Genomic DNA, 56,165 nt, shown 5'->3' on the forward strand with positions numbered 1-56,165 from the left:
CGATCTTCACCCGCCCGCCGGTGAGCAGTGCCCGGCGCCCGCGCAGGTCGGTGGAGAGGTCGCGGCGGGCGGTGTTGTCGGCCGCGCAGTCCGGGCAGAGCATGTGGTAGAAGCCGTCGACCTGGCGGTACGGCTGCTTGCAGACGTAGCACTTGCGCGGGACGAGCAACTCGCCGACCGGCCCTCCCGCAGGCGGGAGCGGCGTGTCCTCACGGCGTTGCCGGGCGCCGGTCGCGGTGCCGGCGAGCAGCGCGGCGTCGGCCTGGCGGACGGCCTCCTTGGCCTCCTGGCGGCGGCGTTTGCGGCTCTCCGTCACGAAGGAGCTGAGCTGGCGCTCGGCGTGCAGCCGGGTGCGGTCCTGGAAGGGGAGGTCGCGCAGGCGGCCCAGGGTGGTGCTGAACGCGCTGAGTTCCTCGGGGGTGAGGCCCGCCGCGCAGGCGGCTTCGCTGGTCGTGGTGTCGATGATCAGCTGATGGTGGTCGTCCCGGACCGTCATGTCCGCCCCCTCGTTCCGTACAGGTGGGAGGGACTGTAGTGGACGGTCCGGGAGGATGAGATGCCAATTTCTCCGGCTGTCCGGCCTGCTCAGCCGCAGTCGGAGGTGCCGGGGCGCCGACGGCCCCCTGGCCCGCCGGCGCCCCGGAAGCGCTGCGGCTCAGCCCGTGTACTGGCCGAAGACCTTCGCGAACTCGTACGGCTGCTGCGGGATGTTGGTGCACTTGGCCAGCGAGCCGGTGCAGGCGTTGGCGTCCCGGGTGGCGTCCCAGAAGGCGAGCAGGCCGAGGTGGTTCTGCTTGGCGAAGGTCACCAACTGCTGGGCCGCGGCCTGGTTGTAGATCTGGTGGTCGTCGTTCTCGCCGATCATCGGGGTGACCCCGACCATGGCCCACAGCCGGGCGTCGGTCTTCGCCGGGTAGAGCGCCTTGAGCTGGCCGAAGGTCGCCTGCGCGGCCTGGACGGCGGCGTTTCCGTAGTCGCTGCCCGAGCGGTAGTAGTCCATCGCCATGACGTTCACCAGGTCGAGGTCGACCCCGGCGTCCCGGGCGGACTTGACGACGGCGACGCCGTCGCTGGTCAGGCCCTCGGGCAGGACGGGCAGGGTGAGCGAGACCTTGAGGCCCGGGTGGGCCTGCTGGAGCTTGGCGAGGGCGGCGGAGCGGCGGTCGTTGGAGGCGGTGTCGGCGATCGCCGCGCCCTCGATGTCGTAGTCGACGTAGCGCAGGTTGTAGGCGTTGACGACCGCGTCGTACTCGTTGAACAGCGAGTCCACCGAGGTGCAGGCGGCGGCGAGTTCGGTGCCGCTGGCGCCGCCGAAGGAGAGCTTGACGTCTCCGCCGGCCGCGCGCAGCGCGTCGACCTGGTCCTTGGCCCAGCCGGTGCGCGGGTCGTAGGCGTTGAACCAGCTGGCCTTGCAGCCGACGCCGGTGACGAAGCCCATGGTGTAGCCCTTGACGCCGCCGGCCTTGGCCATGGCGGGCATGGACGGGGTGGGCCAGGCGCCCATGTCGATGTACGGGGCGACCGGGAGCGCGACGTTCGGCGGCGGGGTGGTCGGGCCGCCGGTGGGGGTTCCGCTCGGCGGGGTGGTCGGCGGGGTGGTCGGGCCGCCGCCGGGGCCGGTGAGGGTGACGTCGTCGGCGAGGTAGGCGCCCTGCCCGTACCAGCCGTGCAGGTAGACGGTGACGCTGGTGGTGCTCGGGCCGGTGGTGAAACCGGCCGACAGCTGCTGCCAGTTGGCGCCGCCCGGGGTCCACACGGCGGGGTCGGTGACGCCGCTGCCGGTGGCGCCGAGGTAGACGTACTGGCCCTGCACCCAGGCGCTGAGGGTGTAGCTGGTGTTGGGCTGGACGCTCACGGTCTGGCCGCACTGCGCGGTGTCGCTCGCGCCGACCGCCCCCTTGAGCGCGTACGTCCCGCTGTGCGCACCGGAGTTGACGATGCTCCCGGTAGTGGCGGAACAGCTCCACGGGTCGAGTGCGCCGCTCTCGAAGCCGCCGTTGGCGAGCAGGTCGGCGTCGGCGGCACCGGCGTTCCCGGCGAGGGTGGCGAGGCCGCCGGCGGCGAGCACGGCGGCGGCGGCGAGGCTCAGCAGTTTGGTCCGGCCGGTGGGGCGGCGGTGGGTGGGGGCGTGCTGGGGCGCGCTGGGCATGGGGGTGCCTCTCGGGACGTGGGGCCGCCCGCGCCGTGAAGGGGGGAGACACGGGGCGGGCGGCAGCATGGGGGCTGGTCCGGTGCGGGGAGGAGCGCGGTGCTGAGGATCAAACTGGACTAGACCAGCTGGGCACGTCAAGCACTTCCGGGCTTCCGGGAGCCCCCCGAGAGCAGGTTTTAGGGCGGGTTTAAGGAGGTCCTTCGGTCAAAGTGCCTGACTCGCAGTCGAAGTGACCGGTCGTCAGTCAAGATCGAGCGTGGGCACCGCCCCACCGCCCCACCGCAGGACCAGCCGGAAACCAGACAGGAGCACCGTCATGCGCAACGCCCCGTTCGGCAGCAACGGCCCGGAGGTCGGCGTCATCGGCCTCGGCTGCATGGGGATGACCTTCGCCTACGACGTGGGCAGCCGGGACGACGAGAAGTCCGTCGGCGTGATCCGCCAGGCGCTGGACCTCGGCGTCACCCTGATCGACACCGCCGACATGTACGGCCCGTACACCAACGAGGAGGTGGTCGGCGCCGCGCTGGCCGGCCCCCACCGCGAGCGCGCCTTCCTGGCCACCAAGGTCGGCATCGTCCCCGGCGGCAGCGGCCAGGACGCGGCCCGCGACGGCAGCCCCGAGCACGTGCGGCGCTCGATCGACGACAGCCTGCGCCGCCTCGGCACCGACCACCTCGACCTCTACCAGCTGCACCGGGTCGACCCGGCCGTCCCGATCGAGGAGACCTGGGGCGCGCTGGCCGAGACCGTCCGGGCCGGCAAGGTCCGCCGGATCGGGCTCTCCGAGGTGGGCGTCGAGGAGATCCGGCGGGCGCAGGCCGTGCACCCGGTGGCCTCGGTGCAGTCCGAGCTGTCGCTGTGGACCCGGGACGCGCTGGCCGAGGTGCTGCCGTACACCGAGGAGCAGGGCATCGCCTTCCTGCCGTACTCGCCGCTCGGCCGGGGCTTCCTGACCGGCAGCATCACCTCCCTCGACGAACTGCCCGAGGACGACTTCCGCCGCCGACTGCCCCGCTTCCAGCAGGAGGCGCTGCAGGCCAACCTGGAGCTGGTCGGGCGGGTCCGGGCGGTCGCCGAGCGGATCGGTGCCTCGCCCGCGCAGGTCGCGCTGGCCTGGGTGCTGGCGCAGGGCCGGTACGTCTTCCCGATCCCGGGCACCAAGACGCCGCGCTACCTGCTGGACAACGCGGGCGCGGCCGCGATCGAGCTCTCGGCGGCCGACCTGGCGGAGCTGGACGCGCTGCCGGCCGCGGCGGGCGGGCGCTACTACTGAGCCACCGGGCGGGCCCTGGGGCCCGCCCGGCGCTCCATGACCCACACCTGCTGCCGCCCGGTCTCGCCCGGCGCCCGGACGGCGGCCTCGGTGACCCGGTCCAGCCGGTAGCCGAGCTTGCGCGGGACGGCCGCGCTGGCGCCGTTCGCCTGGTCGCAGCGGATCTCCACCCGGGCGATCCCGGGCAGCGCCAGCGCGGCCTCGGTCAGCGCCCCGGCCGCGGCGGTCGCGATGCCGCGGCCGACGTGCCGGGCGGCCACCCAGTAGCCGATCTCCAGCGCGCCCGGCCCGATCCGCCCGTGCAGCCCGAGGGCCGCGACCACCCGGCCGGGCGCCGCGTCCAGGTCGGCGAGGTACATGAAGTCCGTTCCGGCCTCCCAGGCGGCGGTGCCGGCCCGGGTCTGCTCGGCGGTCCGGGCCCGACTGGGGGCCTCGGCCGCCCAGTCCAGCCAGGGCCGCAGGTGCTCCAGGTTGGCGTGCACGGCCCGGTGCAGGGCCGGCGCGTGGGTGCTGCGGCGGCGGTGCAGGGAGAGGCCGCCGGGCAGCCGCAGCAGTTCCGGCGGCCGTCCCGCGGTCACCTCCGGCGCCGCCCGGGCGGGCTCGCGGGACGGCGGCCGCGCCCGCCCGCAGGACTGCGACTGTGCTGGGCTCATGGCGGCGATTATGTCCTTGGCCCGGACCTGCCACATCCGGACGGAGGCGCATCCGGGGCCCCTCCGTCCGGCGGGTGCGGCCGCTGCCCCCGGCGCGTCGGTCCCGGGCCGCGGGCACGCCGTGCCCGGTGCGCCCGGCGCGTCGGTCCCGGGCCGCGGGCACGCCGTGCCCGGTGCGCCCGGCGCGTCAGAGCCTGATCATCACCTCGTCGAGCTCCTTGCGCCGCAAGTCCGGCACGCGCGCCCCCTCGGCCGGGTAGCCGACCGGGATCACATAGGCGGCGCGCTCCTCCGCCGGGCGGTCGCACACCTCGTTGAGGAAGCGCATCGGGCTCGGCGTGTGGGTCAGCGTCGCCAGCCCGGACTGGTGCAGCGAGGCCAGCAGCAGCCCGACCGCGATCCCCACCGACTCCTTGGTGTAGTACGGGCGCGGCGAGTTGGGGCCCTTGTGCACCTCGAAGACCACGATCACGGCCGGCGCGTCCTCCAGGAACGGCTTCCGCCAGTCGGTGCCGATCGGCGCCAGCGCCGCCAGCCACTCCTCGGACGCCCGGTGCCCGTAGAACTCGCGCTCCTCCGCCTCGGCCGCCTCGCGCAGGAGCCGCTTGCGCTCCGGGTCGGTGATCACCACGAACCGCCAGGGCTGGACGTGGGCGCCGCTGGGCGCGGTGCTCGCGGTGCGTACGGCCCACTCGATCACCCCGTCCGGGATCGGCTCGGTGGAGTAGTCGCGGACGGTCCGGCGCTGCGCCATCACGTCGTGGAAGGCCTTGCCGCGGGCCTCGGCCTGGTGGGCCGGCACCGTCATCGGGGTGAGCGGGACGGTCGGGTGGGGCGTCCCCGCCACTGCGCTGTCAACCATGTCAACCATGGCCGACAGCACAGCACATGACGGCCGCTCCGGGAAGAGGTAGAGACCAATTCCGAAGCGGCCGAGCCGACCATCGCGAGCGGCGGGCTACAGCGCGGGGCGTCGGCGTGGGGGCTACAGCTCGTGCACCCGGCCGTCCCGGACCTCGATCCGCCGGTTCACCGTCACCGTGTCCAGCATCCGCCGGTCGTGGGTGACCAGCAGCAGGGTGCCGGTGTACGAGCCGAGCGCCGACTCCAGCTGCTCGATCGCGGGCAGGTCCAGGTGGTTGGTGGGCTCGTCCAGCACCAGCAGGTTGACCCCGCGCGCCTGGAGCAGCGCCAGCGCGGCCCGGGTGCGCTCGCCGGGGGAGAGGGTGCCCGCCGGGCGCCGCACGTGCACCGCCTTGAGGCCGAACTTGGCCAGCAGGGTGCGCACCTCCTCCTCGGTGAGCTCCGGTACGGCGGCCGCGAAGGCGTCCGACAGCGGCTCCCCGCCGAGGAAGAGCCCACGCGCCTGGTCCACCTCGCCGACCACCACGCCCGAGCCCAACGCGGCGTTGCCGGAGTCGAGTTCGAGCCGGCCGAGCAGCGCGGCCAGCAGGGTGGACTTGCCCGCGCCGTTGGCGCCGGTGATGGCGACCCGGTCGGCCCAGTCGATCTGCAGGTCCACCGGGCCGAAGGCGAAGTCCCCGCGCTTGGCGACGGCCGCGCGCAGGGTGGCGACCACCGAGCCGGAGCGCGGCGCGGTGGCGATCTCCATCCGCAGCTCCCACTCCTTGCGCGGCTCCTCGACCACGTCCAGCCGCTCGATCATCCGCTGGGTCTGCCGGGCCTTGGAGGCCTGCTTCTCGGTGGACTCGGTGCGCTTCGCCTTGGCGTTCTTGTCGTTGTCGCCGCTCTTGCGGCGGGCGTTGCGGACGCCGTGCTCCATCCAGTTGCGCTGCATCTGCGCCCGGGCCTCCAGCGAGGACTTGGTGTCCGCGTACTCCTCGTACTCCTCGCGGGCGTGCCGGCGGGCCACCGCCCGCTCCTCCAGGTACGCCTCGTAGCCGCCGCCGTACAGGTTGACCTGCTGCTGGTGCAGGTCCAGCTCCAGCACCTTGGTGACGGTGCGGGCCAGGAACTCGCGGTCGTGGCTGATCAGCACGGTGCCGGCGCGCAGGCCCTTGACGAAGGATTCCAGCCGGTCCAGGCCGTCCAGGTCGAGGTCGTTGGTGGGCTCGTCCAGCAGGAACACGTCGTAGCGGGAGAGCAGCAGCGAGGCCAGGCCGGCCCGGGCGGCCTGGCCGCCGGAGAGCGCCGTCATCGGCAGGTCGAGGGAGACCTTCAGGCCGAGCGAGTCGGCCACCTCCTCGGCCCGCTCCTCCAGGTCGGCGCCGCCGAGGTCCAGCCAGCGGTCCAAGCTCGCCGCGTACGCGTCGTCGGCGCCCGGCCGGCCCTCGACCAGGCCCTCGGTGGCCTCGTCCAGCTCGGCCTGGGCGGCCGCCACGCCGGTGCGCCGGGCCAGGAAGTCGCGCACCGACTCACCCTCGCGCCGCTCCGGCTCCTGCGGCAGGTGGCCGACGTTGGCGCTGGCCGGGCTGAGCCGCAGCGAGCCGCCCTCGGGGGTGTCCAGGCCGGCCAGCAGCCGCAGCAGGGTCGACTTGCCGGCGCCGTTCACGCCGACCAGGCCGACCACGTCGCCGGGGGCGACGACCAGGTCCAGGCCGGAGAAGAGGGTGCGTTCGCCGTGGCCGGCGCTGAGGTCCTTGACTACGAGTGTGGCGCTCATGATGGGGCCGATTGTAGGAGGACGGGGGCCCGAGCCGGAAAAGCCGGGGGCTGTGAGCCGGAAGAGTCGGGGCCCGAGTCGGAAGAGTCGGGGGCCGTGAGCCGGAAGAGCCAGGGGCCGCGACCGCGCCCACTCGGCGGTCGCGGCCCCTGGACGGGTGCTACCCGTCGATCACTTGGCCTTCTTGGAGAAGTAGTCGAACATGTGCGCCGCGACGTCCTCCAGGTAGGGGCCGGCCTCGTAGGTGTTGGCGCCGTTGCCGACGGAGGTGTCGCTGACCAGGGCCGGCTTGCCGTCCTTGGTGGTGTACCAGCCGCCGCCGCTGCTGCCGCCGGTCATGTTGCAGCCGATCATCAGCATCGCCGGGCGGCTCGGGTCACCGGGCTTGGCGGCCGGCTTGCCGCCGTCGCAGTGCTCCAGCTCGACGCCGTCGAAGGGCTTGCCCTCCGGGAAGCCGTAGTTGGCGACGGAGGCGAGCTGGTCGCGCGGGGCGTTGAACCACAGCGGCACCGAGCCGCCGACGGTCTCCTCCAGCGACTTGCCGTTCGGGTCCGGGTTGGCGACCTTGATGATGCCGAAGTCGTACTGGCTCCACGGGCCGCCGTGCTCCGGGTCGGCCTCCTGGGTCCACTGCGGGGAGACCATGCCGGCAGTCGCGCCCCACTCGCCGTACGGCTCGGCGTCGTCCAGCTTGGACTTCTGCTTGTTGCCGTTGCTCAGCACGCCGTTGCTGTTGAAGGCCGGGGCGAAGGTGATGTCGGTGTAGTACTTGTTGCCCTTGCCGCCGTGCAGGCAGTGGCTCGCGGTCCACACCAGGTTGCTCTTGCCGGGGTTGGCCGGGTCGGAGACCACGGTGCCGGAGCACACGTAGTCGTCGTTGCCGTCCTTGAAGAAGATCTTGCCGTTGACGTGCATGTTCTTCGGGAACGGGTGCGCCACCGGCTTCGCCGCGACCACCGAGGGCAGCTGGTCCGGGCCGGTCGGCGGCTGCGCGCCGGTGGGCTGGGCCGGGGCCGCGCCGGTCGGCTGGGCGGTCGGCTGGGCCGGCGCCTGCGAGGGGCTCTGGGTCGGCGCCTGCGGCAGCGGCTTCGGCTTGGCGTTCAGCAGCTTCTGCAGGGTCCAGTAGCCCTTGACCGCCGGGGTGATCACATTGGCCTGGGCCCACTTGTCCCAGTCCTCGAGCTTCCAGGTCTTCAGCTCTTCGACCGTCGGCAGCTTGATCGGAGCCGCGCCCGGCTTCCCGGAGGCGCTGGCCGCGACCGACGGCGCGGCGGTCTGGGCACCGGCCGGGTCACTGTTGTCCGGCCCGCAACCGGTGGCGACCACCATGGTCAGCGCGGCGACGGAAGCGCCCAGGACGGCACGGCTCGGCCGGGATATCGGTGACATGAGTTCAAATCCCCCTGTTGACTACCGCCATACGGCCCGTTCTCCTCGGGTGCGGCCCCGGGGCCGCAGGTATGGCAGGTGAGGAGTCTGCCATGCGGATAAGGAACTCCTTACACCCGGCCCCGGCCGGTACGAGGCCGTCACCGGATCGGCACGGGATCGGCACCGGGCCTCCGTCCGGGCTCCGTCCGGGCTCCTCCTCCGGTCTCCGTGCGGCCTCCTCTCCGGGCTCCGTGCGGCCCTCGAAAATCGGTTGCGAGCCTCCGCCGGGGCTCCTAGCGTGGTTCGCGTCATCCGCCAGACAAGGAGAAGGCCGTTGCTCTACTGAGGTCCCGGGACACCGCCCCCGCCACGCAGGCCCTGCTGCCGCGTGGTGTGCGAGTGTGCGACCTCAGTCACGGCCCCGTGGCGCCTCGTTGCGCCGCCCTCCTGTCGTTCGGCCGTACCGGTTCCGCACCCGCGGTGTCTCCCCGTGTTGCTCGTCACCCCTTCAGCAACCACCCGGGAGGCCTTGCATGGCACAACCCACCACCGCCGTCCTCTGCACCGACCTCGCGTTCGAGTGGCCCGACGGCAAGCCCGTCCTGGACGGCTTCCACCTCGCCGTCGGCCCCGGCCGCACCGGACTGATCGGCCTGAACGGCGCCGGCAAGTCCACCCTGCTGCGGCTGATCGCCGGCGAACTCACCCCCACCGGCGGCACCGTCCGGGTCGCGGGCGAACTCGGCTACCTCCCGCAGGGGCTCACGCTCGACACCGGCCTGCGGGTCGACGAGGCGCTCGGCATCCGGGCCGCCCGCGAGGCCCTGCACGCCATCGAGTCCGGCGACACCGACCAGCGGCACTTCGACGCCGTCGGCGACGACTGGGACGTCGAGGAGCGCGCCCGCGCCACCCTCGACCGGCTCGGCCTGCGCAACCTCGACCTCGACCGCACCACCGGCGAACTCTCCGGCGGCGAGGCGGTGTTGTTGCGGCTGGCCGCCCTGCTGCTGCGCCGCCCCGACGTGCTGCTGCTGGACGAGCCCACCAACAACCTCGACCGGGCCGCCCGCGAGCGGCTCTACGAGACGGTGGCCGGCTGGCAGGGCGTCATGGTGATCGTCAGCCACGACCGCGAGCTGCTCCAGCACGTCGACCAGATCGCCGACCTGCGGGACGGCGGAGTCACCTGGTACGGCGGCAACTTCGCCGAGTACGAGCGCACCCTCGCGGCCCAGCAGGAGACGGCCGAGCGGCTGCTGCGCAACGCCGAGGCCGACGTCCAGCGCCAGAAACGGGACTTGGTCGACGCCCGCACCAGGCTGGACCGCAGCGCCAGTTACGGCAAGAAGCGCTCGGTCACCCGCAACGACCCGCACATCTTCGCCGGGATGCTCAAACGCAAGGGCCAGGAGACGGCGGGCCGGCTCACCGGCATGCACACCGAACGCCTGGAGGAGGCCAAGGCGCGGCTCACCGCCGCCGAGGAGGCGGTGCGCGACGACGCCGAGATCCGGATCGACCTGCCGCGCACCGCCGTGCCGGCCGGGCGCACCGTGCTCACCCTGCAGAAGGTCGGGCTGCCCACCGGCGGCACCGTCGACCTCGACCTGCGCGGCCCCGAGCGGATCGCCCTGGTCGGGCGCAACGGCTCCGGCAAGACCACGCTGCTGCGCACCATGGCGGGCGAACTCGCCCCGCTGGAGGGCATGGTCACCACCCAGGTGCCGCTGCGCCACCTGCCGCAGCGGCTGGACCTGCTGGACGACGGGCTGACGGTCGCGGAGAACGTCAAGCTGTTCGCCCCCGGCGCCGGGGACAACGCCGTCCGCGCCCGGCTGGCCCGCTTCCTGTTCCGCGGCGGCCGGGCCGACCAGCCGGCCGGCACCCTCTCCGGCGGCGAGCGGTTCCGGGCGACGCTGGCCGCCCTGCTGCTGGCCGACCCGCCGCCGCAGCTGCTGCTGCTCGACGAGCCGACCAACAACCTGGACCTCGCCAGCGTCCGTCAGCTCACCCAGGCGCTGGCCGCCTACCAGGGCGCGCTGGTCGTGGTCAGCCACGACCTGCCGTTCCTGCGCGGCCTGGGCCTGACCAGGTGGCTGGAGCTGGACGGCGAACTGAGGGCGGTGGATCCGATGTAGCGGTTAGGGCGTGTCTGACAATTCGCGTCGCGCGCCCGGCGGGAATTGTCAGACACGCCCTACTGCCGTCGGTCGCCTCCCGCGTCCTCGGCGAGCACCCGGCGGGCCGTGCTCAGGGCGGAGTCCTTGAGCGCGGCCAGCTCCTCGGGGCTGTACACCGGGGTCCGGAGGTCCGGCGCGATGCCCGGGCCGTCGAAGGTGCTGCCGTCCCGGGTGAGGTACTCCTCGTTCGGCAGCACCACCGCGAAGTCCGGCGAGAGCGGCTTGATCAGGACGTCCGAGAAGACGCCTTGGGTGTTCTCGCCGATCCGGGTCACCCGCGGGGACCGTCCCATCAGCGCCTGGGCGAAGGTCTCCGCGGCGCTGGCCGAGATCGAGGAGGTGAGCAGGGCCACCGGCCCGGTGAAGTGCTCGCCGTCCGAGGGCAGCACGGGGACGGGCACGGGCCGGGTGAACTTCGTCGGGTCGGCCGGGTCGTCGCGCGCGACCTTCCGGTAGGCGAGGTACGGGCGGTCGGTGAGCCGGGCGGCGATGTGCAGCCCGAGCGCGTCCGAGCCGCCGCCGTTCAGCCGGACGTCGAGCACCAGGCCGCTGAGCCGGTCCGGGGCGGCGAGCAGGGCGTCGAGGGCCTTGTCCAGCTCGGCGACCTGGCTGCCGTAGTCGCCGTCGGTGTAGCCGTCGAAGCTGCCCACCCGCAGGTAGCCGACGCCGTCGGGGAGCCGGCCCACACCGAGCTTGCCACCGGCGAAGAGCTGCTCCGGGCCGGTGAGCTGGGCCGCGACGGCCTGTCCGGCCCGGGTGGTCAGCTCTTTGGTGCGCACCGTCGAGCCGGGCCGCCGCCCGCCGAACACCGGTGTCGGCTGACCGTCGACGATCCGCGCCAGTCCGGTGTGGGCGTCGCCGAGAGGCCGGAGCATGTCGACGAAGACCTCCTGCAACTGCTCGGTGGTCGTCGCCGGGGTGATCCGCCGCCGCTGCTCGTCCCGGACGGCGTGCCAGTCGATCCCCTTGGCCGCGAAGAAGGGGTAGTTCTCCTCGAAGTCCTCCCAGAACCGGTCGAAGACCGCGAGCGGGTCGTTCGGCGTCGGGGTGGTGCACAGCGGCGGCAGCGCCGGGACCCGGTTCAACTCCTTGGTGCCGACCCCGCCCTCCTCGCGCTCGACGGCCCGGTTCCGGCCCTTCGGGGTGAGGGACACCGCGTCGTTGCCCATGACGTAGCGGACGGTGCCGTCCGACCCGGCGGGGCCGGCCTGCGTCGCGGTGATCCAGCCGGGCACGCAGCTGTGCGCGGTCACGTCGTAGGTGGTCAGCCGGCCCCCGACGACGGAGACCACCGTGCCGTAGCCGTCCATCCGCCAGACCCCCTGCAGCGGATCGCGCTTCTGCCCTTGGCCTTGGCTCTGTTCCGGCGCCCCGGCCGCTCCGTCCGCCGAGGCCGCTCCCGGCGTCACCCCGTCCGCCGAGGCCGCTCCCGGCGTCACCACGGCGACCGTCGTCGCCAGCGCCGCCGTCACGACCGCGGCGGCCGCCGCCCTTCCGATACCCCTGTGCGTCATCTCCGGCCTCCGCCGAATCCCGGCCTCCCCCTGCGGAACCCCTCCGCCGCCGTGGCGCCGACGTTAGAACCCCGGGCCCCGCCCGGGCGTCATCCGACGCGCCGCCGCCGTACCCTCCTGTGGGTCCACTCGTCCGCCCGCCCGAACAGCCTCTGGAGGGATGGACGGCAAACCGTTTGACGGCGGGTGGAAATCCGTCGCACCGGGTCCAACTGCCGTGCGCTGCAGTACCATCGGCGACATGCCTGCGCTCAACATCGAGTACACGGAGCACGAACTCGCCGCGATCCGCGAGGCCGCCGCGGCGGACGGCAAGAGCGTCAAGGCGTACGTCCACGACCTCAGCGTGCGGGAGCAGCAGCGGCGGGTCTTCGTGGACCACGCCGTGGCGCTCTGGAAGGACCACCGGGCGGAGTTCGACGCCGCGTTCCCGGAGGACTCGCCCGCCGCGTGAGGCGCGGGGGGAGCGGCCCGGTGAGCGGCCTTGGCCCGGCACCGGGTCACCACCGCCCAGCTCGGCCGCGACGCCGACCCGTCCTGGTGCGCGGCCGGCCGAGTGGATCCGGCCGGGAGTCGAGCCGTCAGGCGCGGGCGAGCTTCCCGGCGACTCGGGTGCCCAGCCGGTCCAGGCCGACGACGGCGAGGCCGAGCACGATGAACTCGACCGTCAGCTGGGCGATCTGGCCCCAGACGTAGCCGTAGCCCTTGGTGGTCGGGTCGAAGAAGAAGTACGGGTAGGGCGTCGGGAAGTCGCCGAACAGCGCGTTGCGGGCGAGCACGATCGCCGCGTAGCCGAGCGGGAAGGCCAGCCAGAGCGGTATGTCCTTCCAGGCCGCCGCGTTGCGCGGCTTCAGCACCAGCCAGTCGATCAGCACCATCACCGGCGTGACGTAGTGCAGGAAGAAGGAGGACCAGTGCGCCAGCCGGTCCGGCCCGCTGACCAGTCCGGGCAGTGGGCTGGCGCCGTGCTGGAGCAGGACGTGCGAGACCAGGCCGGTGATCAGGATGTACAGCGTCGCCGCCCCGCGCAGCCGGGGTGCGGGGGCGTCCACGGTGTCGCGCTTGACCATCCAGTACACGGCGCCGATGAAGTAGCCGAGCACGATGACGTTGCTCTGCACGGTGAAGTACACCAGCGAGGCGGTCCCGAGGGACAGGCCGAGGCCCGCCGAGAGCACGATGCCCATGCGCCACCACAGCGCGGGGCGGGTCCGGACGGTCATACGGCCACCAGTTCGTTCCAGGCGATACGGGAGGTATCGGACGTCGGGAGGGGAAGATCGCACTCTACTTCCTGGCCCCGGCCGGATGGAACTCGTGTACGAACTTCGCGCAGAAATCCTCCGGGTCACCCCGGCAGCACGAACCCCGACTCGTACGCCGCGATCACCGCCTGGGTGCGGTCCCGGGCCCCCAACTTGGCCAGCACGCTGCCGACATGGGTCTTCACCGTCTCCTGGCTGACCACCAACTGCCGGGCGATCTCCCCGTTGTTGAGCCCGGTGGCCATCAATCGCAGCACCTGCCCCTCCCGTTCGGTCAGCCGACCGATCGGCCCCCGGTCGGCGGCGGCCCCCCGCCGGCCGTCCGCGCCGTGCCGCAGCGCGAGGTCGCGCACCGCCGCCGGGAACAGCAGCGAGTCCCCGCGCGCGACCAGCCGCACCGCCTGGACCATCTCCTCCGCCCGCGCCCGCTTCAGCAGGAACCCGGCGGCGCCCGCGCGCAGCGCGTCGTACACGTGGTCGTCGTGCTCGAAGGTGGTGACCACCAGGATCCTCGGCGGCTCGGCCATCCCGCCGACCAACTGCTCGGTGGCCCGGATCCCGTCGATGCCGGGCATCCGGACGTCCATCAGCACCACGTCCGGGCGCAGTTCGCGCACCAGCGGGACGACCTCGGCGCCGTCGGCGGCCTCGCCGACCACGAAGAGGTCCGGCTCGGCGTCGATCACCACCCGCAGGCCCATCCGGACCAGCCGCTCGTCGTCCGCGATCACCACCCGGATGCCGGCCACCCCGGTCCCGCCGGCCACCCCGTTCCCGCCGGCCGTTCCGTCCTCGTCGCTCATCCCGTTCCCGCCGGCCGTTCCGTCCTCGTCGCTCATCCCGTTCCCGCCGGCCGTTCCGTCCTCGCCGCTCATCCCGCTCTCGGCGCCCGTGCCGTTCCCGCCGCTCATCCCGCAGTCCCTCCCGCCGGCAGCCAGACGGCCAGCCGCCACGTCGTCCCGTCCTCGCTCGGCCCCACCGCGCTCCCGCCGCGCAGGGCCGCCGCCCGTTCCCCGATCCCGCGCAGCCCGCGCCCGCCGCCGGGGCGGCTCGGGCGGGACGGGCCCAGCGGATTGGTCAGTTCGATCTCCAGTCGGTCCGCGTCCAGGCCGACCCGCAGTCCGGCCGGGGCCGGCCCGGCGTGCCGCAGCACATTGGTCAGGCCCTCCTGCACGATCCGGTACGCCTCCCGGGAGACCTCGGCGGGCAGCGCGCCCAGGCCGGGCGCCAGCTCGGCGTCCACCGTCACGCCGGTGCGGGCGAGTTGGCGCAGCAGGTCGTCCAGCCCGGCCAGCGTGGGCCCGGCCGGAGCGGCACCGCCGTCCTCCTCCTCGCGCAACAGCCCGAGCACGGTGTCCAGTTCGGCGACCGCCCCGCGCGCGGTCTCCTCGATCGCCCGCAGCGCCTCGGCGGCGAAGTCCGGGTCGGTGCGCAGCACCCGGGCGGCCGCCGAGGCCTGGATGCCGACCGCGCTGAGCGCGTGCCCGACCGAGTCGTGCAACTCGCGGGCCAGCCGGTTGCGCTGGGCCAGTACGGTGGCCCGGCGTTCGGCGGCGGTCAGCCGCTCCTCCGGGGTCGGGCCGAGCAGCTTGGGCGCCCAGCGGGCCAGCAGCGCACCACAGGCGGCACTGCTCCCGATGACCAGCAGCAGGACGGCCAGGCCCAGCGCGGGGCCGGTGAACATCCAGGCGGGGAAACGATCCGTCCAGTAGCCGGCCAGGTCCCCGGGCCCGATGAGACCGAACAGCAGCACCACCGCGAACGGCACCCCGGCCAGCGTCATCCCGGCGACCACCCCGCCGGAGAACAGGTGCAGCACGAAGAACAGCGAGGTGCGCCGGCGGGCCGCCCAGGACCGGGACGGCCCGGTGGCCAGCTCCTCCGGCCGGGCCACCGCGCACAGTGCCCGGGCGGCGGCGCCCTCCAGCCCCCGCACCGTCGGCACCAGCGCGGTGATCGCGGCCATCGGCAGCGAGGTGAACAACGCGAGGAGTTGCAGCAGTGCTTGGCGCACGTGCCCCTGGTTCGGGTTGAGCGCCCCGAGCCCCACCACCGACAACAGGTAGTACGGCATCAGCAGGGCGCCGCCCAGCACCAGGTGCACCCAGCGCAGCCGGGCCCGCCGCCCGACCAACGCCTCGCCTACCCGCCGGATCCGGCCGCCCCCCGTGCTCATCCGGGCGACTCTACGTCAGCGGTGGCCTCCCGGGCGCCGCGTTCCGTCAGCGCCACCGCGCCCGCGGCCAGGATCAGTACTCCGGTCACCACTTGGGCGGCCTCTACCAGGGGCATCAGCCCGGGCACCGCCATCCGCAGGTCGGTCACCCCGGTCGTGGACACCTCGGTCGTGGTCGCGCCGAAGGCGACCAACTGCCAGCTGCCCCAGCCGAACAGCGAACCGGTCGCCGTCCACGCCACCAGCAGTGGCCCGCGAAGCCGCCGCTGCGGCCGCATCCGGAACACCAGGATCAGCAACGCCGCCGGTGCGGCCACCGCCATGGCCGCGGTCACCGTGTTCATCACCGCCACACCCCGGGATTGCTCCTCCGCCATCGCGATCGGCACTCCGGCCGCCCCGCCCGCCGCCCAGTACGCCCGGGCCGCCGCGACGCCGACGCCGAGCAGCGCCGCGACGCAGCCGAGACTCCGCTGGACGGCCAGGGTGGGGGAGTGCGGCAGGTCGCCGATCCGCGCCCGCAGCAGTGTGGCCCAGCGCCGCCGGGCGTACAGCACGAAGGCGGTGATCAGCGCCAGGCCCTGTACGGCGAACCCGCCGTACACCACGGCGAAGACCCAGCTGCTGAGCCCGTTGTCGTCCCCCTGGCCCGTGCTCCGCTCCGGCCCCAGCACGACGGCGCTCAGCAGGTACAGCGGCAGCGCGACCAGGATGGTGCCGAGCAGCCCGGTCGCCACCCACATCGGGAACGTCACCAGCCCGGCCGGCAGCCGCCGCCCCCACGGCCGGACGAAGGCCAGCGTCAGGGCCACGGCGATGGCGTCCATCCCGACGGTCAGCAGGTTCAGCAGCCACAGCCGGTCCATCTCGCCGGGATCGCCCGACCCGACCGGATGCCCGGTCAGCCACAGCGCTTTGAGTGCCAGGTATGGCACCGTCGCCGACACCGCGATCCAGGCGGCCCCGGTCCGTACCGCTCCCTCGTTGATCCTCATGCCCCTACGCTGCCGCCGCACCCCGGCCCGCGGCCTCCGCCCCGGGGGCGATCCTGCTCCCCCCGGCGGGGGATCCTCCCGTACCTCAGGCCATCCGGTGGATCAGCCGGTCCTCGTGGTCCACCCGCCCGTCCGGGTCCGGCACCAGCCCGAGCCGCCCGGCCAGCCGGCGCGACGGCAGGTTGTCCGCCCTGATCAGCGCCGTCACCGGAATCCCGGGGAACCGCGGCAGCGCCTCCGCCATCGCCGCCCGGCACGCCTCCGCCGCGTACCCCTTGCCCCACGCCGACGGCCGGAACCGGTAGTACAGGTTGAACACCGGCTCCCCGTCCAGCGAGTGCAGGAACAGCCCGGCCACCCCGATGACCACCCCCGGCTCCTCCCGGGTCGCCACCATGCAGTACCCCACCCCGTCCCGCGGCCAGTCCGCCACGAACCCGGCCAACTGCTCCCGCGCCGCCGCGATGTCCCGCTGCGGCCCGTCCGGGTTGTACCGGTTGGTCTCCGGATCCCCGTGGATCGCGAACATCGCCTCCGCGTCCCCCTCCTGCGGCCGGCTCAGCACCAGCCGCTCGGAGACGGCGACGATCGTCCGGCCGGAGGCGGAAAGGTCGGCGGAGACGTCGGTGGGCAGCTCGGAGGCGGAAAGGTCGGCGGGCAGGTCGGTGGCGGTCATGGCGGCTCCCCCGTGTCGTGCGTAATGGTCCGATGGCACGATAGACCATTACGCCGACACCCGCCCGGTTATTTCCTACAGGATCGGCTCACACCCGATCGCCTTGCCCCCGGCGGTGAGGAACTGCCGCACCAGGTCGTTCTGGTCGGAGAACAGATAGTCTCCGAGGCCGCCGCGGAGAGCTCCCTCGAAACCGCCGTCGATGGTGAAGTAGACGTCCCGGCCCTGGCAGGTGGCAACGAGTGTCCCGCGGGCGACCCATCGGGCCCGCCCGAGCGGCTCGTTGTCGGGTTGCGGGGGCACAGCGATGGGCCGCGGGTCGGTGGTGATCGCGAGGATCTGAGGCAGACTGCTCGTGCCCGGCCTGCTGATTGCGCAGGTCCAGACCGGGTCGGACGCGGTGGTGACCTGCTGCCGGTACGTCCACTGGACGTTAGGGTCCCTCGCTGGTGCGAACCCCGGAAGGCCGCAGAGGTTGTTCCAGTCCGGATCCGTCTCGGGGCCCCTTACGGAGAGGCTCGTTGGCGCAGGAAGTGTGCGGTCCGCGCAGGAGTGGTTTTTGGCAGCTCCGTTCGCGAACGCGACGGCCAGCCTCGCCCTGGCCTCGTCGTGCCCCGCGACGTCGGTGCGCACCTCGGCGAGCAGGCCCTTCGGGCACCCCTCGGGGAGCAGGGCCCACGCCACGCGGGAGGTCACCGATCCGGCCGAACCTCCGGAGAACAGTCGGGCGTCCCCCGCGGCGAACTCGGTCGGGCCGTCACGGTTGGGCCTGAGGGTGAAGCGCACCTCCCGCTCCTTCGTCTTGAAGAGGCCGGAACTGACGGTGGCGAAGCAGTCGTTGCCGGTGGAGACCCCGGTCCGGTCGTAGGATCCGTTTCTGTACTCGCTGATTCGTCCGGGCCCTACCGCGTCGTGCACCTGGTCCGCCGTGGCCGCCCCGTCGCAAACGGTGTCAGGTCCGCCGAGATTCGTCTGCCGGTGCACCGCGAACCCGGCCGCCCCGGCCAGGAGCAGGGAGAGCGCCAGTGTCACGAGCACCGACCGCCTCCGCCAGGTGTGCTTGGAGCCATCGCGCTCGGCGGACGCGGCGGGAGTGCCAGAGCATTCGTCAGGTTCAATGTCCATCGCTCTCACCCCTTGCCGAATGCGGCGTGGTACGCGTTGTCGATCCCGGTGTTGTAGAAGGGCCCCGCCTCAAGGAGCAGATGGTTCGTCACGGTGCCGGCGTGACCGGCGTCCGCCGGAGCGATGCCGTACTGGCTAGCCTTGCCAACGATCATCGCATCCAGCTCGGCGCGCCCCGCCGAGTAGCGGTCGCTCACGCTGGCCGCGGTGGCGCTGCTGATCGGCGCCTTGGCCTGCTCGGCCCACGAGGCGGTCCCGATGTCGACGAGGCGCTGCGCCGCGTCTCCCAGTGGCAGCACCTTCGAGACCCCGGGCATCAGAAAGTCCGGGGCCAGGTTCACGGGCGTGCCGATCGCGTGGTAGAGCATCCGCTGCTGCCAGTCGATGGCCGAATTCTTGGCATCCGCGTGGTCGGTGGCCGCGTTGACGAACGCGGCGTCGAGTCCGCCGAGGACCTTGGCAGACTGCTGCGAGAAGGCGGACAGGGTGTGGTTCGGGCGGCCCGTGGCATCGGGCTTGAAGTCCTCGGGCCCGTAGGTGTCGAGGCGGCGGGCGATCTCCTCGGTCTGCGACTTGTGGATGATCTGGAACGTGTCCGGATCCTCCAGGGCACCGCGGACCACGCGGAGGAGTTGCTCCGGCTTCGCAGTCAGTCCGTTCGGCTGCGATGGGCCTTGCAGATCGTTGCCCAGAATTCCGAACACATCCGGCGAGTAGTCGGCGAGCATCCTGGCCACCGGTCGGCGCAGGACTGTCGCCACCGAGGTTCGGTCGTCGGGCGTGGTGCCCCCGAGGGTCTTGAGCGTTTCGTCCATGATCCGTTGGCTGACCGGGTCGTGTGGTGCCGGGTGCTGGTTCCGGTCGGGGCCGTGGCTGGTGGTGGCGTCCTCCAGCATGTCCGCGAACAGCTTGTGGGACGTGTCACACAGGACGTCTGCGGGAAGCTTGCGCTCCTGGCCCTCGTCGAGCCAGCCGCGGTCCTTGAGGAGGTGGACCAGGTTCTTGTTCTGGCTGGGGTCAAGGAACGTCTGGGTCGTCTCCCGATCGCCCTTCATCATCCGCAGGAGCGGGGCCAGCGGGTCGCCCTTCCTGGGGTCCTCGTAGAAGGCAGGGCCCCACAGGTCCATGCCCTTGAGCTTGTTGTTGGCCTCGTAGTCGAGCAGGTCGGTGCCGACCCTGCGCACGAAGGCCTTGTCGAAGGTCCCCTTCGTCTCCATCAGCGTGGTGAGCGCCAGGTACGTGCCGTTCGGTCCGCCCGGACCGCGGGCGGCCCGGAAGAGCCCGTCCTCCCATTCCTTGCCCATCCCGTTGTCGCGGGTGCCGGTGGCGAGCACTACGGCCATGTTGCCGTAGACGTCTTGGTAGCCCTTGGCGTTGTGGTGGCCTTGCGCGAGGTCGCCGAGGATCTTGCTGTAGTCGAGGAAGGCTTCTGGGCCGGTTTGCCCATTGCACTGGAGGCCGGTGAGCAGTGTGGTCGCGAACTCCTTGTTCTCCGCGTTGGCGGCCAGCAGTGCCTGCAACTGCTGGAGTTCGTCATCGGAGAGGTCGTAGGCCTTGGAGATCAGGTCCTGCGCCCGCTTGGCGTCGGTGACCGGGCCGGTGCCGCCGGGGGTGGGGTTGAAGACGGCGTTGCTGGTGCCGATGTCGCTCTGGAGGTGGAGGGTGGCCCGCTGGTCGGCGGCGGTGGCCTTTTCGACGGCCTTGCCCAGACGGTCCGAGATTGCCTGGGACTTGGCGGCCATGTCCCGTGCCAGGACCTCGCTGTCCGTGTCGTTCCTCGCGTCCTTCGGGAGGGTCCAGCTCACGGTGCCGTCAGCCGAGACGCTCAGTCCCTGCGCCTGCGCGTCGTGGAGGGCCGTGTCCAGGTCGCGGCGGGCGGCGGTGAAGTCCTCGGCGGCGGTTTTCATGATCGCGGCGAGGGCGGTGGCGACGGCCGAGCCCTTCTTGAAGTCGTCGTCGATGCCCTGCAGCGCCTTGGTGGCGCTGTCGGCGGCGTCGCCCTTCCAGCCGGCCCGTTGCGCGGTGCTGGTGAGGTCCTTGCTGACCCGGCCGTCCAGGGCGGTGAGGGCCTTGGCGACCCCGGCCCATGCCTCGGCGGCGTCGGAGACCCCGGAGAAGTCGGCTTCGTGCAGTTCCTTGAAGGACACCATGTGTCCGTTCCCCCTTCTGACTTCTACCGGGTCGCGCGCAGATCGGCGGTGGTCGTGAGCTCGTTGGAGTGGTAGTTCTGCCGAGTCTGGTCGAGGCCGGTGGCGGCGTTGTCGACCTTGTCGTGCAGGGTCTTGCACTGCTGGAGCCACCGTTCGGTGCTGCTGGTGAGGGCGCCACCGAAGGAGAAGCCGCGGATCTTGGTGGCGGCGGTGCTCGCGTACTCGGTGAGGCTGTGCGCGCCGGGACCGGCCTTGGCGTTGGCGTTGTCGAGGTCGGTGGCGATCTGCCGGGCGAGTCCGGCGGAGGCGGTGAGCTCGTACGGGGTGTCCAGCCGGCTGGTGACCTTGCCGGGCGGAATGAAGGGGAGTGGCGGCACGGTGGTGCCGTTGTCGGCCGGCGCGGGAACGGCGTACGGCGATTTCTTGGCCGCCGTGCTCGGCATCGGGTCCGTCGCCGGGGCGACCGGTCCGGTGGTGAAGTACGGGCTGCCCATGTGTGTGTCCTCCCCTGGACGTTGGGGGGTTCGTGTACCCCCGCGACATGACGACCGTACAGGTCGGCTCCGTCAGTGCACCGACGCACCCTCCGTGCCGTCGGCCGCACTGGGTGTGATCGATTCCATCAGGGCTTCGGCGGGGGTGAATTGGCGACACGGGCCCGGGGTCGAGGGCTTGTTACCGGCCGGTCGCTTGCCTATCATCGCGAGTGTTACAGCTTTACTGTCAAACCCCGGAGGGTTCTGCAGCCAGTGCGTGACACAAGCAGTCCGGTGGCCGGTGCGGGCGGGCCGGGGCCGTTGGCGGGTGTGCGGGTGGTCGAGCTCGCCGGGATCGGGCCGGGGCCGTTCGCGGCGATGCTGTTGGGTGATCTCGGGGCGGACGTGGTGCGGGTGGACCGCCCGGAGCCGTCGCCGCTCGGCACCGATCCGGCGTACGACCTCACCAACCGGAACAAGCGCTCGGTGCTGGTCGACCTCAAGTCGCCCGAGGGGCCCGGCCTGGTGCTGGACCTGGTCGAGCGGGCCGACCTGCTGATCGAGGGCTACCGGCCCGGGGTGGCGGAGCGGCTCGGCGTGGGCCCGGAGGCGTGTCTGGCGCGCAATCCGGCGCTGGTGTACGGGCGGATGACCGGCTGGGGCCAGCAGGGGCCGCGGGCCGCCACCGCCGGGCACGACCTCGGGTACGCGGCGGTGGCCGGGGTGCTCGGGCTGGTCGCCTCGCCGGGCGGGGCCGACGCGCCGCCCGGGATCCCGGCGAACCTGCTGGGCGACTACGCGGGCGGCTCGCTCTACCTGGTCGTCGGCCTGCTGGCCGGGCTGCACCACGCCCGTACCACCGGGGCCGGGCAGGTGGTCGACGCCGCGATCGTGGACGGTGCGGCCCACCTCGGCAGCATGCTGTGGGGGCTGTTGGCGGCCGGCCACTGGCAGGACCGCCGGGGCGTCAACCTGCTGGACGGCGGTGCACCCTTCTACGCGATCTACCGGGCCGCCGGCGGCGGGCACCTCGCGGTGGGCGCACTGGAGCCGCGGTTCTACGCCGAGTTCGCCCGCCTGCTGGAGCTGGGCCCGGACGCGCCCGGTCAGTACGACCTCGCCCGCTGGCCCGAACTGCGCGCCCTGATCGCGGCCCGCTTCGCCACCCGGACCAGGGGCGAGTGGGAGGCCGTCTTCGCCGGCTCGGACGCCTGCGTGGAACCGGTGCTGACGATGCGTCAGGCAGCCGGCGAGGCGCACCTGTCGGCCCGCGGCACCTATGTCGAGGCGGACGGCGTGACCCAGCCCGCCCCCGCCCCGCGCTTCTCCGCCACCCCCGGCGCGCTGCGCCGCCCACCGGCCCGGCCGGGGGCGGACACCGCCGAGGTGGCCCGGGAGTGGGGTGTTCCGGCGCTCCGGCCCGCGAGCAGCGCCACCGAATCCGTCAACTCAGCGGCAGAACAAGGGGAGTAGCGTTGCAGCGCGAGATCTTCACCCAGCAGCACGAGGACTTCCGGGCCACCGTGAAGGCCTTCCTCGCCAAGGAGGTGCTGCCGCACTACGACCGCTGGGAGAAGGCGGGCATCGTCGACCGCTCCGTCTGGCTGGCGGCCGGGCGGCAGGGGCTGCTCGGGATGGCCGTGCCCGAGGAGTTCGGCGGTGGCGGCGCCCCGGACTTCCGCTATGCCGCCGTGCTGGCTGAGGAGTTCGCCCGGGCCGGGGCCTCCGGGCTGGCGATCGGGCTGCACAACGACATCATCGGCCCGTACCTCACCTCGCTCGCCACCGAGGAGCAGAAGCGCCGCTGGCTGCCGGGCTTCTGCAGCGGCGAGCTGATCACCGCGATCGCGATGACCGAGCCGGGCACCGGCTCCGACCTCCAGGGCATCCGCACCCAGGCGGTCGACCAGGGTGACCACTTCCTGCTCAACGGCGCCAAGACCTTCATCTCCAACGGCATCCTGGCCGACCTGGTCATCGTGGTCGCCCGGACCACGCCCGAGGGCGGCGCGCACGGGCTGAGCCTGCTGGCCGTCGAGCGCGGCACGCCCGGGTTCGAGCGCGGCCGGAACCTGGACAAGATCGGCCAGAAGGCCCAGGACACCGCCGAGTTGTTCTTCGAGGACGTCCGGGTGCCGAAGGAGAACCTGCTCGGCGAGCTCAACGGCGGCTTCGTCCACCTGATGCAGAACCTCGCCCAGGAGCGGCTGACCATCGCCGCCGCGGCGATCGCCGGCGCCGAGTACCTGGTGGAGATCACCACCGACTACGTCAAGCAGCGCGAGGCCTTCGGCCGTCCGCTGGCCAAGCTCCAGCACGTCCGCTTCGAGATCGCCGAACTGGCCACCGAGTGCGCGATCACCCGGACCTTCGTCGACCGCTGCATCATCGAGCACAACCGCTACGCGCTCACCCCGGCCGACGCCTCGATGGCCAAGTGGTGGGCCACCGAACTGCAGAAGCGCACGGCCGACCGCTGCCTCCAACTCCACGGCGGCTACGGGTACATGAGCGAGTTCCCGGTCGCCCGGGCGTTCACCGACGGTCGGATCCAGACGATCTACGGCGGCACCACCGAGATCATGAAGGAGATCGTCGGCCGCTCCATCCTCGGCTGAGCCCCGCCATCCTCGGCTGAGCCCCGCCCGGCGCCGCCGCCCCTACCCCAGGTCCCGTCCGGCGCCGCCCGCTCCCCAGGCCCCGGAAGGCCTCCGGACCCGCAGGAACCCTCGCCCCGAAAGGCATCCCCATCGTGACCACCGAAGCGTACGTCTACGACGCGATCCGCACCCCGCGCGGCCGCGGCAAGGCCACCGGCTCGCTGCACGGCACCAAGCCGATCGACCTGGTCGTCGGTCTGATCCACGAACTGCGCCGCCGTTACCCCGAGTTGGACCCGGCCGCGATCGACGACATCGTGCTCGGCGTGGTCAGCCCGATCGGCGACCAGGGCTCCGACATCGCCCGGATCGCCGCCATCGCGGCCGGTCTGCCCGACACGGTGGCCGGCGTCCAGGAGAACCGCTTCTGCGCCTCCGGCCTGGAAGCCGTCAACCTGGCCGCCGCCAAGGTCCGTTCGGGCTGGGAGGACCTGATCCTGGCCGGCGGCGTGGAGTCGATGTCCCGGGTCAAGATGGCCTCCGACGGCGGCGCCTGGTTCGCCGACCCGATGACCTCGTACGAGACCAACTTCGCCCCGCAGGGCATCGGCGCCGACCTCATCGCCACCATCGGCGGCTTCTCCCGCACCGACGTGGACGCCTTCGCCGCCGAGTCCCAGGCCCGCGCCGCCAAGGCCCAGGCGGACGGCCTGTTCGACCGCTCGGTGGTCCCGGTCCGCGACCGCAACGGCCTGGTCGTGCTGGAGCGCGACGAGTTCATCCGCCCCGGCACCACCGTCGAGACCCTGGCCGCCCTCAAGCCGTCCTTCGCCGCGATCGGCGAGGCCGGCGGCTTCGACGCCGTCGCCCTGCAGAAGTACCACTGGGTGGAGGCCATCGACCACGTCCACCACGCGGGCAACTCCTCCGGCATCGTGGACGGCGCCGCGCTCGTCGCGATCGGCAACCGCGAGGTCGGCGAACGGTACGGGCTGCGCCCGCGCGCCCGGATCGTCTCCGCCGCCGTCTCCGGCTCCGAGCCGACCATCATGCTCACCGGCCCCGCCCCGGCCACCCGCAAGGCGCTCGCCAAGGCCGGGCTCACCGCCGCCGACATCGACCTGGTCGAGATCAACGAGGCCTTCGCGGCGGTCGCCCTGCGCTTCATCGGCGAACTCGGCTTCCGGCCCGACCAGGTGAACGTCAACGGCGGCGCGATCGCCCTCGGCCACCCGCTCGGCGCCACCGGCGCGATGCTGCTCGGCACCGTCGTCGACGAGCTGGAGCGGCGCGACCTGCGCTACGGCCTGATCACCCTGTGCGTGGGCGGTGGCATGGGCGTCGCCACCATCGTCGAGCGCGTCTGACCACCCCGCCCCCGCAGACCGGTAGAGCAGACCGGTAGACCTGGAGACCGTGAACTCATGAGCGACACCACCACCATCCGCTGGGAGCAGGACCAGGACGGCGTGGTCACCCTCGTCCTCGACGACCCCACCCAGTCCGTCAACACCATGAACGAGGCCTTCACGGCCGACTTCGAGACCGTGGTCCAGCGGCTGGCGAGCCTGGGGGACGCGCTGCGCGGCGTGATCGTCACCTCCGGCAAGAGGACCTTCTTCGCCGGCGGCGACCTGCGGATGCTCTCCGCGGCGCGCCCCGAGGAGGCCGAGGCCGTCTTCGAGAAGTCCATGCGGATCAAGCGCTCGCTGCGCACGCTGGAGACCCTCGGCAAGCCGGTCGTCGCCGCCGTCAACGGCAGCGCGCTCGGCGGCGGACTGGAGATCGCCCTCGCCTGCCACCACCGGATCGCCCTGGACACCCCCGCCAGCCGGATCGGCCTGCCCGAGGTCACCCTCGGCCTGCTGCCGGGCGGCGGCGGTGTGGTCCGTACGGTGCGGCTGTTCGGCATCACCGACGCCCTGCTGAAGTTCCTGCTGCAGGGCCGCCAGTACCGCCCGGCGCAGGCGCTGGAGCACGGCCTGGTGCACGAACTGGTCGACACCCCGGAGGAGTTGACCGCGCGGGCGAAGGCCTGGATCGAGGCCAACCCGACCGCCGTCCAACCCTGGGACGTCAAGGGCTACAAGATCCCCGGCGGCACCCCGGCCACCCCCGCCTTCGCCGCCAACCTGCCCGCCTTCCCGGCCAATCTGCGCAAGCAGCTCAACGGCGCCCCCTACCCGGCCCCGCGCAACGTGCTGGCGGCGGCCGTGGAGAGCAGCCAGGTCGACGTCGACACTGCGATGGCGATCGAGGCCCGTTACTTCACCGAGCTGGCCTGCGGGCAGACCAGCAAGAACATGATCCAGGCGCTGTTCTTCGACATGCAGGCGGTCAACTCCGGTGCCGGGCGCCCCAAGGACGTCGAGAAGCGGCCGGTCCGCAAGGTCGCGGTGCTCGGCGCCGGGATGATGGGCGCCGGCATCGCCTACGCCTGCGCCAAGGCCGGCATCGAGGTCGTGCTCAAGGACGTCAGCGCGGAGGCCGCCGAACGCGGGAAGGCCTACTCCGAGGGCCTGTTGAACAAGGCCATCGCCCGCGGCCGCTCCACCGAGGCCAAGCGCGACGCCCTGCTCGCCCGGATCACCCCCACCTCCGAGGCCGCCGACCTGGCCGACTGCGACGCGGTGATCGAGGCGGTCTTCGAGAACACCGAGCTCAAGCACAAGGTGTTCCAGGAGATCGAGGGCGTGGTCGCCCCCGACGCGCTGCTCTGCTCCAACACCTCCACCCTGCCGATCGGCGTACTCGCCGAAGGCGTCCAGCGCACCGGCGACTTCATCGGCCTGCACTTCTTCTCGCCGGTCGACAAGATGCGCCTGGTCGAGATCATCCGCGGCCCGCAGACCGGCGACGAGGCGCTCGCCCGCGCCTTCGACCTGGTCCGGCAGATCGACAGGACGCCGATCGTGGTCAACGACTCGCGGGGCTTCTTCACCTCCCGGGTGATCGGCCAGTTCCTCAACGAGGGCGTCGCCATGGTCGGCGAGGGCATCCACCCGTCCTCGATCGAGCAGGCCGCCGCCCAGGCCGGCTACCCCGCCAAGGTGCTCTCCCTGATGGACGAGCTCACCCTCACCCTGCCGCGCAAGATCCGCGACGAGTACCGGCTCGCGGTCGAGTCCGCCGGCGGGACCTGGACCCCGCACCCGGCGGACGCCGTGGTGGACCGGATGGTCGACGAGTTCGGCCGCCCCGGGCGCAGCGGCGGCGCGGGCTTCTACGAGTACGGCGAGGACGGCAAGCGCGGCCGGCTCTGGCCGGGGCTGCTGGAGCACTTCTCCGTCGCGGGCTCCACCGATCCCTCCGAGGTCCCGTTCGAGGACCTCAAGGAGCGGATGCTGTTCAGCGAGGCGATCGACTCGGTGCGCTGCCTGGCGGAGGGCGTGCTCACCTCGGTCGCCGACGCCAACGTGGGCTCGATCCTGGGCATCGGCTTCCCGGCCTGGACGGGCGGCGTCTTCCAGTACATCAACGGGTACGAGGGCGGCCCGGCCGGCTTCGCGGCCCGCGCCCGCGAACTCGCGGCCGCGTACGGCGAGCGGTTCGCGCCGCCGGCGCTGCTGGAGCGGATCGCGGCGGAGGGGCGGACCTTCACCGACTGACCGGGTGGGCCCCTGCGGGCCCGGGCCACGTAGGCCTGGGCCCCGTAGGCCCGGGACTGGAGGTCCGGGACTGGGACTCGGGGGGTCAGGGTGAGGCCGTGCCGCGTGCGGGTGCGGCCTCACCCGGTTCCCCGCTCAGTTCCTCGCCCAACTCCTCACCCAACTCCTCGCGCAAGGACCGCTGGAACGCGGTGACCAGCGCCTGCGCCACCATCGGCTGGATGTGGTCGGTCAGCTCCTTCATCCGGGCCAGCTCCGCCGGATCCGGCTCGCTCTCCCGGTACGGCTTCCACACCGTCTCCCGGAACAGCCGCTGCAACTCCCGCGCCGTCGCCCGGCTGTGCTCCACCACCACCGCGCGGGCGGCCAGCAGCGTCTCCAGCGGGATCGGCACGTCCAGGATCCGTACGCCCAACGGCAGCAGGCCCGGGTCCGCCCGGAACACCTCGGGGTCGGCCGTGCGCTCCAGCGCCCCCATCGCGACCAGGCGTTCCACCTGCTCCTCCGACAGCCCCCGACCGGCGCGCCGCTCCAACTGCGCCCGGCCCACCTCCTCGGCCGCCTCCGGCGTCCAGGACGCCACCAGCGCCCGGTGGATCGCCAGGCCCAGCGGGGTGCTGTCCTCGGGCAGCCGGGCCAGGTACCGCTCGATCGCGGCCAGCGTCAGCCCCTGCCGCTGCAACTCCTCGATCAGCCCCAGCCGGTCCAGGTGCGCGGCCCCGTACAGGCCCACCCGCCGCGGCCCCAGCTCGGGAGGCGGCAGCAACCCCTTCGTGCCGTAGAACCGCACGGTCCGCACCGTCACCCCGGCCCGCGCCGCCAACTCGTCGACCGTCAGCCGCACCTCGCCCACCCCGGCGCCGTGCTCCCCCATCTGCTGCCTCCCGCGCTGGCACATTCCTGCTGTGACAGCAGCAGTGTGACAGTGCGGTTCGATCAGGTCCATCGGACGGGGTGACGGGGGCAGCCGCAGCGACGGACCGGCACGCGCCCCGGTGTACGGGGGAGCGCCGGTCCGGTCGGGCGAGGCCGGTGGGTGGGTGGGTGGGTGGGTGGGACGAGGCTGGTGGGTCAGGTGAGGCAAGCGGGTCGGGCCAGGCTGGGTCAGGCGAGGGCGGCGTGGTGGCGGCGGGTGACCTCGGGGTGGGCTCGGGTGTAGCCCTTCCACTCGTTGAATCCGAAGTCGGCGAAGAGGGGGTTGGCCGGGTCCTCGGTGGCGCCGGGGGCGTGGTGGGCGAGGGGGAAGTCGAGCGGCGCGATGTGGGCGTCGAGCCGGGGGTTGTAGAAGAACGGGACGGAGTAGCGCTCGCGGGCTCCGGCCGGGCTGACCACCCGGTGGCTGGTGGCCTTGAGGTAACCGTCGGTGGCCACCTCCAGGAGCTCGCCGAGGTTGACCACGAAGGCGCCGTCGAGCGGCGGGACGTCCAGGAAGGTGCCGTCCGGGCGCTCGACCTGGAGTCCGCCGACGGTGTCCTGGAGCAGCAGGGTGATGAACCCGTAGTCCTTGTGGGCGCCGACGCCCTGACCGGCGCCGTCCGGGGCGGTGCCGGGGTAGCGGACCAGCTTGAGGCGCAGGTGGGGGTGGCCGGCGAAGGCGTCGTCGTAGAAGTCGGGGCGGGCGCCGATCGCGGTGAGGAGTTCGTGCAGCAGGCGCTGGGCGATCGTGCCGAGGTGGTCGATCCAGCCCAGGGCGGCGGTGCGCAGTTCGGGGAGCGCGGCCGGCCACTGGTTGGGGCCCTCCAGCCACCAGTACGGGGGCTCGCCGGTGCCGGGGGTGTGCGGGGGCAGCTCGGCGCCGATGTCCAGCTGGTCGCGCCAGTCCTGGCTGCCGCCGGTGCGCTCGTCGCCGGTACGGGTGTAGCCGCGGTAGTGGGGGGAGTTGAGGTTGCTCACGGAGAGCCGGTCGGCCTCGGGGAGGGCGAAGAAGGCGCGCATGGCTCCGGTGAGCGCGGCCGTTTCCTCCGGGGTGATGCCGTGGCCGACGAGCTGGAAGAAGCCGACGCCGGTGGCCGCGGCGCGGAGTTCGTCGTGCAGTCGGCGGCGGTCCTCCGGGCTGCCGTCGGCGAGCGAGAGGTCGATCACCGGGAGGGCCTCGGGGCGGGTCCCTGGACCTGCTTCGGCACCAGCCGCGGGGCGGGCCGCAGGGTGGGTGGCGGGGCGGGGCTCGGGGCGGGGCTCCGGGGTGGCGCTGGTTCCGGATATGGGCGTGTGCTGCTGCGTCATGTGTGACATCCGCTGGTCTCGTCCCGGCTGGTCCCGGTGGTCGACCAGGGGAGGCCGGAGCCGCGCCTGGTGCGGCGGGTGCTCCGGAAGCCGGGAGGTGGTGGCGGCCGCTCGGGGCCGCCATGAGGGTGGGTGGCGCGAGGTTCAGCCGGAGCGTCGACAGGACATGCTCGTCACGCGGAGCAGGTCCACGTGGCGGCGGCGAACAAGGATGAGCACCTCACCAGCGTAGATGACCCGTTCGGTGGCGGGCGAACCCCCCTGCGGCGGAAGGTCGCCCGTCACTTGTCAGGGATCGGTCACATTGGGTGTCTCCTGGGCGGGGTGGCGTCGAGTGTGGCTTGGGATCGAGGGCTGCCAGGCGTTTGTCATCGAGGGCTGTCAGGCGTTGTTGAGGTAGGCCAGGACGGCCAGGACGCGACGGTTGTCGTCATCGGAGGGCTGGAGGTCGAGCCGGACGAAGATCGACGCGGTGTGCTTGGCGACCGCTCGCTCGGTGATGACCAGCTGCTGGGCGATCGCCGCGTTCGAGCGGCCCTCGGCCATCAGCCCCAGCACCTGCCGCTCCCGTGGGGAGAGGGTGGAGACCGGGCCGGCCGAGGAGTTGTGGGTCAGCAGCCGGGTGATCACCTCCGGATCCATCGCGGTACCGCCCTGGGCGACCCGCCGGATGGCGTCCAGGAACTGCGCGCCGTCCAGCACGCGGTCCTTGAGCAGGTAGCCGATACCGCCCGAGCTGCCCGCCAGCAGCTCGCGGGCGTAGAGCTGCTCCACGAACTGCGACAGCACCAGCACGGGCAGGCCCGGGTGGGCCTGCCGGGCCGCCAGCGCCGCGCGCAGCCCCTCGTCCGTGAAGCTCGGCGGCAGTCGTACGTCGACCACGGCGATGTCGGGCCGGTCGGCGGCCACCGCGGTGAGCAGCTGCTCGCCGTTCTCGACCGCCGCGGTGACCTTCATGCCGTTGGCCTCCAGTAGCCGGGTCAGCCCGTCCCGGAGGAGGAAGAGGTCTTCCGCGATGACAACGCGCACGGGATCTCCAGGTTCACAATGGTCGGTCCACCGGACGGGCTGCTGATCGCGAGCACCCCGTCGAAGGCGGCCAGTCGCCGTTCGGTTCCGCTGAGGCCGGTGCCCTGGGACGGGTCCGCGCCTCCGCGCCCGTCGTCGGTGACCGATATCCGCAGCAGCCCGTCACTGTGCCCTATCTCGATCCATACGTGCGAGGCCCCGGAGTGTTTCACCGCGTTGGCCAGCAGTTCGCTCACCGCGAAGTAGGCGGCCGACTCCACCGGAGCCGGGGCCCGGCCGGGCAGGCTGCCGGCGAAGGTGACCGGCAGCGGCAGGTCCAGCGCGGTCGCCTCCACCGCGTCGGCCAGGCCTCGGTCGGCCAGCACCGGTGGGTGGATGCCCCGGACCAGGTCTCGCAGTTCGCTCAGCGCCTTCACCGAGGAGGTCCGGGCCTCGACCAGCAGTGGCCCGAGGGCCTCCGGATCGTGCTTCACCTGCTCGGCGACGGTCAGCAGCATGCCCAGCGCCACCAGCCGGGCCTGCGCGCCGTCGTGGAGGTCCCGCTCGATCCGGCGCAGCTCGGCCGCCCCGGCGTCGATGGTGTCCGCCCTGGTGCGCGACAGGTGGCTGACCTGGCGGGCGAGTTCGGTCCGCCGGGACGGTCCGAGCAGGGACCGGGCGGCCTTCTCGTGCATCCGCAGCACGGGCGGCGCGGCCCACAGGATCGCGAACGGGGCCATCCAGACACCCATGCCGTAGACGATCACCAGCGGGAACAGCAGCCCGTTCCGCCCGAAGATCTCCATGGCGACCGGAGCCAACAGCACGGTCGCGGCCGTGAACAGCACGGTGAGTCCGCTGAGGAGCGCCCAGGCGAGGTCCCGCCAGGTCGCCGGGTCGGCCAGCCAGCCGCCGGACCACAGTCGCTCCCAGGAGCCGCCCCCGCCGGTCGGGCGGCGGTACGGCGCCGGGATCGGCTGCCCGCTCCACCGGTCGACGACCCGCCGGGTCTCGGTGGCGATCCAGCGTGCGCCGAACAGCCCGAGCACCAGGAGCGAGGGCGCCAGCCAGAGCGAGACGGACCGCCCGCCGGGGGCGGCGCCGCCGTACAGGTGGGTGGCCGTCACCGCGAGCGCGCCGGGGGCGAACAGGACGGCTCCGATCGCCCGCCCGCCACCGCCGGTGGCCCAGCAGAGCGCCCACAGGGCGACCGGGCCCAGTGGCACCGCCAGGATCAGCGGGCCGCCCAGGCCGAACGGCCGGGACTCGTCGGGCCCGAGCAGCGCGGCGCCGAGCAGGACCGGGCCGGCCAGCAGCGAGATCAGGCCCGTCACGGCCAACGTCACCACGTACCAGGCGCGCGCGCCGTCCGCACAGGCCCGGCTCACCCGCCGGGCCGCCCGGCCGATCTCTTCTGCCCTCATGTCGCGCCCCCTCCGTCCTGAGCCCCGCCGAGGGCTCGAAGCCTGGGTTCCGGAGACCCCGTCGGCCTCTGTCCCGATCTTTCGCTGAGTCAGTCTGCCCCGCCCGCAAGCCCGACGCTCTAGGCCTGAACACCCAGTTCGAGGTGTATCTGGATACACCCCCGGGACGCCGCTTAGACGGCTGTCCGCACCCGGTCGCGGATTCGTAGCGTGATGTTCCGTCAGCCGGCCCGGGTCTCCCCGGTGCCGGACCCCGAACCGTGGAGGGCCCGTGAACGCGCCGATCATCAGGATCCGTGGCGTCAGCAAGACGTACGACGGAACCGACGCCGCCCGTCCGGCTCTGGCCGAACTCGACCTCGAGGTGCGGGCCGGAGAGGCGCTGGCCGTGCTCGGCCGCTCGGGCAGTGGCAAGTCCACGCTGCTGAACCTGATCGCCGGCCTCGACCGCCCGAGCGAGGGCGGGGTCGAGGTGGACGGCGTGGCCGTCCACGAGCTCGGCGAGGCCGCGCTCGCCGAGTACCGGCGGACGCGGATCGGCATGGTGTTCCAGTTCTTCAACCTGCTGGACGACCTGAACGTGGAGGACAACGTGCTGCTCCCGGCCCAACTCGCCGGGATGCGGCGGGAGCAGGCCCGGGCCCGGGCCGGGGAGCTGCTGGAGCGGCTCGGGGTGGCCCGGCACGCCAAGGCCTTCCCGGGTCGGCTCTCCGGCGGTGAGCGCCAACGCGTCGCGGTGGCGAGGGCGCTGATGAACCGCCCGCCGCTGCTGCTGGCGGACGAACCCACCGGGGCGCTGGACAGCACCTCCGCCGCCGACGTCCGCGACCTGCTCCGCCAGCTCAACGCGGAGGGCCAGACGATCCTGCTGGTCACCCATGACACCGCGCTCGCCGAGGCCTGTGCCGACCGGACGATCGAGCTGCTCGACGGCCGCCTGGTCCGGGACACGGCCGCCGTCCAGGCGGCCGGCGGCCGGAGTGGAGGGGGCGCATGAACGCGATGGGAAAGGTGGTCCGGGCCGGGGTCGGTCGCAAGCGGGTGCAGACCCTGGTGATGGTGCTCACCACGATGATGTCCGTGACGGCCTGCATCCTCGCCCTCGGGCTGCTGGTCGCCGCCCAGGCCCCGTACGAGCGCTCCTTCACCGACCAGCACGGCGCGCACCTCAACGTGCTGTACGACCAGGCCAAGGCGAGCCCCGCCCAACTCGCCGCGGCCGCGCACGCGCCCGGGGTGACGGCCTCGTCCGGGCCCTACCCGGCGGTCACCCTCCAGCCGCGGGCCGGCCAGGACACCAGGATCCCGCCGGCCGGCAGCCTGCTGCCCCCGATGACGCTGGTCGGCCGGGCGCAGGACGGCCCGATGGACGACCTGCGGATCACCATGGGCCGCTGGGTCGCGGGCCCCGGCGAGGTGGTGTTCCTGAACGGGCACTCACCGCTGGCGGTCGGGGACAGCGCGCAGTTCCCTGATCTGCCCGGGCACCCGACGCTCAAGGTCGTCGGCCTGGCCGACTCGGTCTCCTGGAGCGCGGACGGCTGGGTCGCCCCCGAACAGGTGGCCGGGCTGACGGCGCCGGGCACCACGCCCGCCGCCCAGTACCTCTACCGCTTCGCCCACGCCGGCAGCGATGCCGAGGTGGAGGCCGACCATGCGGCGATCGCCGCCGCCGTGCCGGGCGGCGCGCTCATCAAGGCGACCACCAACCGGCCCGCCCAGGCGGAGGCGAACCGGACGGCCTCGACCTTCGTCCCCTTCGTCACGGCCTTCGGGGTGCTCGGCCTGGCCATGTCGGTGCTGATCATCGGCGTCGTGGTCAGCGGCGCGGTGAGCGCCGCCACCCGGCGGATCGGCATCCTCAAGTCCCTGGGCTTCACCCCGGCCCAGGTGGCGCGCGCCTACGTCGGCCAGGCGCTGATCCCCGCCGGGATCGGCACCGCGCTGGGCGTGGTCGGGGGCAACCTGCTGTCCGTGCCGGTGCTCGGAATCGCCCACAAGGCGCTGCGCGGAGGGCTGCTGGGCATCCCGACCTGGGTGGACGTGGTGGTCGCGGTGGCGGCCCTGGGGGCGGTGGCCGGCACCGCGCTGGTGCCCGCGCTGAGGGCCGGACGGCTGCGCACGGTGGAGGCGCTCGCGGTCGGCCGGACGGCGCCGGGCGCCAAGCGGGCGGCCTCCGGGGGCGCGTCGGGCCGGGCCACAGCGGCCGGCCTGCCGACCCGGATGCAGAACCTGATCGGCCGGCTGCCGGTGCCGCGCGCCCTCAGCCTCGGGCTGGCGTCCCCGCTGAACCGGCCGGGCCGCTCGGCGACCACCGCCGCCGCGGTGGTGCTCGGCACGGTCGGGGTCACCCTCTGCGTCGGTCTGACGCTCTCCCTGGGCTCGCTCCAGAACGGCCTGACGGCCGACCGCGGGGGCAAGGTCGTGGTCCAGGCCCCGTTCGACGGCTCCAAGCCCGTCGACCACGTGGACGAGGCGGCCGTGCGGAAGGCGATCGAGTCCCGCCCCGGCACCCGGGCCTGGTACAGCAGCGTGCCGACTTCGGCCACCGTGGCCGGGAACACCGGACGCTCCCAGCTGGTCGCCTTCACCGGCGATGCCTCCTGGAGCGGCTTCCAGCTGGTCACGGGTCGCTGGTTCCACGGCCCCGGCGAGGTGGTGGTCGGCGCCGCCTTCCTGCGGGCCAACCAGGCGAAGGTCGGTGACATCGTCACCCTCACGGACCACGGGCGCAGCACCCCGGCGAAGATCACCGGCGAGGTCCTGACCGTCGAGGATCTGCTGTTCATGGACCGGGCCTCGCTGGATCCGCTCGGCGGCGCGGTCCACCCCGAAGCGCTCTCCTTCCACATCGACCTCACCCAGGGCACCGACGCCAAGGCCTACGCCGACGGGCTGGACGCGGTGGTGGAACCGATGGGGCTGAGCGCCGACCCCGGAGAGGACCACCTCAACATCGTGGTGCTGGCGATGAACACCCTGGCGGGCATGCTCACACTGCTGCTCTCCGTGGTGGCCGGGCTCGGGGTGCTCAACACGGTGCTGCTGGACACCAGGGAACGGGTGCACGACCTCGGGGTGCTCAAGGCGCTCGGGATGTCGCCTCGACAGACCATCGGCATGGTGCTCACCTCGGTCTGCGGCAGCGGCTTGCTGGCCGGGCTGATCGGGGTCCCGATCGGGATCGCGGTGCACCATCTGGTGATGCCCGCGATGGCCCGCGCAGCCGGGATCGGGGTGCCGGACGAGGACCTCACGGTGTTCGCCCCGTCGGTGGTGGGGCCGCTGATACTCGGCGGCCTGGTGCTGGCGCTGCTCGGCGCCCTCCTGCCGGCCACCTGGGCCGCCCGCACCCGGACGGTCACGGCGCTGCGGACGGAGTGACAGTGGGGACGGAGTGACAGCGGGGGACGGAGTGACAGTGGGGATGGAGTAACAGCGGGGGGAGGGCGGCGGCTTCCGGGCCCGCCCCCTCCGCCGGGTCGCCCCGCCGGGCCCGCCCCCTCTGGCCCGCTCCCCGCCGGAAGCGGGCCAGAGCCCGGCTCAGGAGAGCCGTGCCGCCGCGTACGCCTCCATGGCGGCGCGCTGGTAGGCGGCCAGCCCCGGGGCGATGGTCTCGTACGCGGCGTTCCACTGCTCGTTCTCCGTGCACGAGCGCGCGATGGCGAGGTACTCCTCCAGCGAGACCGCGCGGATCCCGTTGAGCATCCGGTACTCCTCGTCGATCATGCGCTGCGCGGGCTCGGCATCGGCCGGGTGGCCGGCGGCCATCAGCTCCGCCAGGCGGACCATCCGTGCGGTCCGCTCGCGCTGGCCGGCCTCGATCTCGGCCGGGGTCATCGCGGCGGTCGCTTGCCGGGCCGCTTCGGCGTGCTCGGGGAAGTCACGCAGGCTGACGTCGATGTCGGCGGGCTGGATGCCCTCGAACAGGTTCTCGGGTCGGTTGATGTCGGTCATGGGCGTGCCGTCCTTCCGGGAGCGTTCCAGGTCGGCGATCGTGCGCGAGACGGTGGCGGCGAGGGCGTCGAGCCGGTCGCGTTCGGCGACCAGCCGGCGGTGGTGGCCCCGCAGGGACTCCAACTCGTCCACCTGGTCGCCGATGATCCGGGAGATCTCGGTCAGCCCCACGCCCAGGGCCCGCAGGACGAGGATCTGCTGCAGTCGCAGCAACTGCCGCTCCTCGTAGTAGCGGTGCCCATTGGAGCCGATCCGGGCGGGAGGCAGCAGTCCGATCTCGTCGTAGTGCCGCAGGGTCCGGGCGGTCACGCCCGACATCCGGGCGATCTCTGCGATCGGCCAGGCCATTGCCATCTCCTCTGCCATCTCCTCTCCCCCTCGCGTGTCCCGTCCTCCGGGTCTCGTCCCACGCCCATCGACGTGCACGTTCGCTCGGACCGGGGCCGGTTCCTCTGGCCCCGGTCACGACGGTAGAAGCTGCCGCTGCGGCAGCTTCAAGCCCGGGCAGCGGATCGGTCTCCGTCCTCGGCGAACCACTCCAGGGACTGCCCGTGCGGCCCGGTGAAGGCGACCGGCCGCTCGTCCAGGGCGAGGGCGAACAGCCCTGAGCCGACCGGGGCCGGGCGGGGGAGGCGTTCCGCGACGGTCGGCAGGACGGAGACCGCCTCGTTGGAGATCCAGCGGGCGGGCAGCTCTCGCATGGTCGCCGCGAACTCCTCCCGTGCCTCCGGCGACAGGTACGCGAGCACCGCGCTGTGGAACACCACCGGCGTCGAGCCCGCCGGTGTCTGCGCCACCAACTCCCGTACGGTCTCGTTGAGATCGCCGCGCACCAGCAGCGGCGGTTCGGCCCGGGCGATCCGGACCGCGCCGCGCAGCCGCTCCAAACGATGGGTCTGCTCCGGCCAGACCAGTGACTCCAGCCACCGCATGTCGTCCTCGGAACGGACGTCCAGCGGGTTGAGGTCGATTCCGGCACGCCACACCACCTCGGGCAGCCGTTCCCGCAGGGCGTCGAGCATCGGCACCGGCCCGCTCACCGAACAGTCCAGCGTCACCGGGCTCCCCTCGGCCCCGAACTCACCGACTGCTTCCACCTCACCGACTGCCTCCACCCCACTGCCGGTACCGCCCGTACCCGCGTACCCCGGCCGGTACCGATACCGATACCGGTCGGGGTACAGGCAGAGCCCCGCCGAGGCGCCCACCTCGATCAGCGCCAGCGGCTGCGGCAGCGAGGCCAGCAGTGGCAGCAGGGTGGCGCAGCGGCCCGCCTCGTTGGTCTGGGTGCGCCGCTCCAGCATCGTCGTCGAGACCTCGGCCCACTGCGTCACCGTCCAGTCGCGGAAGGCCGGCCAGCCGTCCGTCACCGGTCCGCCGAGGTGCCGCACCGCACCGAACAGCAGGTTCGGCTGCCGCTTAGCGGTCGGCAGTCCGTCCAGCAAGTCGATCAACTCCTGGTCCCCGGCCGTCCGTTCGGCCAGTTCCCGGTACATCGGCGAGTTGCCGCGCGCCTCCCGCTCCGCAAATGCCAGGTAGTGGCTCGCCGTGGCGCCGTCGCTGTCCATGTTCCGTGCTCCTTCTCTGCCGATCTCGGCCGACTTCTGCCAATCGATCTCGGCTCGGCCTTGGCCGTGTCTTTTGCCGTCCGCCGTACGGGCGCTGAACCCGCCGCCGGGGAGAGTCCCGCACCCCTGCCGGTTCGGCACCGTCGCCGGGATCGGGGCGGCCCAAGCGGGAGAGGAATGGAACCGGCGCGGCGAGGTCTCCGAGGGCGAGATCGCTGCGCTCTCCTGGGGCTGAGCGGCAGTTCGGCCTCGGCGAGCGCCGCCGCCATCGCCGAGACGCTGCGCCACCACGGCAGCGAACCGCCCCACCCACCGGGCCGCCTACTGCCCACCCACCAGCCCGCCTACCGCCCCGCCCACCGCCCCGCCTACCGCCCCGGGCCGACGCCGTGCCCCGGCTGCCAGTCCAGCCCCGGGTCGGTGCGCGGACGGACGGTGTGCAGCAGTGAGGTGAGCGACCAGACCACCACGGTCAGCAACGCGTAGAACAGCAGCAGCGCCCAGAAGGGGGTGGTGGACAGGCTCCGGTCCTCGAACCGGCACCAGGCGTCCGGCGGTAGCCAGGACGCCCCCGTCTCCAGCAACCGCCCACCGCCGGACACCAGGCCGCGTTCGCAGCGCCTCCCGTAGTCCAGCGACCGTACGTACAGCAGGGCGTACAGCCCGCCCGCCGAGGCGAGGGAGAGGACGGCGCTGATGCCCAGGAGCATCAGCTGTCTTCGCCCGGCCGCCGTACGGATGTTCGTCACCGGGGCAGCGTACCGGCGTGGCGGTCCCGGCCGGGCGCGGACCGCGCGACCCCACCCAGCCCCATCCAGCCCCACCCCAGCCCCGCTCCCCGGGGCGGCCCCGGCCGGGATCACCCCAGCAGGCCGCCCATGTGCCCGTCCTCGGCGAGCAGCCGCCAGGAGCGGCCGGGCGAGGCGAAGGCCTCCGGGTCGACGCCCTCGACCAGCCGGTCCACCACGGTGCTCAGCAGCGACTGCGGATCGAACACCGCCCAGGTGTCCCGACCCAGGCCGTGCTCCCAGCGCTCCCACTCGGCGCGCAGCCGCTCGTACGTCCACAGGGCGTAGAGCAGGGCGGACAGGTCGCGGTTCAGGTAGGCCTCGGGCTGGCCGTCGTCGTACCAGTCGGGCAGTTCGAGCCGGCCGGTGGCGCCGTCCAGGGCGATGGTGAGGTCGGTCGGCCAGTCGCCGAGCGCGAGGTAGTCGCGCTGGTAGGGGCGTTCCTCCTCGCCGTCGAAGTACTCGGGGTAGGCCTCCGCCATGGTGACCAGCGGCTCCTGGCACGCCCCGAACATCGCCCCGCCGAGCGGCAGCCCGACCTCGGTCAGCAGCCGTCGGGTGGGCTCGTGCACCAGGGCGGCGGGCAGCCCCTCCGGCCGGAACCGGTGCACCAGGCCCGCACCGCCGTCCTCGTCGGTCAGCGCCGCCAGCTCGGCCACCAGCTCCGGGCCGACCTCGTACGCGGGCCCGCCCGGCCCGCCGGGCAGCGCGCCCCAGGCCAGCGCCCGCACCAGCAGCGCCGTCCCCCAGTGCGCCGGCACGGCGCCGTACCCGGCATCGCGCATGGCGTCGTCCACGGCGTCAGGTACGAAGTCGTCCACGACATCGGGGGCGGCCTCAGGCGTGGCATCCGGCGCGGCGGCGCGCCCGAACAGCGCGGGATCGATGTCCCGCATCCGCCGCTCGGCCCCGGCCAGCACCTCGGCCACCACCGCCGGCCCGCGCCGCCCGTCGAGCGCGTCCGGGCGCCGGGCCGCCTCGCCCACCGCCTCCACCTCCCGGATCAGCGCGGCCAGCGCGGCGAGGTCGGAGGCCAGCGGATCCCGCCGGGGGCCGCCGTTGCCGAGGAACACCTCACCGGTCGTCCCGTCCAGCAGCACCAGGTTGCCGAGGGCGGCGAAGGGCATGCAGTAGTCCGTCTCCCCGAGGACGAAGAGCCGCTCCGCCCCGGCGCTCGGGAAGGCCTTCAGCGAGCCGCCGTCGAGCACCCCGAAGTCCAGGAACGCCCCGGCGGCGGGCAGTCCCTCCCGCACCAGGAACTCCCGGCTCCCCTCGTGCACCACCCCGCCCGGAACCCCGGCCACTCGCACACACCCCACGCGCCCCGCCCTTCACCGTTCCCCCTGTCCCCCTGACCCTAGCGGGCCGATCCGACAGTGCCACGGGGGTTTCCCCGGGCCGACGGCCGCCAGCCAGGTCACCGGCCGGGCCGACACCAGCCAGCCCGGCCGGGGCGACGGCCCCGCTGCGCCGGGCGACGCCCGGAGCGGCTCTACGGCAGCGCCGGGTCGTCCACGTTCCACCGCTCCGGCAGGTCCCCGTCGCAGAACACGCAGACGTAGTGCCCCTCCCGGACGATGCCGCAGCGCCCGCACCCCGGGCATCGGCGGAACACCACCGCGTGGGTGAAGCCGCCGGGGTGCGGCAGCCCGAGCCGGTCGAGGGCGGTGGCGACGGCCGGCCAGGAGGTGACGTCGGGGCAGTAGCCGGTGGACAGGTTGCTGACCGTCCCGACCTCCCAGCCCCCGCCGTCCGCCTGCCGGCGCCCGACCTCCCAGCTCCCGCCGTCCGCCCGCCGGAACCCGACCTCCCCGGCGCTCAGCACCGACTCCCCTCCCGCGCAGACCACATGCTCACTGCGACGCGGAGCGAGCCGCAGCGCCCCGCCCAGGTCCACCACGAAGGTGAACGGCTCCGCGAACTCCGCCGCTGCCCGCGCCTCCGCCCAGGCGGCGAACTCGCCCGCCGTCCGGACCGGTTGACCGCCGAAGCCCTCGCACCCACCCGCCGTCGACGGCCGCAGCTCCGGTGGCCGCAGCTCCGGTGGCCCCACGTAGCGGTACGCCCGCCCGAAGCCCTCCTCGACCTCCGCCGCGACCGCCCGCTCGGCCAGCCGAACCCGCCACCACGCCATCTCGACGGCCGTCCCGCTCAGTCCGAACTCCCTCAGCTCATCGAGCAGTTCGCGCGCCGCTCGGAGTGAGCCCCCGGATCCCTCGCGCAGCACCCGTAGCGCCGCCACCGGATCGCCGAGCGGCCCGGAGAGCCGCAGCCGCGCCGGTCCGTGGGCGTGCCAGCAGCGCGGCGCGAACATCCTCCGGTGCGGGCTCCGGGCCCGAGTGCTCGCACATGTTCAGTCCGCAGGACGGGCAGTGGAGCTCGGCGTCCCACCACAACTCCCGTCCACGGTGGAGGAACTGCTCGGAACTCCGAACAGCGACACCCCCGCAGTCCTCACACCGAACGGCCGTCCTGACCTCTTGCCCCATGTCCGCCATACCCACCACCGCCGCCACCCCCCAACCATGCCCACCATGCCCACCACCGCCCGCCATACCTGCCGCTCCCGAACCTGCCGCTCCCGAACCCGTCACGCCCGCCCGCCCGCCTCCCGCCCGTCCGCCTCCCGGGCGGCCCGCTCCACCCGGTCGTAGTGGGCCCGCCACCAATCCGCGTCGCCGGGGGCCGTGTTGGTGCCGTCGGAGCGTTGCCCGGTGGCGCCGTCGATGAGTTCGCGGACCAGGTCGGCGTGACCGGCGTGCCGATGGGTCTCGGCGATCACGTGGACGAGTACTCGGTGCAGGGTCTGCTCCGGGCGGTTGCCGAAGGGGAGCCGGCCGACGGTGTCCAGCGGCAGCGTCTCGATGGTGGCGTCCGAGTGGGCCCAGACCCGGCGGTAGCGGTCGAGGATCTCCTCGGTGTTCTCGTCCGCCCGGGCCCAGAGGTCGCCGTTCGGCTCGGCGGTGCCGACGATCCACAGCGGGGTCGGTTCGGGGAAGGGGCGTCCGAAGGTCTCGCCGAGGTACAGGGCCTCGGCCCCGGTGACGTGCTTGACCAGGCCCAGCAGGTTGGTCCCGGTGGGGGTGAGCGGTCGCCGGAGGTCGTACTCGGAGAGGCCGTCCAGCTTCCACAACAGGGCGTCGCGGGCGTCCTGGACGTAGATCCGCAGGTCGTTCTTGTCGTCGTTCGCCGTCATGGGGCAAGTCTGTTGACCTGCGCGAACCTGTCCACCGGTTTTGCCCTCGGACGAATCGTCACGGCCGCCAGGGCCGTCAGGGCCGTCAGGGCCGCCGGATCACCGCCGTGCCCCGGTCCGGGGTCCACCGCCCCGGCGGTCCGCGACGGGCCCGGCCGCCAGGGGCGGAGGGAGCAGGAGGAGTGCCGCTCAGCGGACGACGTCGAAGATCTGCTTCTGCAGGCCGTTGCCGTACACCTCGTGCTCGACCAGCTTCAGCTTCTGGGCGTCCTTGTCCGTGGCGCTGAACAGGCGCTTGCCGGCGCCGAGCAGCAGGGGGTAGACGAGCAGGTGGTAGCGGTCGATCAGGCCGGCGTCCGAGAGGCCGTGGTTCAGGGTCGCGCTGCCGTGGAGGATGATCGGGCCGCCCTCGGTCTCCTTCAGGGCGGCGACCTGGTCGACCGAGCGCAGGATGGTGGTCTCGCCCCAGTTCGGGACGAGGTCGGCCTCGGTGAGGGTGGTGGAGACGACGTACTTCGGCAGCGTCTTGTAGCGGGCGAACTCCGGCATGTCCGGCCACACCGGGCTGAAGGCCTGGTAGCTGACCCGGCCCATCAGCATGGCGGTGGCCTCCTCCTGCTCCCGGCCCTTGATCTCGTAGGCCTCGGGGAGGAACTCGACGTCCTTGAAGGTCCATCCGGAGTTCCGGTAGCCGGGTTCGCCGCCGGGGGCCTCGACGACGCCGTCGAGCGAGATGAAGGCGGTGCTGATCAGGGTGCGCATGAGTGGTTCCTCGGTTCTCGTGGGTCGGTGCTCGTGGGTCGTTCTGGTCCGTCAGCTGTTCAGGCGGGCCAGTGGTTCTGTCGGTTCCGCGACTGCCGCGGCGGGAGCTACGTCAGGCGAGGAGCCCGGCCAGCCACCGCTGCCAGGCACCCTCGGCTTCGGCCCCGTCCGCCGCCCCCGCTCCGGCCCCACCCCCGACCCCGTCCGCCGCCCCCGGCCCGAAGAGGTGATGGAACATCAGCACCGTCCCCGCGCCGTGGTGGAAGGTGTAGAGCCCGTCGGCGGTGCGCAGTTCGAAGCGCTCGTCGTCCGCCCAGACCACCTCGCCGTCCAGCGGCGGCAGCCCGGCCGGCTCGGCGTGGGCCCGGGCGCCGACGGTGACCGGGAGTCGTAGTGCCAGGGCGTGGGCGAGGGTGCTCCGGATCTCCGGGTCCGGTCGCCCGGCCGCCGGGGCCGCGGCGAAGACGGGGGTGCCGGTGCGTCCGGGGAAGTGGGCGAGGTACTGGCGGAGCGTGTGCAGGTGGAACGGCCAGCCGCGGCGCAGCGCGTCGTACTCGTCCTGCCAGTCGTCGCCGAGCAGGCCGCTGTGGACGACGCGGAGCACGGTGCTGCCGCCGTCGCGGCCTTCGATCAGGTACTCGAAGGCCATGAACCGGCCGTCCTCGGCGGTGCTCGTGCGGGTGGCCAGCCGCTTGCCGGGCTCGTAGGCGGTGATGACGGCCTCCGCGCGGTGGCCTCCGGTCTCCATGGTGGCGGTGCCGCCCTCGCGCGGGTCGAGTTCGTTGCGCCCCATGAACCAGGAGTCGAGCCCCGGTCCGGTGGCGATCGCCTCCCAGACCTGGTCGGGGGTGGCCGGGAGGGTGGTCTCCAGTTCGATCTCGAACGGGTGGGTCATCTCCGGTCTCCTTGCTCGGGCGTGGCGGCAGCCGGATCGGCGGCCGGATTGGCGGCCGGATCGACGGCCAGATTGGCGGCCGGATCGACGGCCGGGTCGGAGGCCGGGTCGGCCTGGGGGTGGGCCTCGGTGCCGGGGTGCGGTGCCGAGGGGATCTGGTGCAGTCCGACGACGACCCGGTGGCTGCGGCCGCCGGGGGCGGACTCGTCGTGGTAGCGGCTGACCAGAGTGGCGACGGCCTGGGCCAGTTCCTCGGCGAAGGCCGTCCGGTCGGCCGCGGAGGCGAACCGCACCTGGGCGTCGATGCCGAAGCTGGCGACCCGCCGGCCGGCCCGGGAGGCGCCGGTCAGCAGGGCTCCGACCTCCTGCACCAGTCGGGAGCCCAGGGCCAGCAGCCAGCGGGCGGAGAGCTGGTCGGGTGCACGGGAGGGGTCCGGGCTGACGGCGGCCAGGACGCTGGGGGAGATCACGTAGGAGGCGGCGGTGGCGCGGTACACCCGTTCGGTGACGTTGCCCTTGCGGCGTTCCTCGGCGAGTTCGACGAGTCCGTGCCGTTCAAGTTCCTTCAGGTGGTAGTTGACCTTCTGCCGGGGCAGTCCGAGGCGGGTGGCCAGCCTGGCGGCCGAGCCGGGCTCGGCGAGGGCGGCGAGGATCCGGGACCGGATCGGGTCCAGGGAGGCCTCGGCCGCGGCGGGTTCTTCGATCACAGCGACGTCCAGCACCGTTCCAGCGTCCGTCCGACAAAAAAATTTGTCAAGGAAAAAAGGGTTGTCGGTCGCCCGATCGGCCCAAGGGAGTTCACGCGTTCGGCGCGGTCGGCACGGAGCGTGACGGGTGGGGGCGATGGGGCGGACTTGAATCTTTACGAACGGATGTTCGATCCTGGGGCTGTGCCCGTTTTCGAATCTGTTTTCGAATCTGCCGCTGAGCAGCCCGAACGCCCCGCGCTGCGGTCGGCGGCGCTCCCGGCTGCCGTGCCCGAGGACGGGCGACCGGCGACCGGGCGCGGGCTGGTGCCGGTGCCGCCCGCACTGCGGGAGGTGCTGCCGGACGGCGGACTGCGGCGCGGCACGGCGGTGTCGGTGGCGGGCGGGGACGCCGGACTGCTGCTGGCACTGGCCGCCGGGGCCCGGGACGCCGGGGGCGGCTGGGCGGCGGCGGTCGGACTGCCCGACCTCGGGCTCGCCGCCGCCGAGGGCTACGGGCTGGACCTGCGCCGACTGCTGGTCGCGGACGACCCGGGGCAGCACTGGCCCGAGGTGGTGTCGGTGCTGGCCGGTGCGGTCGAACTGATCATGCTGCGCCCGGACGGGCCGGTGCCGCCCAAGCTGGCCACCCGGCTGGCCGCCGTCCTGCGGCGCAGCGGCTGCGTGCTGCTGGTGGCCGGGCCGTGGCCGGGCGCGGTGCTGCGGCTGGGGGTGCGGTCCGGGCGCTGGTTCGGGCTGGGGGACGGCCACGGGCAGCTCGCCGGGCGGCAGGTGGAGGTGGTGGCCGAGGGGCGGGGCTCGGCGGTGCGCGGCCGGACGGCCCGGCTCTGGCTGCCGGACGAGTACGGCGCGGTGCGCCCGGTCCGGGAGCAGTCACGGTCCGTGACCGAACCGGCGGCACCGCTCGTGGCGGCGGTGGTGTGACGTGCCGACGACGACCGACGAGGACCGGACCCCCCGGGTGCTGGTGGTCTGGTGCCCGGACTGGCCGGTGGTGGCCGTCACCGGTGACGACCCGGTGGCGGTGACCGAGGGTGGGCGGATCCTCGCCTGCTCGGCGGGCGCCCGGGCGGCGGGGGTGCGGCAGGGACAGCGGCTCAAGCTGGCCCAGCGGCTCTGCCCGGAGCTGGAGCTGCGCGACCGCGACCCGGAGGCGGAGACCCGCCGCTTCGAGCCGGTGGTCGCGGCGGTGGAGGCGTTCACGCCCCGGGTGGAGGTGATCCGCCCGGGCCTGTGCGCCATCCCGGTGAAGGGCCCGGGCCGCTACTTCGGCGGCGAGGAGGCGCTGGCGGCCCTGGTCGGTACGGCGGTGGCGGACGCCCTCGGGCGACCGCCCGTCCCGGACGCCGTCCCCGGCGCGGTCACGGTGCCCACCGAGCCCCAGGCCACCCAACCGCCGCCCGCAGAGCCCGCAGAGCCCGCAGAGCCCGCAGAGCCCGCAGAGCCCGCAGAGCCCGCCGAGCCCGCAGAGCCCGCCGAGCCCGCAGAGCCCGCAGAGCCCGCCGAGCCCACCGAGTCCCAACCGCAAGCGCACCCCCACCCCGACCCCGACCCCCACCCCGACCCCCAACCCCAACCCCACCCCCAGCCCCGCGGCCCGAACCCGAACCCCACCACCCCCCACGCCCGGATCGGCGTCGCCGACGGCCTGTTCGCCGCCGTGCTCGCCGCCCGCGCCGGGGTGCTGGTCCCCACCGGGCGCACGGCGGAGTTCCTCGCCCCCTACCCGGTGGGCGCGCTGGGCGACGAGCCGCTGGCCGAACTGCTCGGGCGGCTCGGCCTGCCCACCGTCGGGGCCTTCGCCGCGCTGCCGCCCGAGGCGGTCGCGGACCGCTTCGGCCCGACCGGGACGCTCGCGCACCGGCTGGCCCGGGGCCTGCAGCCGCGCCCGCTGGTCCCGCGCGACGCGGAGCCCGACCTCGCCGTCGAGCAGCGCTTCGACCCGCCGGAGCCGCTGGCCGAGCCGCTGGTGTTCGTCGCCCGCACGCTGGCCGAGCAACTGCACCAGCGGCTGGCCGGGGCGGGGCTGACCTGCCGCCGGGTGGCCGTCGAGGTGGCCTGCGCGGACGGCCGGACGGTCTCGCGGCTGTGGCGGCACGAGGGCCGGCTGTCCGCGACGGCGCTGGCCGAACGGGTCCGCTGGCAGCTCCAGGCCTGGCAGAGCGCGGGCACCTTCACCGCCGGCGGCGCGGGCACCTTCACCGCGGGCGGCACGGGCACCCTCAGCGACGGCGGCGCGGGCTTCGCCCTGCTCCGGCTCGCCCCCGACGGCCTCTCCCCGGACCAGGGCCGCCAGCTCGCCCTGTGGGGCCAAGCGGTCGCGGACGACCGGGTGGAGCGCGCGGTGGCCCGGGTGCAGGCGGTGCTCGGGCACGCCGGGCTGCGCCGGATCGAGCCGGCCGGCGGGCGCGGCCCGGGTGAGCAGCAGGTCCGGGTGCCGTGGGGCGAGCCGTACGAGGCGGCGGCCCCGGCGGACGCGCCCTGGCCGGGGCGGCTGGCGGAGCGCTCGGCGGACCTCTGGCCGGCCGTGGTGCTGCGCGAGCCGGCGCCGGTGCGGGTGCTGGACGAGGCCGGCCGGCCGGTCACGGTGGACGGTCGGGCGGGGGTGTCGGCCCGGCCGGCCCTGGTCGTGGTCGGGGGCCGCGAGGAACGGGTGGCGGGCTGGACCGGGCCCTGGCCGGCGGTCGAGTACTGGTGGGACCAGTCGCTCGCCCGCCGCCGGGCCCGGTTCCAGGTGGTGGTGGACGGCGGCCGGGCGCTGCTGCTCACCGTGGAGGGGGGTGGGTGGTACCTGGAGGCCGGCTACGACTGACCGGCGATCCCGGCGATCCGAGCGACCCCGGCGATCCGGGCGATCCCGGGCGATCCCGGGCGATCCCAGCGATCCCGGTGACCCGGGCGATCCCGGCGATCCCGGCGATCCCGGCGATCCGGCCCGCCGGGGGGGGGAGCAGAACCAGCACCAGAACGACGAAGGCAACCCCGATGGGCTTCACCAGCCACCCCACCCTCCCCTGGAGCGAACTGCACCGCCGGCTGACCGGCGCCGCGCCGGACCGCACGGTCGTCCCGCTGCGCCGCCCCGACGGGGAACCCCCTGCGGCGAAGGCCGGGAGCGACGGCGACGAACCCTGGGCCGAACTGCACGTCCACTCCGCCTTCAGTTTCCTGGACGGTGCCAGCGACCCGGAGGACCTGGTCGCCGAGGCGGCCCGGCTGGGCGTGGAGACCCTGGCGGTCACCGACCACGACGGCCTCTACGGCGCCGTCCGGCTCGCCGAGGCGGCCCGGGGGACGGGCGTGGCCACCGTCTTCGGCGCCGAACTGACGCTCCGTCAAGAAGACTCGACCGAACACCTCCTGGTCCTCGCCCGCGACCCGGACGGCTACCGCCGCCTCTCCGCCGCGATCGCCGCCGCCCAACTGGCCGGCGGCGCCAAGGGCCGCCCGGCGTACGACCTCGCGACGCTCGCCGGGGCGCACGGCGGCCACTGGGCGGTGCTCACCGGCTGCCGCCTCGGCCGGGTCCCGGCGGGCCTCGCGACCGGCGACGCCGAGCGTCGACTCCACACCCTCACCGAGGCGTTCGGCCGCGAGAACGTGTACGTCGAGCTGATCGACCAGTGGCTGCCCGGCGACGACCGGCGCAACGACGCCCTCGCCGCGCTCGCCGCCGGACTCGGGATCCCCGCCGTCGCCTCCACCAACGCCCACCACGCCGGCCCCGCCCAAGGCCGCCTCGCGCAGAGCCTGGCCGCCCTGCGGGAGCGCCGCACCCTGCAGGAAGCGGCCGGCTGGACGCGGGCGTCCGGCACCGCGCACCTGCGCTCGGGCCGCGAGATGGCCGCCCGGCTGGCCCGCTTCCCCGGCGTGCAGCGGGCCACCGCCGAACTGGGCCGGGCCTGCGCCTTCGACTTCGCCAAGCTGGACCCGGAACTGCCCGGCTACCCCGTCCCCGAGGGCGAGAGCGAGATCGGCCACCTGCGCGCCCTGGTCGCGGCCGGCGGCCCGGCCCGCTTCGGCTCGGGCAACGCCGCCGCCCGCCGCCAGTTGGCCAAGGAACTGGACGTGATCGAGGACCTCGACCTGGCCGGCTACTTCCTGATCGTGCACGACATCGTGGACTTCTGCCGGAGCCAGGACATCTGGTGCCAGGGCCGCGGCTCGGCCGCCAACTCGGCGGTCTGCTACGCCCTCGGGATCACCGCCGTCGACCCGATCCACTACCGGCTGCTGTTCGAGCGCTTCCTCTCCACCGCCCGGGACGGCCCGCCCGACATCGACCTGGACATCGAGAACCGCCGCCGCGAGGAGGTCATCCAGTACGTCTACCGCCGCTACGGGCGCGAGCACGCCGCCCAGGTCGCCAATGTGATCACCTACCGCCCCCGGCTGGCGATCCGCGACGCCGCCCGGGTGCTCGGCTACCCGCAGGGTCAGGTGGACGCCTTCAGCCGGCAGACCGACTTCCGCTCCGCCCCCGGCGCGGACGCCGTCATCCCGGCCGACGTCCTCTCGCTCGCCGGCCAACTCCACGGCCTGCCCCGCCACTTGGGCATCCACTCGGGCGGCATGGTGCTCACCAAGGAGCCGATCGGGGAGATCTGCCCGACCGAGTGGGCCCGGATGCCGGGGCGCTCCGTCCTGCAGTGGGACAAGGAGTCCACCGCCGGCGCCGGACTGGTGAAGATCGACCTGCTCGGCCTCGGCATGCTCGCCGCACTGCACGACGCCTGCGACCTGATCGCCGAACACCACGGCCTGCACTACGACTTGGCGTCCATTCCGGACGACGACAAGGGCGTGTACGCGATGCTGCGCCGCGCCGACACCGTCGGCGTCTTCCAGGTCGAGTCCCGGGCCCAGATGGCCACCCTGCCCCGACTCAAGCCGGACCACTTCTACGACCTGGTGGTCGAGGTCGCACTGATCCGCCCCGGCCCGATCCAGGGCGGCTCCGTCCACCCGTACCTGCGCCGCCGCGCCGGGGTGGAACCGCCCGGCTGCCCGCACCCGCTGATGGAGAACGCCCTCGGCAAGACCCTCGGGGTGCCGCTGTTCCAGGAGCAGATGATGCAACTCGCCATCGACTGCGCCGGGTTCAGCCCCGCCGAGGCCGACCGGCTGCGCCAGGCGATGGGCGCCAAGCGCTCCCACGAGCGGGTCGCCCGGCTGCGCGAACGGCTGCTGAGTGGGATGGCCGAGCGCGGCATCCCGTCCGAGGTCGCCGAGGACGTCTACGGCAAGATCGAGGCCTTCTCCAACTACGGCTTCCCGGAGAGCCACGCGATCAGCTTCGCCTACCTGGTGTACGCCAGCGCCTGGCTCAAGCACCACTTCCCGGCGGCCTTCACCTGCGCCCTGCTGGCCAACCAGCCGATGGGCTTCTACTCGCCGCTCAGCCTGGTCGCCGACGTACGGCGGCACGGCGTCCGGGTGCGCGGGGTGGACGTCAACGCCAGCGGACCGCGCCCCACCCTGGAGCCCTACCGGGGCCCGACGCCCGCGCCCCCGCTGACCGCCGGCCGGCCGCAACCGGCCATCCGGCTCGGCCTGGAGACGGTGCGCGGCATCGGCGCCCCGCAGGCCGAGGCGATCGCGGCCGGGCAGCCGTACGCCGACCTGGAGGACTTCGCCCGCCGCACCGGCCTGCCCGCGCCCGTCCTGGAGGCGCTGGCGACGGCCGGGGCCTTCGACTGCTTCGGCCTGACGAGGCGTCAGGCACTGTGGGCGGCGGGCGCGTTCGCCGGGATCTCGGCCGACCTGCTCCCCGGCACCACGCCCGGCACCGAGGCCCCGGAGCTGCCCGGCCTGAGCCCGGTCGAGGAGACCATCGCCGACCTGTGGGCCACCGGCACCTCCGCCACCAGCCACCCGCTCCAGCACCTGCGCGCCCACCTGGACCGCGGCGGCGCCCTCAGCGCCGCCCAACTCCCGGACGTGCCACCGGGAACGGCGGTGGTGGTCGGCGGCCTGGTCACCCACCGGCAGCGCCCGCCGACGGCCGGCGGGGTGCTCTTCCTCAGCCTGGAGGACGAGACCGGCCTGATCAACGTGATCTGCAACCGCCCGGTCTGGGAGTCCCAGCGCCGCACCGCCCTCGACCGGGCCGGCCTGCTGGTGCACGGCCACATCGAACGCGACCGCGGCGCCACCAACCTGATCGCCACCCGGCTCACCCCGCTGCGGATCGGGCTCTGAGGCCGCCGCAGCCCTGGACCACTCACTGAACCACTCAGTCGGGGTAGCGCACCAGCCCGCTCAGGTCAGGCCCCGGCCCGGGGCCGTTCAGGCGCTGGAGGCCGTCCGCCCCTTGCCAGGAGGCCCGGCGAAGACCTGGGCGATCGGCAGCCAGGCGGTGGCGACCGGGCCGGTGGCGGTCAGGGCGAGGTCGTCGCGGTGGCGGCGCTGGGTCACCAGCAGGCAGAAGTCCAGGGCCGGGCCGGTCACCACGTCGGTCGCGTCCGCCGGGCCGAAGGCCCACGAACCCCCGTCGGGCGCGGTCAGTTCGAGCCGTACCGGGTGTTCCGGCGCGGGCAGGCCGTGGGCGGCGAAGGCGAAGCCGAGGGTGCGCAGGCCCAGGTGGGCGATGTGCCGCAGCCGGGCGGTGGGCTCCCGGGTCGCGCCGAGCGCGTCCGCGACGTCCTGGCCGTGCGCCCAGGTCTCCATCAGCCGGGCGGTCGCCATCGAGGCGGGCTTCATCGGCGGGCCGAACCAGGGCAGCCGGACGCCGGTGGGGGCGGCGGCCAGAGCGGCCTGTGCCTCCTGCCGGCCGGCCCGCCAGCGGGTGAGCAGGGCGGCGGGTTCGGCGGCCGCGCCCTCCCGGGCGCCCTCCTCGACCGGGTCGGCCCCGGCGGCCAGCAGCTCGGTGAAGCGGCCGCCGAGCGAGGCGGTGAAGCCCTCCGGGTCGCGGGCGGCCAGTGCCGTCCAGTCGTCGGTCCAGGCGAGGTGGGCGATCTGGTGCGCGACCGTCCAGCCCTCGGCGGGGGTGGGCCCGGCCCAGCCCTCGGCGGGCAGCTCGGCCACCAGCGCGTCCAGGACGGCGCTCTCGGCCCGCAGGTCGGCCAGCAGGCCGTGCAGGACGTCGTCCGGGGCGTTCGGGTCGGTCATCGGTTTCCCCTTCTCCGGTCAGGGCAGTTGCTACCCGCCGGTAGCCTGCGGCCGCACCCTACGCCCCGACCGGCGCCGGCGCCCGCCGATCCGGGGAACACGCACGTCAGAACTCTCGCCACCGGCCCCGACGCATGTGACAATTCCGCGATGACCAGGGCCGTGGACCCCCTCACCGCCGTGCCGAACGGCGCCCCCGACGACCCCGAACTCGCCGCGCGCGCCGCCGAGCTGGTGCGGCGCGCCGTGCTCGGCGACCTCGCCCGCCGGGTGGTGGCCGAGTGCGGCGTGGACGTCGGCCTGGTCGGTGTGCCCGAGCCGCTGCCCGGGGGTGACGCCGGGAGCGAGGGCATGGTGCTGCGGCACTGGGCGGGCACCCGGGCGGACCTGCTGCACGACGTTCCCGTCCCGGCCGGCCTGGGCCTCGGCGGCCGGGCGCTGGCCGAGCGCGCGCCCACCTGGGTGCCCGACTACCGTGCGGCGACGACCATTTCGCACCAGTACGACGCGGCCGTGGCCGCCGACGACCTGTACGCGATGCTCACCGTCCCGCTGCTGGACGGCGACACCGTGCACGGCGTGGTGTACGCCTCGCTGCGCACCGTGGTGCCGTTCGGGGACGTCCGGATCTCCGCCGTCGGCAAGCTGGCCGCGGCCGCCACCCGGGCGCTGGCCGGAGCGGCGGCCTGGAACCGTGCGAAACCCCGACGGACACCACCGGCGAGCCCGTTGACCCGGCGCGAGCACGAGGTGCTGCGCTGGGCGGCGACCGGCCGGACCAACCCGGAGATCGCCGCCCACCTGGGCCTGACCTGCAACACCGTGACCGGCTACCTCAAGTCCGCGATGCACAAGCTCGGCGTCCGCAACCGCACCGAACTCGCCCTCGCCGCACGCGAGGCAGGGCTCGTCAGTTGACCTGCCGCTCCCGCCCGCTCCAGTACGGCTCGCGCAGCCGGAACTTCTGCAGCTTCCCGGTGGCCGTGCGCGGCAGCTCCGCCCGGAACTCCACCGAGGTGGGCGACTTGTAGCCGGCCAGCCGCTGCTTGCAGTGCGCGATCAACTCGGCCTCGGTGACGGCCGCTTGGCCCTCCCGGAGCACCACCAGCGCCTTGACCGTCTCGCCCCACTTCTCGTGCGGCACCCCGATCACCGCGACCTCGGCCACCGCCGGGTGGCTGTACAGGCAGTCCTCCACCTCGATCGAGGAGACGTTCTCCCCGCCGCTGATGATGACGTCCTTCTTCCGGTCGGAGATGGTCAGTTGGCCGTCGGTGAGGGTTCCGCCGTCGCCGGTGTGGAACCACTCGTCGCGCAGCGCCTCGGCGGTGGCCTCCGGCTGCTGCCAGTAGCCGTCCAGCACGGTGTTGGAGCGGACCAGCACCTCGCCCTGGGCGTCGACCCGCAGTCGGGTGCCGAGCGCCGGGGCGCCGGCCTGCACCAGCTTCTCGGCCCGTTCGGCGGCCGGCAGGGCGTCCCACTCGGCGCGGGAGCGGTTGACGGTGACGATCGGGGAGGTCTCGGTCAGGCCGTAGAGCTGCATGAACTCCCAGCCCAGCTGCTCCTCGACCTGCTGCACCACCGCGGTCGGCGGCGGCGCGCCGGCCACGATCATCCGCACCCGGTCCCGGCCGGGCACCGGGCCGTCCCAGTCGGCGGCCGCGTCCAGCACCATCTGCACCACGGCGGGCGCGCCGGACAGGAAGGTCACCCCGTGCCGTTCGACCCGGCGCAGGATCTCCGTGCCGTCCACCTTGCGCAGCACGATGTGCCGGGCGCCGAGCCCGGTGAGCGAGAACGGCAGGCCCCAGCCGTTGGCGTGGAACATCGGCAGGGTGTGGAGGTACACGTCCCGGTCGTTCGCGCCGTAGTGCAGGCCCATCAGCGTGGCGTTCAGCCAGACGTTGCGGTGGGTGAGCTGAACGCCCTTGGGGCGGGCGGTGGTTCCACTGGTGTAGTTGATGGTGGCGGTGTCGTTCTCGGAGATCGCGTACCGGCGGGGCGGGTTGGCGAAGTCGTACAGCAGGGCGTCGCTGTCCGCGCCGAGTACGAACCTGTGCTTGGCCACCACTCCGTGCAGTGGGTCGGCGAGTTCGGGATCGACCAGCAGCACCGAGGCGCCGCTCTGCTCGACGATGTACGCGACCTCCTCGGCCCGCAGCCGGAAGTTGACCGGCACCAGCACCCGGCCGTGGCCGCTCACCCCGAAGAAGGAGGTGAGCAGCCGGGCCGAGTTGTGCGAGACGATCGCGACCCGCTCGCCCGGCCCGACGCCGAGCCGGTCCAGTCCGGCGGCCTGGGCCCGGGCGAGTTCGGCGACCCGCCGGTAGCTGAGGTCGCCCCAGGATTCGGCCGGCTGCACCGGTTCGTCGACGATCCCGACCCGGTCGCCGTAGACCAGCTCGGCCCGGTCGAGGAAGTCCATCACGGAGAGTGGAATCTGCATGCGCCCACTGTCCTCTCCGGTGGACCGCGTGCACACCCCCGATCGGGGGTGTCACCCGTCCGAACGCATCCGCTCGGCCGCCGCCAGGGCGGCCGTCAGTCGGTCCCGCGCCTCGGTCTGGGCGGCGATCCGGCGCTCCAGGGCCGCCAGCCGCTCCCGGACGATCCCCAGCACCCGTTCGGACGGCGGCCGGGAGAGCACGTCCCCGTCGAGGCAGCCGAGCAGTGGCCGGAGGTCCTCCATGGTGAGCCCGGCGGCGACCAGGGTACGGATGTTGCGGACCCGCGGGACCGCCGAATCCCAGTACTCCCGGTAGCCGTTGGCGGCCCGCTCGGACTCGATCAGCCCGGCCTGTTCGTAGTGCCGCAGCGCCCGGGCGGTACTGCCCGTCCGCCGTGCCAGTTCACCGATCCGCACCGCGGCTCCCCCCGTCCGTTCCTCAGGCCACCAGCTCCTCAGGCCACCAGCGCGCCCCCGTCCACGGACAACACTACGCCGGTCACGAACGACGCCTGCGGCGAGGCCAGTTGGGTGATCGCCCAGGCCACCTCGGCGGGCCGGCCGATCCGGCTCAGCGGGGTGATCTCCAACTGCCACTTGCGGATCGCCGCCGACTGCTCGGGGCTGAAGCCGGAGTGTTCGCCGATCGGGGTGTCGATCGCCCCGGGCGCCACCGCGACCACCCGGATGCCGCGCGGTGCCAGTTCGACCGCCCAGCTGCGGGTGATCGTCTCCAGCGCCGCCTTGCCCGCCGCGTACACCGAGTTGGTGGGCCAGCCGCGCTGTCCGACGGCTGTGCTCACGTTGACCACCACCCCCTGACTCGCGCTCAGCGCCGGCACCGCGGCCTGTCCGAGCAGCACCGGGGCGATCAGGTTGGTGGCCAACAGCCGCTCCACGCCGGCCCGTTCGTAACTGCCCAGGCGCTGCTCGCTGTGCACGATGCCGGCGTTGTTGACCAGCACGTCGAGCCGCCCGTACCGCTCCACGGCCGCACCGACGACCGTCTCCGGGGCGTCCGGCGCGGTGATGTCCGCGACCAGTGGCTCGATCAGCCCGGGGTACGCGGCCGCCGTCTCCGCCAGCGGTCCGGGGCGCCGCCCGACCGCCACCACCCGGGCCCCTTCGGCCGCGAAGGCCCACGCGGTCGCCCGCCCGATCCCCGTCCCGCCCCCGGTGACCACCACGACCCGACCCGTTCCCGCTTCGTTCTCTCCGCTCATGGGGCCAGCCTCCGACCCTGCCGCCAGCGTCAGGGTCAAGCCGCAACCGCGGGGCACCGGCGGCTCGTCCGTAGGGATCGCAAACGGACCAGAGCGGGAGACCACCTGTGAACCACCTGACCACCCGTCCGACGGCGGACGGCCTGCTGCTGCGCCCCTTCGAGGACGCCGACGCCCCGGCCCTGATCGAGGCCTACCGGGACGAGACGCTGCGCCGCTTCACCCGGTCCCCGGTGCGGGACGCCGAACAGGCCGCCCACTGGCTGGCCGTGCAGTACGAGGGCCGGGCCGCCGGCACCCGGTACGCCTTCGCCGTCCTGGACGCCGGCGCACTGGTCGGCAACGTGGTGCTCAAGCGCGGCGCCCCGGGCCGGGAGCGGGCCGAGGTGGGCTACTGGACGGTGGCCGCGGCGCGCGGCCGGGGCGTGGCCCCGCGCGCGGTGGAGGGTCTCACCCGCTGGGCCTTCGAGGTCTTCGCCGGGGACGGCCTGCTCCGGATCGACCTGCTGCACGAGGGCGACAACCACTCCTCCTGCCGGGTCGCGGAGAAGAGCGGCTACGCCCTCACGGAGATCGTTCCGGCCTTCCCGCCGTACCCGAAGGACGGTCACCGGCACTCCCGGAAAAGGCTGGACACGGTCGATCGGCGCGGGTGAGAGTGGGTGCATGGCTTCTCTGGTACGACACGTGACGATCGACTGCGCGGACCCGTTCGCCCTCGCGGACTTCTGGGCGCAGGTGCTGGACGGCACCGTCGCCGAGGACGACAACCCGGGGGACCCTGAGGCGGTGGTGAACTCCGCCGGCGCCTCGCTGCTCTTCATCCAGGTGCCCGAGGGCAAGTCGGTGAAGAACCGGGTCCACCTCGACCTCCAGCCGCAGGACCGCAGCCGTGACGAGGAGGTGGAGCGCCTGCTCGCCCTGGGCGCCACCGTGGTGTCGGACCAGCGCCGCCCGGACGGCACCGGGTGGGTCACCATGGCCGACCCGGAGGGCAACGAGCTGTGCGTGGAGCGCAGCCAGGCCGAGCGGATCGCCACCGGCGCCGCCTGAGCTCCGCACCACCGCCCGAGTCCCTGGACACGTGGCCGGGCCTTCGCCGAGGGTCCGGCCGATAATCGACCCTGTCTGACACCAACGAGGCGACGCCTCCGAGCACCAGGCAGGTACCCCATGGCCAGAATCGCCGTGATCGGCGCCAACGGCACCATCGGCAGCGCCGTCGTCGCGGAGGCGGCGGCCCGCGGGCACGAGGTCACCGCCGTGGTCCGCGAGCCGGACCGCTACCGGGGCGCGGCCGCCGCCGTGGAGCGCGGCGACGTGCTGGACCCGGCCGACGTGGCCCGGGTGGCGGCCGGCCGGGACGTCCTGGTCAGCGCCGTCGGCGGCGGCGACGGCCCGGGCCACCTGGCGCTGATCGAACCCGCCGCCCGCTCACTGGTCGAGGGCCTGCGGGCGCTCGCCGGCGACGCGCCCCGGCTGGTCGCGGTCGGCGGTGCGGGCAGCCTGGAGACCGCGCCGGGCGTGCGGGTCTGGGACATCCCGGGCCTGCCGGAGCCGATCCTGCAGATCATGCACGCCCACGGCGCGGCCCTGGACTACTACCGGACGGTCTCCGACGTGCGCTGGACGGTGCTCAGCCCGGCCGCCGAGATCGGCCCGGGGGAGCGGACCGGCCGCTACCGGACGGGCCTGGAGCAGCTGCTCACCGACGCCGCGGGGCAGAGCCGGATCTCGGTGCCGGACTACGCGGTCGCCCTGGTGGACGAGATCGAGCAGCCCGAGCACATCGGCGAGCGCTTCACCTGCTGCGCCCTGTAGCGCACCCGATCGAGTGCGCCCGATGACCCGGCCACCCGTTCAGCCCAGCTGGATCGACCGCTTGGCCAGCCCCATCCAGAACCCGTCGATCACGCTGCGCTGGCTGCCGAGGTCGGCCTCGCCGGCCCCGAGGGTGACGAACAGCGGGGCGAAGTGCTCGGTGCGCGGGTGGGCGAGGCGCCCGGCCGGGGCCT

49 protein-coding genes (2 of these 49 only partly in view) are annotated in these 56,165 nt (G+C 73.6%); 16 read left to right on the forward strand and 33 right to left on the reverse strand.

Annotated elements, in window-relative coordinates:
* On the reverse strand, positions 1–496 hold the beginning of the coding sequence (locus ACZ47G_RS26980) for an SDR family oxidoreductase (RefSeq protein ID WP_465746870.1). Its footprint begins 908 nt before the window's first position; the window shows 496 of its 1,404 coding nt (coding positions 1–496); it begins with the start codon at positions 494–496; the stop codon falls past the left edge of the window.
* Between the two features lie 159 nt (positions 497–655).
* Complete coding sequence (locus ACZ47G_RS26985) at positions 656–2,149, reverse strand: carbohydrate binding domain-containing protein (protein WP_465746872.1); 1,494 nt, start codon at positions 2,147–2,149, stop codon at positions 656–658.
* A gap of 319 nt (positions 2,150–2,468) precedes the next feature.
* Here ACZ47G_RS26985 and ACZ47G_RS26990 point away from each other — a divergent pair, with 319 nt between their 5' ends.
* Entirely contained in the window at positions 2,469–3,428 is a 960-nt protein-coding gene (locus ACZ47G_RS26990; protein WP_465746874.1) for an aldo/keto reductase, read from the forward strand.
* Here ACZ47G_RS26990 and ACZ47G_RS26995 read toward each other — a convergent pair.
* The 4 genes from ACZ47G_RS26995 to ACZ47G_RS27010 all read right to left on the reverse strand — a co-directional run bounded on the left by ACZ47G_RS26995 (position 3,422) and on the right by ACZ47G_RS27010 (position 8,093).
* A complete protein-coding gene (locus tag ACZ47G_RS26995) occupies positions 3,422–4,081 on the reverse strand; it encodes a GNAT family N-acetyltransferase (protein WP_465746876.1) in 660 nt (219 codons plus the stop codon). The genes ACZ47G_RS26990 and ACZ47G_RS26995 overlap by 7 nt on opposite strands.
* A 187-nt stretch (positions 4,082–4,268) precedes the next feature.
* Positions 4,269–4,943 (reverse strand): nitroreductase family protein, encoded by a 675-nt coding sequence (locus ACZ47G_RS27000; protein ID WP_465746878.1) that lies wholly within the window; start codon positions 4,941–4,943, stop codon positions 4,269–4,271.
* A 123-nt stretch (positions 4,944–5,066) separates the two neighbouring features.
* On the reverse strand, positions 5,067–6,704 hold the full coding sequence (locus tag ACZ47G_RS27005; RefSeq protein WP_465746880.1) for an ABC-F family ATP-binding cassette domain-containing protein: 1,638 nt from the start codon (positions 6,702–6,704) through the stop codon (positions 5,067–5,069).
* A 171-nt stretch (positions 6,705–6,875) separates the two neighbouring features.
* Positions 6,876–8,093: a trypsin-like serine peptidase gene (locus ACZ47G_RS27010; RefSeq protein WP_465746882.1), complete on the reverse strand. Its 1,218-nt coding sequence runs from the start codon at positions 8,091–8,093 to the stop codon at positions 6,876–6,878.
* Positions 8,094–8,608: 515 nt separating this feature from the next.
* On the opposite strand from ACZ47G_RS27010, the gene ACZ47G_RS27015 reads away from it, so the two are divergent.
* Entirely contained in the window at positions 8,609–10,216 is a 1,608-nt protein-coding gene (locus tag ACZ47G_RS27015) for an ABC-F family ATP-binding cassette domain-containing protein (protein ID WP_465746884.1), read from the forward strand.
* A 59-nt stretch (positions 10,217–10,275) separates the two neighbouring features.
* Here ACZ47G_RS27015 and ACZ47G_RS27020 read toward each other — a convergent pair whose 3' ends face one another.
* Positions 10,276–11,772: a S41 family peptidase gene (locus ACZ47G_RS27020; RefSeq protein WP_465746886.1), complete on the reverse strand. Its 1,497-nt coding sequence runs from the start codon at positions 11,770–11,772 to the stop codon at positions 10,276–10,278.
* Positions 11,773–12,013: 241 nt separating this feature from the next.
* Here ACZ47G_RS27020 and ACZ47G_RS27025 point away from each other — a divergent pair, with 241 nt between their 5' ends.
* Positions 12,014–12,226, forward strand: coding sequence for a hypothetical protein (locus ACZ47G_RS27025; RefSeq protein WP_465746888.1), 213 nt, complete (start codon positions 12,014–12,016; stop codon positions 12,224–12,226).
* Positions 12,227–12,353: 127 nt separating this feature from the next.
* On the opposite strand, the gene ACZ47G_RS27030 is transcribed toward ACZ47G_RS27025, so the two are convergent.
* From ACZ47G_RS27030 to ACZ47G_RS27065, 8 genes are all read right to left on the reverse strand, one after another.
* The gene (locus ACZ47G_RS27030) at positions 12,354–12,995 is read right to left on the reverse strand and encodes a Pr6Pr family membrane protein (RefSeq protein ID WP_465746890.1); all 642 of its coding nucleotides are present in this window, start codon (positions 12,993–12,995) and stop codon (positions 12,354–12,356) included.
* A gap of 125 nt (positions 12,996–13,120) precedes the next feature.
* A complete protein-coding gene (locus tag ACZ47G_RS27035) occupies positions 13,121–13,840 on the reverse strand; it encodes a response regulator (protein WP_465747040.1) in 720 nt (239 codons plus the stop codon).
* A gap of 104 nt (positions 13,841–13,944) precedes the next feature.
* Positions 13,945–15,213: a sensor histidine kinase gene (locus tag ACZ47G_RS27040; RefSeq protein ID WP_465746892.1), complete on the reverse strand. Its 1,269-nt coding sequence runs from the start codon at positions 15,211–15,213 to the stop codon at positions 13,945–13,947.
* Positions 15,210–16,208: a hypothetical protein gene (locus ACZ47G_RS27045; RefSeq protein ID WP_465746894.1), complete on the reverse strand. Its 999-nt coding sequence runs from the start codon at positions 16,206–16,208 to the stop codon at positions 15,210–15,212. The genes ACZ47G_RS27040 and ACZ47G_RS27045 overlap by 4 nt, the downstream gene beginning before the upstream one ends.
* Positions 16,209–16,293: 85 nt before the next feature.
* Positions 16,294–16,884 carry a GNAT family N-acetyltransferase gene (locus tag ACZ47G_RS27050; protein ID WP_465746896.1) on the reverse strand — a complete coding sequence of 197 codons (591 nt, stop codon included), beginning with the start codon at positions 16,882–16,884 and terminating at the stop codon, positions 16,294–16,296.
* Between the two features lie 75 nt (positions 16,885–16,959).
* A complete protein-coding gene (locus ACZ47G_RS27055; protein WP_465746898.1) occupies positions 16,960–17,922 on the reverse strand; it encodes a hypothetical protein in 963 nt (320 codons plus the stop codon).
* A 92-nt stretch (positions 17,923–18,014) separates the two neighbouring features.
* On the reverse strand, positions 18,015–20,159 hold the full coding sequence (locus ACZ47G_RS27060) for a hypothetical protein (protein WP_465746900.1): 2,145 nt from the start codon (positions 20,157–20,159) through the stop codon (positions 18,015–18,017).
* A gap of 23 nt (positions 20,160–20,182) precedes the next feature.
* Positions 20,183–20,653, reverse strand: coding sequence for a hypothetical protein (locus tag ACZ47G_RS27065; protein ID WP_465746902.1), 471 nt, complete (start codon positions 20,651–20,653; stop codon positions 20,183–20,185).
* A 312-nt stretch (positions 20,654–20,965) separates the two neighbouring features.
* Between ACZ47G_RS27065 and ACZ47G_RS27070 the strand changes: the two genes are divergently transcribed.
* The 4 genes from ACZ47G_RS27070 to ACZ47G_RS27085 all read left to right on the forward strand — a co-directional run bounded on the left by ACZ47G_RS27070 (position 20,966) and on the right by ACZ47G_RS27085 (position 26,843).
* Positions 20,966–22,108 carry a CaiB/BaiF CoA transferase family protein gene (locus ACZ47G_RS27070; RefSeq protein ID WP_465747042.1) on the forward strand — a complete coding sequence of 381 codons (1,143 nt, stop codon included), beginning with the start codon at positions 20,966–20,968 and terminating at the stop codon, positions 22,106–22,108.
* A 2-nt stretch (positions 22,109–22,110) separates the two neighbouring features.
* Positions 22,111–23,253 (forward strand): acyl-CoA dehydrogenase family protein, encoded by a 1,143-nt coding sequence (locus ACZ47G_RS27075; RefSeq protein WP_465746904.1) that lies wholly within the window; start codon positions 22,111–22,113, stop codon positions 23,251–23,253.
* A gap of 134 nt (positions 23,254–23,387) precedes the next feature.
* Positions 23,388–24,602, forward strand: coding sequence for an acetyl-CoA C-acetyltransferase (locus ACZ47G_RS27080; RefSeq protein ID WP_380456317.1), 1,215 nt, complete (start codon positions 23,388–23,390; stop codon positions 24,600–24,602).
* A 57-nt stretch (positions 24,603–24,659) separates the two neighbouring features.
* Positions 24,660–26,843: a 3-hydroxyacyl-CoA dehydrogenase NAD-binding domain-containing protein gene (locus ACZ47G_RS27085; RefSeq protein ID WP_465746907.1), complete on the forward strand. Its 2,184-nt coding sequence runs from the start codon at positions 24,660–24,662 to the stop codon at positions 26,841–26,843.
* An 85-nt stretch (positions 26,844–26,928) separates the two neighbouring features.
* Here the strand turns inward: ACZ47G_RS27085 and ACZ47G_RS27090 are convergent, their stop codons facing one another.
* The 4 genes from ACZ47G_RS27090 to ACZ47G_RS27105 form a co-directional block, all read right to left on the reverse strand.
* The gene (locus tag ACZ47G_RS27090) at positions 26,929–27,717 is read right to left on the reverse strand and encodes a MerR family transcriptional regulator (RefSeq protein ID WP_465746909.1); all 789 of its coding nucleotides are present in this window, start codon (positions 27,715–27,717) and stop codon (positions 26,929–26,931) included.
* A gap of 230 nt (positions 27,718–27,947) precedes the next feature.
* Positions 27,948–29,066 carry an isopenicillin N synthase family dioxygenase gene (locus ACZ47G_RS27095; RefSeq protein ID WP_465746911.1) on the reverse strand — a complete coding sequence of 373 codons (1,119 nt, stop codon included), beginning with the start codon at positions 29,064–29,066 and terminating at the stop codon, positions 27,948–27,950.
* A gap of 381 nt (positions 29,067–29,447) precedes the next feature.
* The gene (locus tag ACZ47G_RS27100; protein ID WP_465746913.1) at positions 29,448–30,095 is read right to left on the reverse strand and encodes a response regulator; all 648 of its coding nucleotides are present in this window, start codon (positions 30,093–30,095) and stop codon (positions 29,448–29,450) included.
* On the reverse strand, positions 30,047–31,498 hold the full coding sequence (locus tag ACZ47G_RS27105) for a sensor histidine kinase (protein ID WP_465746915.1): 1,452 nt from the start codon (positions 31,496–31,498) through the stop codon (positions 30,047–30,049). The genes ACZ47G_RS27100 and ACZ47G_RS27105 overlap by 49 nt, the downstream gene beginning before the upstream one ends.
* Positions 31,499–31,769: 271 nt before the next feature.
* On the opposite strand from ACZ47G_RS27105, the gene ACZ47G_RS27110 reads away from it, so the two are divergent.
* On the forward strand, positions 31,770–32,495 hold the full coding sequence (locus ACZ47G_RS27110) for an ABC transporter ATP-binding protein (protein ID WP_465746917.1): 726 nt from the start codon (positions 31,770–31,772) through the stop codon (positions 32,493–32,495).
* Complete coding sequence (locus ACZ47G_RS27115) at positions 32,492–34,882, forward strand: FtsX-like permease family protein (protein WP_465746919.1); 2,391 nt, start codon at positions 32,492–32,494, stop codon at positions 34,880–34,882. The genes ACZ47G_RS27110 and ACZ47G_RS27115 overlap by 4 nt, the downstream gene beginning before the upstream one ends.
* 159 nt (positions 34,883–35,041) lie before the next feature.
* Here ACZ47G_RS27115 and ACZ47G_RS27120 read toward each other — a convergent pair whose 3' ends face one another.
* The 9 genes from ACZ47G_RS27120 to ACZ47G_RS27160 all read right to left on the reverse strand — a co-directional run bounded on the left by ACZ47G_RS27120 (position 35,042) and on the right by ACZ47G_RS27160 (position 43,386).
* On the reverse strand, positions 35,042–35,803 hold the full coding sequence (locus ACZ47G_RS27120; RefSeq protein ID WP_465746921.1) for a MerR family transcriptional regulator: 762 nt from the start codon (positions 35,801–35,803) through the stop codon (positions 35,042–35,044).
* A 146-nt stretch (positions 35,804–35,949) separates the two neighbouring features.
* Positions 35,950–37,023 (reverse strand): DUF2332 domain-containing protein, encoded by a 1,074-nt coding sequence (locus tag ACZ47G_RS27125; RefSeq protein ID WP_465746923.1) that lies wholly within the window; start codon positions 37,021–37,023, stop codon positions 35,950–35,952.
* A 368-nt stretch (positions 37,024–37,391) separates the two neighbouring features.
* The gene (locus ACZ47G_RS27130; RefSeq protein ID WP_465746925.1) at positions 37,392–37,772 is read right to left on the reverse strand and encodes a hypothetical protein; all 381 of its coding nucleotides are present in this window, start codon (positions 37,770–37,772) and stop codon (positions 37,392–37,394) included.
* Between the two features lie 110 nt (positions 37,773–37,882).
* Positions 37,883–39,115 (reverse strand): SUKH-4 family immunity protein, encoded by a 1,233-nt coding sequence (locus ACZ47G_RS27135; RefSeq protein WP_465746927.1) that lies wholly within the window; start codon positions 39,113–39,115, stop codon positions 37,883–37,885.
* A gap of 188 nt (positions 39,116–39,303) precedes the next feature.
* Positions 39,304–40,125: a hypothetical protein gene (locus ACZ47G_RS27140; RefSeq protein WP_465746929.1), complete on the reverse strand. Its 822-nt coding sequence runs from the start codon at positions 40,123–40,125 to the stop codon at positions 39,304–39,306.
* A 276-nt stretch (positions 40,126–40,401) separates the two neighbouring features.
* Positions 40,402–41,007, reverse strand: coding sequence for a DinB family protein (locus ACZ47G_RS27145; protein ID WP_465746931.1), 606 nt, complete (start codon positions 41,005–41,007; stop codon positions 40,402–40,404).
* A gap of 189 nt (positions 41,008–41,196) precedes the next feature.
* On the reverse strand, positions 41,197–41,769 hold the full coding sequence (locus tag ACZ47G_RS27150) for a dihydrofolate reductase family protein (RefSeq protein WP_465746932.1): 573 nt from the start codon (positions 41,767–41,769) through the stop codon (positions 41,197–41,199).
* 112 nt (positions 41,770–41,881) lie between these two features.
* Entirely contained in the window at positions 41,882–42,664 is a 783-nt protein-coding gene (locus ACZ47G_RS27155) for an SRPBCC family protein (protein WP_465746934.1), read from the reverse strand.
* Positions 42,661–43,386: an ArsR/SmtB family transcription factor gene (locus ACZ47G_RS27160; RefSeq protein WP_465746936.1), complete on the reverse strand. Its 726-nt coding sequence runs from the start codon at positions 43,384–43,386 to the stop codon at positions 42,661–42,663. The genes ACZ47G_RS27155 and ACZ47G_RS27160 overlap by 4 nt, the downstream gene beginning before the upstream one ends.
* A gap of 168 nt (positions 43,387–43,554) precedes the next feature.
* Between ACZ47G_RS27160 and ACZ47G_RS27165 the strand changes: the two genes are divergently transcribed.
* From ACZ47G_RS27165 to ACZ47G_RS27175, 3 genes are all read left to right on the forward strand, one after another.
* Positions 43,555–44,295: an FAD-binding oxidoreductase/lyase gene (locus tag ACZ47G_RS27165; RefSeq protein WP_465746937.1), complete on the forward strand. Its 741-nt coding sequence runs from the start codon at positions 43,555–43,557 to the stop codon at positions 44,293–44,295.
* A 1-nt stretch (position 44,296) separates the two neighbouring features.
* Positions 44,297–46,183, forward strand: a complete 1,887-nt coding sequence (locus ACZ47G_RS27170; RefSeq protein WP_465746939.1) for a DNA polymerase Y family protein — start codon at positions 44,297–44,299, stop codon at positions 46,181–46,183.
* A 173-nt stretch (positions 46,184–46,356) separates the two neighbouring features.
* Positions 46,357–49,572 carry an error-prone DNA polymerase gene (locus tag ACZ47G_RS27175; RefSeq protein WP_465746941.1) on the forward strand — a complete coding sequence of 1,072 codons (3,216 nt, stop codon included), beginning with the start codon at positions 46,357–46,359 and terminating at the stop codon, positions 49,570–49,572.
* Positions 49,573–49,659: 87 nt separating this feature from the next.
* Here the strand turns inward: ACZ47G_RS27175 and ACZ47G_RS27180 are convergent, their stop codons facing one another.
* The gene (locus ACZ47G_RS27180) at positions 49,660–50,481 is read right to left on the reverse strand and encodes a TIGR03084 family metal-binding protein (protein ID WP_465746943.1); all 822 of its coding nucleotides are present in this window, start codon (positions 50,479–50,481) and stop codon (positions 49,660–49,662) included.
* Between the two features lie 150 nt (positions 50,482–50,631).
* Between ACZ47G_RS27180 and ACZ47G_RS27185 the strand changes: the two genes are divergently transcribed.
* A complete protein-coding gene (locus ACZ47G_RS27185; RefSeq protein WP_465746945.1) occupies positions 50,632–51,399 on the forward strand; it encodes a helix-turn-helix transcriptional regulator in 768 nt (255 codons plus the stop codon).
* Here ACZ47G_RS27185 and ACZ47G_RS27190 read toward each other — a convergent pair.
* Genes ACZ47G_RS27190 through ACZ47G_RS27200 form a run of 3 tightly spaced genes read right to left on the reverse strand, consistent with a single transcriptional unit; the run spans position 51,392 to position 54,150 of the window.
* Positions 51,392–52,927 carry an AMP-binding protein gene (locus tag ACZ47G_RS27190; protein ID WP_465746947.1) on the reverse strand — a complete coding sequence of 512 codons (1,536 nt, stop codon included), beginning with the start codon at positions 52,925–52,927 and terminating at the stop codon, positions 51,392–51,394. The genes ACZ47G_RS27185 and ACZ47G_RS27190 overlap by 8 nt on opposite strands.
* 51 nt (positions 52,928–52,978) lie before the next feature.
* Positions 52,979–53,344, reverse strand: coding sequence for a MerR family transcriptional regulator (locus ACZ47G_RS27195; RefSeq protein WP_465746949.1), 366 nt, complete (start codon positions 53,342–53,344; stop codon positions 52,979–52,981).
* A 38-nt stretch (positions 53,345–53,382) separates the two neighbouring features.
* Positions 53,383–54,150, reverse strand: a complete 768-nt coding sequence (locus ACZ47G_RS27200; protein WP_465746951.1) for an SDR family NAD(P)-dependent oxidoreductase — start codon at positions 54,148–54,150, stop codon at positions 53,383–53,385.
* Positions 54,151–54,257: 107 nt separating this feature from the next.
* On the opposite strand from ACZ47G_RS27200, the gene ACZ47G_RS27205 reads away from it, so the two are divergent.
* The 3 genes from ACZ47G_RS27205 (at position 54,258) to ACZ47G_RS27215 (ending at position 55,971) form a co-directional block, all read left to right on the forward strand.
* A complete protein-coding gene (locus ACZ47G_RS27205) occupies positions 54,258–54,806 on the forward strand; it encodes a GNAT family N-acetyltransferase (RefSeq protein ID WP_465746954.1) in 549 nt (182 codons plus the stop codon).
* Positions 54,807–54,816: 10 nt separating this feature from the next.
* Positions 54,817–55,203, forward strand: a complete 387-nt coding sequence (locus ACZ47G_RS27210; RefSeq protein ID WP_465746956.1) for a VOC family protein — start codon at positions 54,817–54,819, stop codon at positions 55,201–55,203.
* Positions 55,204–55,323: 120 nt separating this feature from the next.
* The gene (locus ACZ47G_RS27215) at positions 55,324–55,971 is read left to right on the forward strand and encodes an NAD(P)-dependent oxidoreductase (RefSeq protein ID WP_465746958.1); all 648 of its coding nucleotides are present in this window, start codon (positions 55,324–55,326) and stop codon (positions 55,969–55,971) included.
* Between the two features lie 39 nt (positions 55,972–56,010).
* On the opposite strand, the gene ACZ47G_RS27220 is transcribed toward ACZ47G_RS27215, so the two are convergent.
* On the reverse strand, positions 56,011–56,165 hold the end of the coding sequence (locus ACZ47G_RS27220) for a dioxygenase family protein (RefSeq protein ID WP_465746960.1). 628 nt of this gene lie beyond the right edge of the window; only the last 155 of its 783 coding nucleotides appear in the window; its start codon lies off the right edge, out of view; its stop codon occupies positions 56,011–56,013.

The organism is Kitasatospora sp. NPDC030952 (assembly GCF_055571335.1).

Bases quoted from the DNA above. Each gene is read 5' to 3' on its own strand.
- ACZ47G_RS26985 (WP_465746872.1), bottom strand. From the start codon at position 2,149: ATGCCCAGCGCGCCCCAGCACGCCCCCACCCACCGCCGCCCCACCGGC.
- ACZ47G_RS26990 (WP_465746874.1), top strand. From the start codon at position 2,469: ATGCGCAACGCCCCGTTCGGCAGCAACGGCCCGGAGGTCGGCGTCATC.
- ACZ47G_RS26995 (WP_465746876.1), bottom strand. From the start codon at position 4,081: ATGAGCCCAGCACAGTCGCAGTCCTGCGGGCGGGCGCGGCCGCCGTCC.
- ACZ47G_RS27000 (WP_465746878.1), bottom strand. From the start codon at position 4,943: ATGGTTGACAGCGCAGTGGCGGGGACGCCCCACCCGACCGTCCCGCTC.
- ACZ47G_RS27005 (WP_465746880.1), bottom strand. From the start codon at position 6,704: ATGAGCGCCACACTCGTAGTCAAGGACCTCAGCGCCGGCCACGGCGAA.
- ACZ47G_RS27010 (WP_465746882.1), bottom strand. From the start codon at position 8,093: ATGTCACCGATATCCCGGCCGAGCCGTGCCGTCCTGGGCGCTTCCGTC.
- ACZ47G_RS27015 (WP_465746884.1), top strand. From the start codon at position 8,609: ATGGCACAACCCACCACCGCCGTCCTCTGCACCGACCTCGCGTTCGAG.
- ACZ47G_RS27020 (WP_465746886.1), bottom strand. From the start codon at position 11,772: ATGACGCACAGGGGTATCGGAAGGGCGGCGGCCGCCGCGGTCGTGACG.
- ACZ47G_RS27025 (WP_465746888.1), top strand. From the start codon at position 12,014: ATGCCTGCGCTCAACATCGAGTACACGGAGCACGAACTCGCCGCGATC.
- ACZ47G_RS27030 (WP_465746890.1), bottom strand. From the start codon at position 12,995: ATGACCGTCCGGACCCGCCCCGCGCTGTGGTGGCGCATGGGCATCGTG.
- ACZ47G_RS27035 (WP_465747040.1), bottom strand. From the start codon at position 13,840: ATGAGCGACGAGGACGGAACGGCCGGCGGGAACGGGGTGGCCGGCGGG.
- ACZ47G_RS27040 (WP_465746892.1), bottom strand. From the start codon at position 15,213: ATGAGCACGGGGGGCGGCCGGATCCGGCGGGTAGGCGAGGCGTTGGTC.
- ACZ47G_RS27045 (WP_465746894.1), bottom strand. From the start codon at position 16,208: ATGAGGATCAACGAGGGAGCGGTACGGACCGGGGCCGCCTGGATCGCG.
- ACZ47G_RS27050 (WP_465746896.1), bottom strand. From the start codon at position 16,884: ATGACCGCCACCGACCTGCCCGCCGACCTTTCCGCCTCCGAGCTGCCC.
- ACZ47G_RS27060 (WP_465746900.1), bottom strand. From the start codon at position 20,159: ATGGTGTCCTTCAAGGAACTGCACGAAGCCGACTTCTCCGGGGTCTCC.
- ACZ47G_RS27065 (WP_465746902.1), bottom strand. From the start codon at position 20,653: ATGGGCAGCCCGTACTTCACCACCGGACCGGTCGCCCCGGCGACGGAC.
- ACZ47G_RS27085 (WP_465746907.1), top strand. From the start codon at position 24,660: ATGAGCGACACCACCACCATCCGCTGGGAGCAGGACCAGGACGGCGTG.
- ACZ47G_RS27090 (WP_465746909.1), bottom strand. From the start codon at position 27,717: ATGGGGGAGCACGGCGCCGGGGTGGGCGAGGTGCGGCTGACGGTCGAC.
- ACZ47G_RS27095 (WP_465746911.1), bottom strand. From the start codon at position 29,066: ATGACGCAGCAGCACACGCCCATATCCGGAACCAGCGCCACCCCGGAG.
- ACZ47G_RS27105 (WP_465746915.1), bottom strand. From the start codon at position 31,498: ATGAGGGCAGAAGAGATCGGCCGGGCGGCCCGGCGGGTGAGCCGGGCC.
- ACZ47G_RS27115 (WP_465746919.1), top strand. From the start codon at position 32,492: ATGAACGCGATGGGAAAGGTGGTCCGGGCCGGGGTCGGTCGCAAGCGG.
- ACZ47G_RS27120 (WP_465746921.1), bottom strand. From the start codon at position 35,803: ATGGCCTGGCCGATCGCAGAGATCGCCCGGATGTCGGGCGTGACCGCC.
- ACZ47G_RS27125 (WP_465746923.1), bottom strand. From the start codon at position 37,023: ATGGACAGCGACGGCGCCACGGCGAGCCACTACCTGGCATTTGCGGAG.
- ACZ47G_RS27140 (WP_465746929.1), bottom strand. From the start codon at position 40,125: ATGTTCGCGCCGCGCTGCTGGCACGCCCACGGACCGGCGCGGCTGCGG.
- ACZ47G_RS27145 (WP_465746931.1), bottom strand. From the start codon at position 41,007: ATGACGGCGAACGACGACAAGAACGACCTGCGGATCTACGTCCAGGAC.
- ACZ47G_RS27150 (WP_465746932.1), bottom strand. From the start codon at position 41,769: ATGCGCACCCTGATCAGCACCGCCTTCATCTCGCTCGACGGCGTCGTC.
- ACZ47G_RS27155 (WP_465746934.1), bottom strand. From the start codon at position 42,664: ATGACCCACCCGTTCGAGATCGAACTGGAGACCACCCTCCCGGCCACC.
- ACZ47G_RS27175 (WP_465746941.1), top strand. From the start codon at position 46,357: ATGGGCTTCACCAGCCACCCCACCCTCCCCTGGAGCGAACTGCACCGC.
- ACZ47G_RS27180 (WP_465746943.1), bottom strand. From the start codon at position 50,481: ATGACCGACCCGAACGCCCCGGACGACGTCCTGCACGGCCTGCTGGCC.
- ACZ47G_RS27185 (WP_465746945.1), top strand. From the start codon at position 50,632: ATGACCAGGGCCGTGGACCCCCTCACCGCCGTGCCGAACGGCGCCCCC.
- ACZ47G_RS27190 (WP_465746947.1), bottom strand. From the start codon at position 52,927: ATGCAGATTCCACTCTCCGTGATGGACTTCCTCGACCGGGCCGAGCTG.
- ACZ47G_RS27200 (WP_465746951.1), bottom strand. From the start codon at position 54,150: ATGAGCGGAGAGAACGAAGCGGGAACGGGTCGGGTCGTGGTGGTCACC.
- ACZ47G_RS27210 (WP_465746956.1), top strand. From the start codon at position 54,817: ATGGCTTCTCTGGTACGACACGTGACGATCGACTGCGCGGACCCGTTC.
- ACZ47G_RS27215 (WP_465746958.1), top strand. From the start codon at position 55,324: ATGGCCAGAATCGCCGTGATCGGCGCCAACGGCACCATCGGCAGCGCC.